At 68.1% G+C, this 54,872-nt stretch carries 60 protein-coding genes and 1 pseudogene (1 of these 61 running past the window's edge); 25 read left to right on the top strand and 36 right to left on the bottom strand.

Features of this window, described 5'->3' with window-relative positions; all coding sequences use genetic code 11:
• Positions 1-690, top strand: the end of a protein-coding gene (purH, locus tag JWN21_RS13710; protein WP_299651334.1) for a bifunctional phosphoribosylaminoimidazolecarboxamide formyltransferase/IMP cyclohydrolase. 891 nt of this gene lie to the left of the window's left edge; 690 of the gene's 1,581 nt are visible here — the last part of the coding sequence; the start codon falls outside the window, past its left edge; it ends in the stop codon at positions 688-690.
• 150 nt (positions 691-840) lie between these two features.
• Here purH and JWN21_RS13705 read toward each other — a convergent pair whose 3' ends face one another.
• From JWN21_RS13705 to nadB, 4 genes are all read right to left on the bottom strand, one after another.
• On the bottom strand, positions 841-2,364 hold the full coding sequence (locus tag JWN21_RS13705) for an oligosaccharide flippase family protein (RefSeq protein ID WP_299651331.1): 1,524 nt from the start codon (positions 2,362-2,364) through the stop codon (positions 841-843).
• 91 nt (positions 2,365-2,455) lie between these two features.
• Complete coding sequence (polA, locus tag JWN21_RS13700; protein WP_299651329.1) at positions 2,456-5,212, bottom strand: DNA polymerase I; 2,757 nt, start codon at positions 5,210-5,212, stop codon at positions 2,456-2,458.
• 52 nt (positions 5,213-5,264) lie between these two features.
• Entirely contained in the window at positions 5,265-6,362 is a 1,098-nt protein-coding gene (locus tag JWN21_RS13695) for a serine hydrolase (protein WP_299651377.1), read from the bottom strand.
• Between the two features lie 227 nt (positions 6,363-6,589).
• Positions 6,590-8,176 (bottom strand): L-aspartate oxidase, encoded by a 1,587-nt coding sequence (gene nadB, locus JWN21_RS13690; RefSeq protein ID WP_299651327.1) that lies wholly within the window; start codon positions 8,174-8,176, stop codon positions 6,590-6,592.
• Positions 8,177-8,325: 149 nt separating this feature from the next.
• On the opposite strand from nadB, the gene JWN21_RS13685 reads away from it, so the two are divergent.
• Positions 8,326-8,778: a TM2 domain-containing protein gene (locus tag JWN21_RS13685; protein ID WP_299651324.1), complete on the top strand. Its 453-nt coding sequence runs from the start codon at positions 8,326-8,328 to the stop codon at positions 8,776-8,778.
• 2 nt (positions 8,779-8,780) lie between these two features.
• Here JWN21_RS13685 and JWN21_RS13680 read toward each other — a convergent pair whose 3' ends face one another.
• Complete coding sequence (locus tag JWN21_RS13680; RefSeq protein WP_299651321.1) at positions 8,781-9,716, bottom strand: ABC transporter ATP-binding protein; 936 nt, start codon at positions 9,714-9,716, stop codon at positions 8,781-8,783.
• A gap of 58 nt (positions 9,717-9,774) precedes the next feature.
• Here JWN21_RS13680 and JWN21_RS13675 point away from each other — a divergent pair, with 58 nt between their 5' ends.
• Positions 9,775-10,014, top strand: a complete 240-nt coding sequence (locus tag JWN21_RS13675) for a zinc-finger domain-containing protein (protein ID WP_299651318.1) — start codon at positions 9,775-9,777, stop codon at positions 10,012-10,014.
• Positions 10,015-10,017: 3 nt separating this feature from the next.
• Here the strand turns inward: JWN21_RS13675 and JWN21_RS13670 are convergent, their stop codons facing one another.
• Complete coding sequence (locus tag JWN21_RS13670) at positions 10,018-10,509, bottom strand: DapH/DapD/GlmU-related protein (protein WP_299651315.1); 492 nt, start codon at positions 10,507-10,509, stop codon at positions 10,018-10,020.
• A gap of 74 nt (positions 10,510-10,583) precedes the next feature.
• On the opposite strand from JWN21_RS13670, the gene tldD reads away from it, so the two are divergent.
• Positions 10,584-12,008: a metalloprotease TldD gene (gene tldD, locus JWN21_RS13665; protein ID WP_299651312.1), complete on the top strand. Its 1,425-nt coding sequence runs from the start codon at positions 10,584-10,586 to the stop codon at positions 12,006-12,008.
• 259 nt (positions 12,009-12,267) lie between these two features.
• Here tldD and JWN21_RS13660 read toward each other — a convergent pair.
• Positions 12,268-12,417 (bottom strand): annotated as a pseudogene (locus tag JWN21_RS13660) (type II toxin-antitoxin system CcdA family antitoxin); the annotation flags it as partial.
• Between the two features lie 153 nt (positions 12,418-12,570).
• Between JWN21_RS13660 and JWN21_RS13655 the strand changes: the two are divergent.
• A complete protein-coding gene (locus tag JWN21_RS13655) occupies positions 12,571-13,155 on the top strand; it encodes a pyridoxamine 5'-phosphate oxidase family protein (RefSeq protein ID WP_299651309.1) in 585 nt (194 codons plus the stop codon).
• Here the strand turns inward: JWN21_RS13655 and JWN21_RS13650 are convergent.
• The gene (locus JWN21_RS13650; RefSeq protein ID WP_299651306.1) at positions 13,128-13,394 is read right to left on the bottom strand and encodes a GNAT family N-acetyltransferase; all 267 of its coding nucleotides are present in this window, start codon (positions 13,392-13,394) and stop codon (positions 13,128-13,130) included. The genes JWN21_RS13655 and JWN21_RS13650 overlap by 28 nt on opposite strands.
• Positions 13,395-13,440: 46 nt before the next feature.
• Between JWN21_RS13650 and recQ the strand changes: the two genes are divergently transcribed.
• The 4 genes from recQ (at position 13,441) to JWN21_RS13625 (ending at position 16,938) form a co-directional block, all read left to right on the top strand.
• Positions 13,441-15,204, top strand: coding sequence for a DNA helicase RecQ (recQ, locus tag JWN21_RS13645; RefSeq protein WP_299651303.1), 1,764 nt, complete (start codon positions 13,441-13,443; stop codon positions 15,202-15,204).
• A 156-nt stretch (positions 15,205-15,360) separates the two neighbouring features.
• Positions 15,361-15,795: a TIGR01244 family sulfur transferase gene (locus JWN21_RS13640; protein WP_299651300.1), complete on the top strand. Its 435-nt coding sequence runs from the start codon at positions 15,361-15,363 to the stop codon at positions 15,793-15,795.
• On the top strand, positions 15,792-16,208 hold the full coding sequence (locus tag JWN21_RS13635) for a hypothetical protein (protein WP_299651295.1): 417 nt from the start codon (positions 15,792-15,794) through the stop codon (positions 16,206-16,208). Before JWN21_RS13640 ends, JWN21_RS13635 begins: the two co-directional genes overlap by 4 nt.
• Positions 16,209-16,728: 520 nt before the next feature.
• Positions 16,729-16,938, top strand: a complete 210-nt coding sequence (locus tag JWN21_RS13625) for a hypothetical protein (RefSeq protein WP_299651292.1) — start codon at positions 16,729-16,731, stop codon at positions 16,936-16,938.
• Between the two features lie 107 nt (positions 16,939-17,045).
• Here JWN21_RS13625 and JWN21_RS13620 read toward each other — a convergent pair whose 3' ends face one another.
• Positions 17,046-18,476: an ammonium transporter gene (locus JWN21_RS13620; protein ID WP_299651289.1), complete on the bottom strand. Its 1,431-nt coding sequence runs from the start codon at positions 18,474-18,476 to the stop codon at positions 17,046-17,048.
• 23 nt (positions 18,477-18,499) lie between these two features.
• A complete protein-coding gene (locus JWN21_RS13615) occupies positions 18,500-18,838 on the bottom strand; it encodes a P-II family nitrogen regulator (RefSeq protein WP_299651286.1) in 339 nt (112 codons plus the stop codon).
• A gap of 284 nt (positions 18,839-19,122) precedes the next feature.
• On the opposite strand from JWN21_RS13615, the gene JWN21_RS13610 reads away from it, so the two are divergent.
• A complete protein-coding gene (locus JWN21_RS13610; protein ID WP_299651283.1) occupies positions 19,123-19,626 on the top strand; it encodes a hypothetical protein in 504 nt (167 codons plus the stop codon).
• Here JWN21_RS13610 and JWN21_RS13605 read toward each other — a convergent pair whose 3' ends face one another.
• Entirely contained in the window at positions 19,627-21,444 is a 1,818-nt protein-coding gene (locus tag JWN21_RS13605; protein WP_299651374.1) for an ABC transporter ATP-binding protein/permease, read from the bottom strand.
• 74 nt (positions 21,445-21,518) lie between these two features.
• On the opposite strand from JWN21_RS13605, the gene JWN21_RS13600 reads away from it, so the two are divergent.
• On the top strand, positions 21,519-21,755 hold the full coding sequence (locus JWN21_RS13600; protein WP_299651280.1) for a hypothetical protein: 237 nt from the start codon (positions 21,519-21,521) through the stop codon (positions 21,753-21,755).
• A gap of 90 nt (positions 21,756-21,845) precedes the next feature.
• Here JWN21_RS13600 and JWN21_RS13595 read toward each other — a convergent pair whose 3' ends face one another.
• From JWN21_RS13595 to JWN21_RS13565, 7 genes are all read right to left on the bottom strand, one after another.
• On the bottom strand, positions 21,846-22,040 hold the full coding sequence (locus tag JWN21_RS13595; protein WP_299651277.1) for a hypothetical protein: 195 nt from the start codon (positions 22,038-22,040) through the stop codon (positions 21,846-21,848).
• 95 nt (positions 22,041-22,135) lie between these two features.
• A complete protein-coding gene (locus JWN21_RS13590) occupies positions 22,136-23,065 on the bottom strand; it encodes a phytoene/squalene synthase family protein (RefSeq protein ID WP_299651274.1) in 930 nt (309 codons plus the stop codon).
• Positions 23,066-23,221: 156 nt separating this feature from the next.
• A complete protein-coding gene (locus JWN21_RS13585) occupies positions 23,222-23,803 on the bottom strand; it encodes a TIGR00730 family Rossman fold protein (RefSeq protein WP_299651271.1) in 582 nt (193 codons plus the stop codon).
• A gap of 125 nt (positions 23,804-23,928) precedes the next feature.
• Entirely contained in the window at positions 23,929-25,407 is a 1,479-nt protein-coding gene (locus JWN21_RS13580) for a phytoene desaturase (RefSeq protein ID WP_299651268.1), read from the bottom strand.
• Positions 25,404-26,564, bottom strand: coding sequence for a lycopene beta-cyclase CrtY (crtY, locus tag JWN21_RS13575; protein WP_299651261.1), 1,161 nt, complete (start codon positions 26,562-26,564; stop codon positions 25,404-25,406). Before crtY ends, JWN21_RS13580 begins: the two co-directional genes overlap by 4 nt.
• 79 nt (positions 26,565-26,643) lie before the next feature.
• Entirely contained in the window at positions 26,644-26,955 is a 312-nt protein-coding gene (locus JWN21_RS13570) for a hypothetical protein (RefSeq protein WP_299651258.1), read from the bottom strand.
• A 133-nt stretch (positions 26,956-27,088) separates the two neighbouring features.
• Positions 27,089-27,544 (bottom strand): peptidylprolyl isomerase, encoded by a 456-nt coding sequence (locus JWN21_RS13565; protein WP_299651255.1) that lies wholly within the window; start codon positions 27,542-27,544, stop codon positions 27,089-27,091.
• A gap of 106 nt (positions 27,545-27,650) precedes the next feature.
• Between JWN21_RS13565 and mgtE the strand changes: the two genes are divergently transcribed.
• A complete protein-coding gene (gene mgtE / locus JWN21_RS13560) occupies positions 27,651-29,057 on the top strand; it encodes a magnesium transporter (RefSeq protein ID WP_299651252.1) in 1,407 nt (468 codons plus the stop codon).
• A gap of 31 nt (positions 29,058-29,088) precedes the next feature.
• Positions 29,089-29,493 (top strand): DUF1489 domain-containing protein, encoded by a 405-nt coding sequence (locus tag JWN21_RS13555; RefSeq protein ID WP_299651249.1) that lies wholly within the window; start codon positions 29,089-29,091, stop codon positions 29,491-29,493.
• A 32-nt stretch (positions 29,494-29,525) separates the two neighbouring features.
• Here the strand turns inward: JWN21_RS13555 and JWN21_RS13550 are convergent, their stop codons facing one another.
• From JWN21_RS13550 to sucC, 10 genes are all read right to left on the bottom strand, one after another.
• Positions 29,526-30,236, bottom strand: a complete 711-nt coding sequence (locus JWN21_RS13550; protein ID WP_299651246.1) for a DUF2807 domain-containing protein — start codon at positions 30,234-30,236, stop codon at positions 29,526-29,528.
• Complete coding sequence (locus JWN21_RS13545) at positions 30,236-30,973, bottom strand: head GIN domain-containing protein (protein ID WP_299651243.1); 738 nt, start codon at positions 30,971-30,973, stop codon at positions 30,236-30,238. Before JWN21_RS13545 ends, JWN21_RS13550 begins: the two co-directional genes overlap by 1 nt.
• A gap of 199 nt (positions 30,974-31,172) precedes the next feature.
• The gene (locus JWN21_RS13540; RefSeq protein WP_299651240.1) at positions 31,173-31,706 is read right to left on the bottom strand and encodes a CarD family transcriptional regulator; all 534 of its coding nucleotides are present in this window, start codon (positions 31,704-31,706) and stop codon (positions 31,173-31,175) included.
• Positions 31,707-32,013: 307 nt separating this feature from the next.
• The gene (fdxA, locus tag JWN21_RS13535; RefSeq protein WP_299651237.1) at positions 32,014-32,355 is read right to left on the bottom strand and encodes a ferredoxin FdxA; all 342 of its coding nucleotides are present in this window, start codon (positions 32,353-32,355) and stop codon (positions 32,014-32,016) included.
• Positions 32,356-32,424: 69 nt separating this feature from the next.
• Positions 32,425-32,718 (bottom strand): S4 domain-containing protein, encoded by a 294-nt coding sequence (locus JWN21_RS13530; RefSeq protein WP_299651371.1) that lies wholly within the window; start codon positions 32,716-32,718, stop codon positions 32,425-32,427.
• A gap of 4 nt (positions 32,719-32,722) precedes the next feature.
• Positions 32,723-35,344 (bottom strand): helicase-related protein, encoded by a 2,622-nt coding sequence (locus JWN21_RS13525; protein WP_299651234.1) that lies wholly within the window; start codon positions 35,342-35,344, stop codon positions 32,723-32,725.
• Positions 35,345-35,402: 58 nt separating this feature from the next.
• A complete protein-coding gene (locus JWN21_RS13520) occupies positions 35,403-36,077 on the bottom strand; it encodes a phytanoyl-CoA dioxygenase family protein (protein ID WP_299651368.1) in 675 nt (224 codons plus the stop codon).
• The gene (locus JWN21_RS13515) at positions 36,070-37,011 is read right to left on the bottom strand and encodes an electron transfer flavoprotein subunit alpha/FixB family protein (RefSeq protein ID WP_299651231.1); all 942 of its coding nucleotides are present in this window, start codon (positions 37,009-37,011) and stop codon (positions 36,070-36,072) included. Before JWN21_RS13515 ends, JWN21_RS13520 begins: the two co-directional genes overlap by 8 nt.
• On the bottom strand, positions 37,008-37,754 hold the full coding sequence (locus JWN21_RS13510) for an electron transfer flavoprotein subunit beta/FixA family protein (RefSeq protein WP_299651228.1): 747 nt from the start codon (positions 37,752-37,754) through the stop codon (positions 37,008-37,010). Before JWN21_RS13510 ends, JWN21_RS13515 begins: the two co-directional genes overlap by 4 nt.
• Before the next feature lie 110 nt (positions 37,755-37,864).
• Complete coding sequence (gene sucC / locus JWN21_RS13505; protein WP_299651225.1) at positions 37,865-39,064, bottom strand: ADP-forming succinate--CoA ligase subunit beta; 1,200 nt, start codon at positions 39,062-39,064, stop codon at positions 37,865-37,867.
• Positions 39,065-39,142: 78 nt separating this feature from the next.
• Between sucC and JWN21_RS13500 the strand changes: the two genes are divergently transcribed.
• Together JWN21_RS13500 and JWN21_RS13495 are read left to right on the top strand one after the other, a co-directional pair.
• Positions 39,143-39,667, top strand: coding sequence for a sterol desaturase family protein (locus JWN21_RS13500; protein ID WP_299651222.1), 525 nt, complete (start codon positions 39,143-39,145; stop codon positions 39,665-39,667).
• Positions 39,668-39,692: 25 nt separating this feature from the next.
• The gene (locus tag JWN21_RS13495) at positions 39,693-40,028 is read left to right on the top strand and encodes a PilZ domain-containing protein (protein ID WP_299651219.1); all 336 of its coding nucleotides are present in this window, start codon (positions 39,693-39,695) and stop codon (positions 40,026-40,028) included.
• Positions 40,029-40,137: 109 nt separating this feature from the next.
• On the opposite strand, the gene JWN21_RS13490 is transcribed toward JWN21_RS13495, so the two are convergent.
• Entirely contained in the window at positions 40,138-41,070 is a 933-nt protein-coding gene (locus JWN21_RS13490) for a ribose-phosphate pyrophosphokinase (protein ID WP_299651216.1), read from the bottom strand.
• A gap of 100 nt (positions 41,071-41,170) precedes the next feature.
• Here JWN21_RS13490 and JWN21_RS13485 point away from each other — a divergent pair, with 100 nt between their 5' ends.
• From JWN21_RS13485 to JWN21_RS13470, 4 genes are all read left to right on the top strand, one after another.
• Positions 41,171-41,896: a cytochrome b/b6 domain-containing protein gene (locus JWN21_RS13485; RefSeq protein ID WP_299651213.1), complete on the top strand. Its 726-nt coding sequence runs from the start codon at positions 41,171-41,173 to the stop codon at positions 41,894-41,896.
• The gene (locus JWN21_RS13480) at positions 41,893-42,639 is read left to right on the top strand and encodes a molybdopterin-dependent oxidoreductase (protein ID WP_299651210.1); all 747 of its coding nucleotides are present in this window, start codon (positions 41,893-41,895) and stop codon (positions 42,637-42,639) included. The genes JWN21_RS13485 and JWN21_RS13480 overlap by 4 nt, the downstream gene beginning before the upstream one ends.
• Positions 42,640-42,655: 16 nt before the next feature.
• On the top strand, positions 42,656-43,888 hold the full coding sequence (locus tag JWN21_RS13475; protein WP_299651207.1) for a cyclopropane-fatty-acyl-phospholipid synthase family protein: 1,233 nt from the start codon (positions 42,656-42,658) through the stop codon (positions 43,886-43,888).
• A 533-nt stretch (positions 43,889-44,421) separates the two neighbouring features.
• Positions 44,422-45,639, top strand: coding sequence for an argininosuccinate synthase (locus JWN21_RS13470; RefSeq protein ID WP_299651204.1), 1,218 nt, complete (start codon positions 44,422-44,424; stop codon positions 45,637-45,639).
• On the opposite strand, the gene JWN21_RS13465 is transcribed toward JWN21_RS13470, so the two are convergent.
• Positions 45,636-45,857 (bottom strand): hypothetical protein, encoded by a 222-nt coding sequence (locus JWN21_RS13465; RefSeq protein ID WP_299651201.1) that lies wholly within the window; start codon positions 45,855-45,857, stop codon positions 45,636-45,638. The two genes, JWN21_RS13470 and JWN21_RS13465, sit on opposite strands and share 4 nt — an antisense overlap.
• Positions 45,858-46,135: 278 nt before the next feature.
• On the opposite strand from JWN21_RS13465, the gene JWN21_RS13460 reads away from it, so the two are divergent.
• The gene (locus JWN21_RS13460) at positions 46,136-46,423 is read left to right on the top strand and encodes a hypothetical protein (protein WP_299651199.1); all 288 of its coding nucleotides are present in this window, start codon (positions 46,136-46,138) and stop codon (positions 46,421-46,423) included.
• Positions 46,424-46,478: 55 nt separating this feature from the next.
• Here JWN21_RS13460 and JWN21_RS13455 read toward each other — a convergent pair whose 3' ends face one another.
• Positions 46,479-47,273: an EcsC family protein gene (locus JWN21_RS13455; protein WP_299651196.1), complete on the bottom strand. Its 795-nt coding sequence runs from the start codon at positions 47,271-47,273 to the stop codon at positions 46,479-46,481.
• A gap of 110 nt (positions 47,274-47,383) precedes the next feature.
• On the opposite strand from JWN21_RS13455, the gene JWN21_RS13450 reads away from it, so the two are divergent.
• Both JWN21_RS13450 and JWN21_RS13445 read left to right on the top strand, forming a co-directional pair.
• Entirely contained in the window at positions 47,384-49,048 is a 1,665-nt protein-coding gene (locus JWN21_RS13450) for a hypothetical protein (RefSeq protein WP_299651193.1), read from the top strand.
• Positions 49,049-49,072: 24 nt separating this feature from the next.
• Positions 49,073-50,659 carry a hypothetical protein gene (locus JWN21_RS13445; protein ID WP_299651190.1) on the top strand — a complete coding sequence of 529 codons (1,587 nt, stop codon included), beginning with the start codon at positions 49,073-49,075 and terminating at the stop codon, positions 50,657-50,659.
• Here JWN21_RS13445 and JWN21_RS13440 read toward each other — a convergent pair.
• From JWN21_RS13440 to JWN21_RS13425, 4 genes are all read right to left on the bottom strand, one after another.
• Positions 50,623-51,753: a GNAT family N-acetyltransferase gene (locus JWN21_RS13440; RefSeq protein WP_299651186.1), complete on the bottom strand. Its 1,131-nt coding sequence runs from the start codon at positions 51,751-51,753 to the stop codon at positions 50,623-50,625. The two genes, JWN21_RS13445 and JWN21_RS13440, sit on opposite strands and share 37 nt — an antisense overlap.
• A gap of 76 nt (positions 51,754-51,829) precedes the next feature.
• Positions 51,830-52,285 carry a RidA family protein gene (locus JWN21_RS13435; protein ID WP_299651183.1) on the bottom strand — a complete coding sequence of 152 codons (456 nt, stop codon included), beginning with the start codon at positions 52,283-52,285 and terminating at the stop codon, positions 51,830-51,832.
• Positions 52,282-52,923 (bottom strand): HAD family hydrolase, encoded by a 642-nt coding sequence (locus JWN21_RS13430; RefSeq protein ID WP_299651180.1) that lies wholly within the window; start codon positions 52,921-52,923, stop codon positions 52,282-52,284. The genes JWN21_RS13435 and JWN21_RS13430 overlap by 4 nt, the downstream gene beginning before the upstream one ends.
• Positions 52,920-53,204, bottom strand: a complete 285-nt coding sequence (locus JWN21_RS13425) for a DUF3572 domain-containing protein (RefSeq protein WP_299651177.1) — start codon at positions 53,202-53,204, stop codon at positions 52,920-52,922. The genes JWN21_RS13430 and JWN21_RS13425 overlap by 4 nt, the downstream gene beginning before the upstream one ends.
• A 36-nt stretch (positions 53,205-53,240) precedes the next feature.
• On the opposite strand from JWN21_RS13425, the gene JWN21_RS13420 reads away from it, so the two are divergent.
• Complete coding sequence (locus JWN21_RS13420; RefSeq protein ID WP_299651174.1) at positions 53,241-53,603, top strand: response regulator; 363 nt, start codon at positions 53,241-53,243, stop codon at positions 53,601-53,603.
• 194 nt (positions 53,604-53,797) lie between these two features.
• Here the strand turns inward: JWN21_RS13420 and rpmG are convergent, their stop codons facing one another.
• Complete coding sequence (gene rpmG, locus JWN21_RS13415; RefSeq protein ID WP_055844439.1) at positions 53,798-53,965, bottom strand: 50S ribosomal protein L33; 168 nt, start codon at positions 53,963-53,965, stop codon at positions 53,798-53,800.
• Positions 53,966-54,126: 161 nt separating this feature from the next.
• Between rpmG and JWN21_RS13410 the strand changes: the two genes are divergently transcribed.
• Positions 54,127-54,459: a hypothetical protein gene (locus tag JWN21_RS13410; protein ID WP_299651163.1), complete on the top strand. Its 333-nt coding sequence runs from the start codon at positions 54,127-54,129 to the stop codon at positions 54,457-54,459.
• A 16-nt stretch (positions 54,460-54,475) separates the two neighbouring features.
• Positions 54,476-54,872, top strand: a 397-nt coding sequence (locus tag JWN21_RS13405) for a TMEM165/GDT1 family protein (protein WP_299651160.1), incomplete at its 3' end; no start/stop codon positions are given.

Genomic DNA, 54,872 nt, shown 5'->3' with positions numbered 1-54,872 from the left:
CAGGCGTTCGCGTGCGATACCGTATCGGCGTTCGGCGGCATCATCGCCCTCAACCGCCCAATCGACGAGCGCACGGCGCAGGCCATTACGGCAATCTTCACCGAGGTCGTGATCGCGCCCGGCGCCGACGCGGCCGCGCTGGCGGTGTTCGCGGGCAAGAGGAATCTGCGGCTGCTGCTCACCGGCGATCTGCCCGATCCCGCGCGCGGCGGGCTGGCGGTTAAGTCGATCGCCGGCGGCTGGCTGGTGCAAGGCCGCGACAATGGCGCGCTAGGCGACCTCACGGTGGTCACGAAGCGTCAGCCGACCGCACAGGAACTCGCCGACTGCCGCTTTGCCTGGACCGTCGCCAAGCATGTCAAGTCTAACGCCATCGTTTACGCCAAGGACGGCGCAACGGCGGGAGTGGGCGCGGGGCAGATGAACCGACTCGAGTCAGCACGCATCGCCGCATGGAAAGCGCGCGACGCCGCCGACAAGGCGGGCTGGCCCGAACCGCGCACGATCGGCTCGGCAGTGGCGTCCGACGCCTTCTTCCCCTTCGCCGATGGCCTGATGGCAGCGGTCGAGGCGGGCGCGACGGCCGTGATCCAGCCCGGCGGCTCGATCCGCGACGACGAGGTGATCGCGGCGGCGGACGCAGGGGGACTGGCGATGATATTCACGGGGATCAGGCACTTCCGCCACTAGTGTAGGCGCGGCGACGACCGCGCCGGTGCGCGGAGCGCAAGACTGTGGGCCGGTGCGCGGAGCGCAACACTGTGGCTGGCCGGCGGGCGGCGAAGCCGACCCGGTCGACGTGACGACGGCGGCTTTGCCGTCGGCGAGTCAGCTACGCGCTCAGCTCGTCCTCGCTCCTCCATGCGGAAGCGTCGCCTCCTCCGCTGTCGGCATCTTGCCGAACAACGCGCGGTCGGCAGGGGTCGTGGCCCAACGCCACAGCACGAACAGATAGGCGGCTGCGATCGCCGGCTCGCCGATCAGCAGTTCGGCCCATTCCAGTCGCGGTGGCAAGGCGGTGAACAGCGAACCCACTACGACGCCGGCCGCCACCGCCCACAGTAGCGGCCACCGCCAGGGTGATATCGACTGCCCAAGAATGCTGCGCAGCAGGCGCGCCTTGACGATCGAGGTCAGGCCCAGACTGATGGCCAGCGCGATCGCCGGCCCCGCCGCCTGCCACTGCAACGACCAACCGAGCGCGCGCATTGCAAGGATCAGCACGAGGCTGAGCGCGATCTGAAAGGCGAGCATCGTCGCACCGATCATCAGGTTGCGATGCCGAGCGGTATAGACCAGCGCCGTCTCACTGACTGCGCCGGTCGAGGCCAGAACCTCCGCCGCGAGCAGGAATGCCAGCGCGATGCTGCCCGCGACGAACTGCGGCCCGACCACGCCCATCACGGCCTCGCCGGGTATTGCGCCCATCAGCAGCAGCCCCGTCTGCGCCGCCATGATCCAGAACGCGACCTGGCGCACCTGCACCGCGATGGCCGTGTAATCCTTGGCCGCGAGGCTGCGCGTGATGACCGGCCCCAGGATCGGATCGAAGCTGGTCTTCAGCCGCTGCGGAATCGACGCGACCTGCTGCGCCATGAAATAGATGCCGACGATTTCCGGGGGGAAGAATCGGCCCAGGATGAGCCGATCGACATTGCGGGTCCCCCATTCCAGCGCGTCCGCGCCCGCCAGCGGCACGTTGATCCGCGCCAGCCGCCACAGGTCGCGCAGGCGCGGCGACCAACCGCTCGGCAAGCCATAGCTGCGCAGGAAGGGCACCAGGCTCGCCACCAGCGCCGCGACCATCGACGCCACATAGGACAGAACCAGCCCGTCGCGGATCGTCCAGAACGAGAACGCCCATGCCGCAATCGAGATCGTCCAGGGCTCCACGATCGCGCGCGCGGTCACGGCCGCCTTGACGTTGAGCCGATAGGCAAGCGCCGCCAGGCTGATGTCCGACCAGGCGATCGCAAGGATGATGATCGGCAGCCAGCGATCCAGCCCGCCGATGGGGGTGTTCGGATACATGAGCGCCGGAACCAGCGACAGGAACCCGCTGGCGACGAGCGACGCGACGAATGCCACCGCCATAGCGTCCCACACGATGCAGGCGTGGGGCCGGTTCGCTTCGCTCAACGCCTGCGCCAGTCCGCGCTTGAGGCCCAGCGTCGCGATCAGCGCCGCCAGCTCGACGACCACGACCGCCAACGCGAACCGGCCGACAAGTTCCGGCCCGTAATAGCGCCCGGCGATGAACAGGAACGGGATCCGGGCGGCCAGGCGCAGGATGAACCCGGCAATGTTGGTCCGGCCGCCCTTGGCGATCTGGTCGATGTCGGAGGGGGGCGTCTCCGTCGTCATGCTGAACTCGTTTCAGCATCCACGCGCGACCGAGGCGATGCGCGTGGGGCCTGAAACAAGTTCAGGGTGACGAGGAGTAAAGACCGCGACACTAGTGCGCCGACCCCCAGCTGATCCCGGTGCCGATCTCGATACCAAGCGGCACGGTCAGCTTTACCGCCGGCTCCGCCGCCGTCGCCATCACTCGCTCGATCACCGGCGACGCGGACGCGACATCGCCCTCCGGCAACTCGAACACCAGTTCGTCATGGACCTGCAGCAGCATCCGGACATGGCCCAGCCCGGCGTCCGCCAGCGCCGGCTCCATGCGCACCATTGCGCGTTTGATGATGTCGGCGCTGGTGCCCTGGATCGGCGCGTTGATCGCGGCGCGCTCGGCGCCCTGGCGCTCGTGCTGGACCTTTGACTTGATCCGCGAGAACCACGTCTTCCGGCCGAACAGCGTCGTCGTGTAGCCGCGCTCGCGCACCTGCTCCAGCGTTTCGGCCATGTAGCGGTTGATGCCGGGGAAACGCTCGAAATAACGGTCGATCATCGCCTGCGCCTCGTCGGCGCTGACCTCCAGCCGCCCCGCCAGCCCCCAGCGCGAAATGCCATACAGGATCGCGAAGTTGATCGTCTTCGCGCGCGCGCGCGTATCCCTGTTCACCTCGCCGAACAGTTCGGTCGCGGTCAGCGAGTGGATGTCGTCGCCGTTCGCGAACGCATCGCGCAGCGCGGGCACGTCGGCCATGTGCGCCGCCAGCCGCAGCTCGATCTGTGAATAATCGGCCGCCAGGATCACGTTGCCCGGCTCGGCGACGAACGCGTCGCGAATCTGGCGGCCGACCTCGGTGCGGATCGGGATGTTCTGCAGATTGGGTTCGGTCGACGACAGCCGTCCGGTCTGCGCGCCAGTCAGCGAGTAGCTGGTGTGGACGCGCCCCGTCGCCGGGTTGATCTCCTGCTGCAGCGCGTCGGTATAAGTGTTCTTGAGCTTGGTCAGCTGTCGCCAGTCGAGCACCTTGCGCACGATCTCGGACCCTTCGCCCTTTTCGCGCGCGAGCCGCTCCAGTTCGGTAACGTCGGTGGAATAGACCCCCGACTTGCCCTTGCGCCCGCCCTTCAGCCCCATCCGCTCGAACAGGATGTCGCCCAGCTGCTTGGGGCTGCCGATTGTGAAGGCGACGCCGGCGAGCGCATGGACCTCCGCCTCGGCGGTCGCAATCTGGCCGGCAAACTCCGCCGACAGGCCGGCGAGCCGCGCGCGATCGACCTTGATGCCGTGCCGCTCCATGCGCGCGACCACCGGCACCAGCGGCCGATCGACCATCTCGTAGACGCGCGTCGCCCCCTCTGCGGGCAGGCGCGCGCGGAAACGCCGCCACAGCCGCATCGTCACATCGGCGTCCTCGGCGGCATAGCGCGTGGCGGCCTTCAGATCGATCTCGGCAAAGCCGCGCTGCGATTTGCCGACGCCGACCACGTCCTTGTACGCGATGCACGAGTGCGACAGGTGCGTGGCCGCGAGCTCATCCATCCCGTGCCCGTGCAGCCCGGCGTCGAGATCGAAGCTCATCACGATCGTGTCGTCATGTGGCGCGACCACGATGCCGCGTTGCCCCAGCACGATCATGTCGAATTTGATGTTGTGCCCGATCTTGAGCACGCTCGGGTCTTCGAACAGCGCCTTCAGCTTCTCCAGGCACAGCTCGCAGTCGATCTGCACCGGGTTCTCGGCGAGCAGATCGGTGCCGCCATGCTTGAGCGGCACATAGCAGGCGCGGTTGGGAGCAAGCGCGAGGCTGACGCCGATCAGCTCGCAGGTCGTCGCGTCCGTCCCGCTCGTCTCCGTGTCCATCGCCACGAACCCCTGCGCACGCGCGTCGGCGATCCAGCGGTCGAGCGTGTCGAGGTCGAGCACCGTTTCGTAGCCGTCGTGATCGCACGGCGGGTCGTCCTGCTGCGGCACCGAGTCCGGCGTCGCCACCGGTGCATCGGCGACCTGCTCCAGCTTCGACAGTAAGGTGCGAAATCCGTGATGTTCCAGGAATGCGCGCAGCGGGGCGGCGGGAATGCCCTTCAGCTCCAGCTCGTCGAGCGGATGTTCCAGCGGCACGTCGCATTTCAGCTTCACAAGTTCGCGGCTCATCCGCGCCGCATCGCCATGCGCGACCAGATTCTCCTGCAACCTGCCCTTCTTGAACCCCGGCGCGGCGGCGGCGGCGAGCACGCCCTCGACGTCGCCGTAATCCTGGATCAGCTTGGCCGCCGTCTTCGGCCCGACCCCCGGCACGCCCGGCACGTTGTCGACGCTGTCGCCCATCAGCGCCAGCACCTCGCCCAGCTTGGCCGGCTCGACCCCGAACTTCTCGACGACATGCTCGGCGTTCAGCCGGCGGTTGTTCATCGTGTCGTACAGGTCCAGTCCCGGCTCGATCAGCTGCATCAGATCCTTGTCCGACGACACGATCGTCACCGCCCAGCCCTGCGCCAGCGCCGCCTTGGCATAAGACGCGATCAGGTCGTCCGCCTCCAGCCCCTCCTCCTCGATGCACGGCATCGAAAAGGCGCGGGTGGCGTCGCGGATCATCGGGAACTGCGGGACCAGGTCCTCGGGCGGCGGCGGCCGGTGCGCCTTGTACTCGGCATACATCTCGTTGCGGAACGTGTGCGACGACTTGTCGAAGATGACCGCCATGTGCGTCGGACCGTCCGCGGCGTGAACCTCGTCCGCCAGCTTCCACAACATGGTCGTGTAACCGTACACCGCGCCCACCGGCTCGCCATGCTTGTTCGTCAGCGGCGGCAGGCGGTGATAGGCCCGGAAGATATAGCCCGAGCCATCGACGAGGTAGAGATGCGGCATGGGCAGGGCTTAGCCCAGCAGACGCGCGCCTGCCAGCTTGGCTAGTACGCCATCACCCACCGCCGGTCATGCTGGCGTAGTTCGCCACCGCCGCCGCCACCGACTGGATCAGCTGCTGGCGCTCGCGCACCGGGCGGGTGGTCTCGCCGATCATCACCGCGATGGCATAGCGACGGCCGTCGGGCGCGGTCAGCAGGCCGACATCGTTGAAGCCGGCATTGCGCCCGGCCAGATCCTGCCCGGTCCCCGTCTTGTGCGCGATCTGCCAGCCGGCGGGAATCGCCGCCCTCAGTCGTGAACGCCCGGTGATCGTCTGGCCCATGGTGGTCAGCGCCACGTGGGTCGAGGTCTCCGACAACAGCTCGCCGCGGGCGAGGCGGGCGAGCGCGTCGGCGATCGCGATCGGCTGCGCGCCGTCGGGCGGACTGGCGACATAGGCGTCCAGGGCGCGGCGCCGCTGCTCGGGAGCCAGCCGCGAGCGCGCGATCTCGAACGAATTGCCCCGCGAAAACGCGGATTGCCAGGTCAGGCCTGCGGTCTGCGCCTGCAACAGCCGCTCGCCGGGACCGAAGCGGATCGCGCCGAGTTGCTTTGCCTCGATGGTGGCGCGAACGGCGACCGGGCCGCCGGCCAGCCACATCAGCTTGTCGTTGGCGGTGTTGTCGCTCCTGGTCAGCGCGCGCGTCAGCAGATCGCCGACGCTGGTCTGGAACCCGCCGGGCTTCCGCGCAAGCGCCGCGATCGGCTGGTTGAACACCGTCAGGTCGTCGGCGGTGACCGTCACCGGATCATCGAGTCGCAACCGTCCCTGATCGCGCAGGTTCAGCACGGTCAGCGCCACCCATAGTTTCGATACCGACTGCTGCGGCAGGTACTGGCGGCCACCGGCTTCGGCGGTCCAGCCCTCGTCGACCGCGCTCACGGCGACGCCCGCCCTGCCCGCAAAGCCGCGCTGCAGCCGGACCAGCACCTCCACCAGCGAGACCGGCGCGGGGCGGGCGGCACGGGGCTGCGCGATCGGCACCGGAACCGAGACGATCACCGGTGGTGTCAACATCGCCGCACGCGCGGTATAGCCAGGCCGCTCGGGCGAGCCGCATCCGGCCATCGCTACCGTCAGCAGCCCAGCGATCGCCCCGTACCAATCCATCGTCACTTACCCGTCCACGCTCGAAGTTTTGATGGATAGCAGCCACGCCAAACGCACAAGCACGCCGGCCACCGCATTGCGACGAGTGCCGCCGGACGCGCGATGAAGTGCGGCAAAGCGGCGACTCGGCGGCATTGTCGTCCAGGTGGGCGCTAAGTCTGGCAGAACAAAGGCGATTATCGAAGTTACGCAATGCCCGTGCGGACAACGGCAGCGCCGCGCCCTTCTTAGGGCACCAGCACCGTGTCGACCGCCTCGGGTGCCAGATCGGGATGGTCGAGCGTGTAGTGGAGGCCCCGGCTCTCGTGCCGGTGCAGCGCCGAGCGCACGATCAGGTCGGCGATCTGGAGCAGGTTGCGCAGCTCGATGAGGTCGGGGGTGACCCGGAAATGGCCGTAATGGTCCGCCACCTCCTCCTGCAACAGCCGGATCCGCGTCTGCGCTCGCGCGAGCCGCTTGGTGGTGCGGACGATACCGACGTAATTCCACATGAAGCGGCGGATTTCCGTCCAGTTCTGCTTGATGACGACTTCCTCGTCGGAGTCGGTGACGCGGCTTTCGTCCCACGCGCGGATCGCGGGCACCGGCGGGAGCGTATCCCAGCGGCGCGCGATGTCGTCCGCGCACGCTTCGCCGAACACGAAGCATTCCAGCAGCGAGTTGGACGCGAGGCGATTGGCGCCGTGCAGCCCGGACTGCGTGCACTCGCCCGCCGCGTACAGGCCGGGCAGATCGGTGCGTCCGTCACGATCGACCATGATCCCGCCGCAGGTATAATGCTGCGCCGGCACGACCGGGATCGGCTCGCGCGTCAGGTCGATGCCCAGCCCGAGCAGCTTCTCGTGGATGTTGGGAAAATGCTCGCGCACGAACTCGGGCGGCAGGTGGCTGATGTCGAGGTGGACATAGTCGAGCCCGTCGCGCTTGATCTCGGCGTCGATGGCGCGCGCCACGACGTCGCGCGGCGCCAGCTCGGCCCGAGCGTCGTAATCCGGCATGAAGCGGCGGCCGGTCAGCGGATGCTTCAGCTGCCCGCCCTCGCCGCGCACCGCCTCGGTGATGAGGAAGTTCTTGACCTCGAGATTGTACAGGCAGGTCGGGTGGAACTGCATGAATTCCATGTTCGACACACGCGCGCCCGCGCGCCAGGCCATCGCGATACCGTCGCCGGTTGCACCACGTGGCGCGGTCGAGAAGAGATAGGTCCGCCCCGCGCCCCCGGTCGCCAGGATCGTCGCGCGCGCCGTGTGGAGTTGCACCCCGCCGCTGACCCGGTCGACCGCATACACGCCCCAGACATTGCCCGCGCCCGAATACCGCTCCTCGTGGCGCGACGTGGCGAGGTCGATCGCGACCTGATCGGGCACCAGCGTGATGTTGGGGTTGGCCCGCGCCGCGCGCAGCAGCGCCTCCTGCACCGCCCAACCGGTAGCATCGGCGACGTGGACGATACGGCGATGCGAATGCCCGCCTTCGCGCGTCAGGTGCAGGGCGCCCGCCTCTTCGGCGAACGGCACACCCAGCTCGCGCAGCCGAGCGATTGCGGCGGGGGCCTGCGAGACGACGAACTCGACGATCGCCCGGTCGTTCAGCCCCGCGCCCGCGACCATCGTGTCCTCGACATGGTTCTCGAAGGTATCGCCCGGCTCCAGCACCGCCGCGACCCCACCTTGCGCCCATGCCGTCGCCCCTTCGTCCAGCGCGCCCTTGGCGAGCACGGTGACGCGGAACCGCTCGGCCAGCGTCAGGGCCGCTGTCAGCCCCGCCGCGCCCGAGCCGACGATCAGGATGTCGCTGTCGCTGTGCTCGGCCACGCCTTCTCCATTCGCCCCCGCAACGTCGGCAGCCGTCCGACCCTATCCAGCGTCCGGGACGCTTCGACAAGCGCCGGCGGGTGCAAGTGTGTTACGCACTTGCATCACCGGCGTCGCTGGTCGTATCTCAGACCTGCGGGAGGCATGGCATGCGCGGGCAAATTCTGGGTGTCGACGTCAGGACGGGCGAGGGCCTGCTGACTGGCGAGGACGGCGTGCGCTATCGCTTCACGCCCACCGACTGGGCCGATCGCGGCGAACCGGCCAAGGGGCTGCAGGTCGATTTCGAGCCGCAGGAGAACCGTGCGCTGTCGATCTACCCCGTTCCCGGCGCAACCCCGCCGGCACTCGCCACCCCCGTCACCCCGACTCGTCCGGCCAACGATCGCAACAAGCTCGTGGCGGCGCTGCTGGCGTTCTTCATCGGCATCTTCGGCGTGCATCGCTTCTATCTCGGCCGCACCGGGTCCGGTATCGCGATGCTGGTGCTGACCTGCACGATCGTCGGCATGCTGATCAGCGGCCCGTGGGCGTTCATCGACATGATCCGCTACCTGATCATGTCCGACGAGGAGTTCGAGGTCCGCTACCGGCGTCGGTAGGCCTAATTAGCCGCCCGCGTCAGGCTGAGGAACACGTCCTCCAGATCGGCCTCACGCGTCGACACATCGACGATGCCGAGGCCGTCGCGCTGTACCGCCGCCAGCACCTCGCCCGCGTTCACGCGGCCCTTGTCGTAGGTGATCTCCAGCACGCGCGAACCGCGCAGCACTATCTTCTCGAAGCACGATGCGCTCGGCGCCGCGTCCAGATCGCGATCGACCGTCACCGCCACCACCTTTTCCTGCGCGCGCGCGACCAGCTCGCGGGTGGGCTCGTTGGCGATCAGCCGGCCGTGATTGATGATCGCGATGCGGTCGCACAGCTGCTCGGCTTCTTCCAGGTAGTGCGTGGTCAGCACCACGGTGACGCCGCTGGCGTTCAGCTCGCGGACATAGGCCCACAGCTGCTGGCGCAGCTCGATGTCGACGCCGGCGGTCGGCTCGTCCAGCACCAGCACGGGGGGGCTGTGGACCATCGCCTTGGCCACCATCAGCCGCCGCTTCATGCCGCCGGACAGCGTGCGGGCATAGGCGGTGGCCTTGTCCTCCAGATGAACCGCGCGCAGCAGTTCCATCGACCGGCGTTCGGCCTTGGGCACCCCGTACAGCCCGGCCTGTATGTCCAGCGTCTCGATTGGCGTGAAGAAGGGATCGAACATGATCTCTTGATTGACGATGCCGATCGACGCCTTCGCGTTGCGCGGATGCGCGTCGATGTCGAAGCCCCAGATCGACGCGGTCCCCTGCGTCTTGTTGACCAGCCCGGCGAGGATGTTGATCAACGTCGACTTGCCCGCACCGTTGGGACCAAGCAGTCCGAAGATCGATCCCTGCGGCACATCCAGCGTGATGGCGTCGAGCGCCCGCTTGGGCGGCGACGATCCGACCGGCGCATAGGTCTTGCCGAGGCCCGCGATGCTGATGGCGGCTGATGTCATGCCCGGAGCGTTAGGGCGCGGCTTGCCTCTCCACAATGCTCCTTGCTACGTGACAGCCATGACCCCCCCACTCGAGCTCACCCGCGTCACCCAGCGCCGCGTCGCCTGCGACGGGGCTGCGGACATTCCCGGCGGCGCGGCGCTGGGACATCCGCGCGTGTGGCTGCAGATCGACGATCACGGCTATGTCGATTGCGGCTATTGCGACCGTCGCTTCGTGCTGATCGACGGACCGGCCGATGGTGCCGACCAGTCGGCGCTGCCCGATATCGCCGAGGGCGGCAGCCCGAAATACTAGGCCTTACGCCGACGGCAGCGGCTTCTTCTTCACCGCCGGTACGCCGGCATAGAGCGCGTTCGGCTCGGTATCCGCGGTGACGACGCTGCCTGCCGCCACGACCCCGCCCGCACCGATCGTCACGCCCGGCAGCACGATCGTTCCCGCACCCAGCCAGGCACCGTCGCCGACCGTGACGGGCCGTGCCGCCCACCGTCCCGCGCGACACCCCGGCAAGCCGATCTCGTGCGTCGAGGTGAGCAGCTTGACGCCGTAGGCGAGATGGGCCCGCGTGCCGATCGTGATCCCGCCCGTCGCCTCCAACAGGCACCCGCGATTGACGAAGCATCCGGTTCCCAATCGCAGCGGGCCCGCGACCACATCTACCCCGGCCTGCACCATGGCGTCACTCGTGACCTCCGCGCCGATCCCCCGCAGCAATGCGCGGCGCACGCCCAGCGGCCACAGGTCCAGCGACTGCACCTGGTTCAGCAAGCGGGCGAGATAACGGCGCATGATCGGCTGCTACCACCCAGCGGCGGTTCGCGAAACGATTGGCGCGAGGCGCGCGGGCACCTATCTGTCCTCCCATGGCCTATCAGGATCCCCGCTCGTTCCTTTATCGCGACACGCTCTCGCCCGAGGCCGCACAGCGGCTGACCGCCGACGCGCTCGGCCGTGCGGACGATGGCGAGCTGTACCTCCAATATCGCCGCGCGGAGGCGTTCGGGTTCGATGACGGGCGGCTCAAGACCGCGAGCTATGACACCTCCGCCGGGTTCGGCCTGCGCGCGGTGTCGGGTGAGATGACTGCATTTGCGCACGCCAACGAGCTGTCGGAGGCGGCGATCAAGCGCGCGGCGGAAACGATGAGCCTGATCGACCCGTCGGTCGCTCCCAAGGCTGCCGCCCCCGCGAAGACCAACCGGCATCTTTATACCGACACCGACCCGCTCGATCTGATCCCGTTCGCCGACAAGGTGAACCTATGCCAGACGATCGACGCCGCCGCGCGTGCCCGTGATCCGCAGGTGGCGCAGGTTTCGGTCGGCTTGTCGGGCAGCTGGTCGGTGGTCGAGATCGTCCGCCCCGACGGCTTCGTCGCCACCGACGTGCGCCCGCTGGTGCGGCTCAACGTCCAGATCGTCGTCGAGCGCAACGGCCGCCGTGAAACCGGCAGCTATGGCATCGGCGGCCGCTATCTCTACGCGCAGCTGTTCGAGCCGGAGACCTGGAACCGGGCGATCGACGAGGCGCTGGCGCAGGCGCTCGTCAATCTCGAGTCGATCGACGCGCCTGCGGGCGAGATGACGGTGCTGCTCGGGCCGGGCTGGCCGGGTGTGCTGCTGCACGAGGCGATCGGTCATGGGCTGGAGGGCGACTTCAACCGCAAGGGCACCAGCGCCTTTTCGGGCCGTATCGGCGAGCGCGTCGCGGCACCCGGCGTGACCGTGGTCGACGACGGCACGCTGGTCGACCGGCGCGGCTCCTTGTCGATCGACGACGAGGGCACACCGACCGGCGAGACGGTGCTGATCGAGGACGGCATCCTCAAGGGCTATATGCAGGACCGCCTCAACGCGCGCCTGATGGGGGTGGCACCCACCGGCAACGGCCGGCGGGAGAGCTTCGCGCATGCCCCCATGCCGCGCATGACCAACACCTTCATGAAGGCGGGCCGCGACAACCCCGCCGAGCTGCTGTCACGGGTGAAGAAGGGCATCTTCGCCAAGAGCTTCGGCGGCGGGCAGGTCGACATCGTCTCGGGCAAATTCGTGTTCAGCTGCACGGAAGCGTTCCTGATCGAGAACGGCAAGCTGGGCGCCCCGATCAAGGGCGCGACGCTGATCGGCGACGGCCCGACCGTGCTGACGCGCGTCACCGGCATCGGCGACGACTGGGCACTGGACGAAGGCATCGGCGTCTGCGGCAAGGGCGGGCAGAGTGTGCCCGCCGGAGTGGGGCAGCCGACGTTGCTGGTAGATGGGCTGACGGTGGGCGGGACGGCGCTGTAGGTATCGCTGTCAGGATCGAGCGGTTGAGACCGCGTGACGGGCTAAATGAGCAGCCTGTCTGCAGCGAGCGCGGGTTCGAATTGGTCGATCGGCGTATCCCAGAACGCCGGCACCACGTCGAGAACTCGACATTTGTGCACAGTCTTGAAGAGGCGGCGTACCTTGTGGAGCAGGGCTATGCCATTCGGATGGGCGCACCGGGCAAGCGGCCGTCTCTGATTTCCCCAGCCAGTCTCCGCATCACTAGAACGTAACGGCGTCAGAAGAGCCGATACCGCTCCAGCGGTAGCCCGTGTTGCTCTACCCATCCATTCCACGCGAGCATCTCCTCGCGATGCTCTTCTGCCCAATCCCTGTTTCGCCGCAGTTTGCGCATCATGTGCCAGAGACCATCCCGGCAGGCGCGTGCGAGCTCAAGCCCCTGCGCCTAGGCTTCAGCAGCTAGCTCCTCCGGCAATTCGACCGGAATGATGCGCGGCTCCTGCATGGCAGCAGCGTAGATGACGGAAGCCACGGCCAACGCCACTTGCATCCGTTCCGGACCCGTCCGACACTCCCGCACATGGAGTTCTTCGACCGCCTCACCCCTGATCACCGCGCTTTCATCGCGCGGCAGCCGGTATTCTTCGTCGCCACTGCCGCACCCGGTGCACGCATAAACCTCAGCCCCAAGGGGCTCGACAGCTTTCGCGTGCTCGACGACGCCACCGTCGCCTGGCTCGACCTGATGGGGTCGGGCAACGAGACCAATGCTCATCTGCTCGCCGATGAGGGCCGCATTACGGTAATGTTCTGCGCATTCGACCGACCGGCGTTGATCTTCCGCCTGTATGGGAATGCGCGCGCCGTGCTGCCGCAGGACGGCGAGTGGGCGGACCTCGCCGCGCATTTCGAGCTGCTGCCCGGCACGCGCCAGATCTTCGTCATGCGCATCGACCAGACGCAGACCAGTTGCGGCTGGGGCGTGCCGGAGATGACGCTCGCGCGCGAACGCCCGACGCTGGTCAAATATCACGCGCAGCGCTCGCCGGACGAACTCCTCACGAAGATGCAGGGGCGCAACCGATCGATCGACGGCCTGCCCGTCCGCGTCGCAACGCAGACACCTCAAGCCTCGGTTCAGGCGAGCGTCGCCACCTCCGGGTGACGCTTCAGGTACGCGGCAACGAACGAGCAGGCGGGCACGACCTTCAGCCCCCGCGCCCGTGCATCCGCCAATGCGCCGGCGATCAACCGCCCGCCGACGCCCTGACCTTCGGCCTCGTCCGGCACGACCGTATGGGTGAAGGTGATCGTGTCGCCGTCGATCTCATAGGCGGCGATCGCCGGACCGGCATCGGTCGGCAGCTCGAAGCGGCGCTCGCCGTGATTGTCGGTCACATCCATGCCGCGACCCTAGCATGGCGGCGCATCCCGCCGATATAGGCCGCGCGTGAACCCCCTTCCCCATCTTCAGCGCGTGTTCGGTTTCCCTGCCTTTCGCGGCGTCCAGGCCGATGTCGTCGCGCGTGTGCTCGCCGGCGACCGCACGCTCGCGGTGATGCCGACCGGCGCCGGCAAGTCGCTCTGCTATCAGCTGCCCGCCGTGATGCTGGAGGGCACCTGCGTCGTCGTGTCGCCGCTGATCGCGCTGATGCACGACCAGCTGCGCGCCGCCACCGCCGTCGGCATCCGCGCCGGCACGCTGACGTCGGCCGACGAGAACCGCGCCGAGACGCTCGCACGGTTTCGGGCCGGCCAACTGGACCTGCTCTACATCGCCCCCGAACGCGCGTCGCAGGGTCACTTCCGCGCGCTGCTGAGCGAAGCCCGCATCAGCCTGTTCGCGATCGACGAAGCGCATTGCGTCAGCGAGTGGGGGCATGATTTCCGCCCCGACTATCGCCTGCTGCGCCCGCTGCTCGACAGCTACCCCGATGTACCGCGCCTTGCGCTCACCGCGACCGCGGACGAGCATACCCGCCATGACATCCTGCAACAGCTGGGCATCCCCGCCGACGGGCTGATCGTCTCCGGGTTCGACCGGCCCAATATCCGCTACCACGTCACGCCCAAGACCAGCACGCCGCGCCAGGTTGCCGACATCGTCCGCGCCACGCCGGGGCCGGGCATTGTCTATTGCCAGAGCCGCGCGGGCACGGAGAAGATGGCGGCGTCGCTCGCCGCCACGGGCCGTCCGACGCGCGCCTATCATGCCGGCCTCGACGCCGGGGTGCGCGCGCGCAATCAGGCGGACTTCGTTCGCTCCGAAGACATGGTGATCTGCGCCACGATCGCGTTCGGGATGGGAATCGACAAGCCGGACGTGCGCTTCGTCGTCCATGCCGGCCTGCCCAAGTCGATCGAGGCCTATTACCAGGAGACCGGCCGCGCGGGTCGTGACGGCGACCCGTCGGTCGCGCATCTGTTCTGGGGCGCGGAGGACTTCGTCCGCGCGCGCCAGCGCATCGGCGAGGTGGAAGCCGCGCGTCAGGCGGGCGAGCAGGCGCGGCTCACCTCCTTGTCGGCGCTCGTCGAGACCGGCGGGTGCCGCCGGCGCATCCTGCTCAACCATTTCGGCGAGGACCTCGCGCAGGACTGCGGCAATTGCGACAATTGCCTCGGGTCGACGGGCGCGGTCGATGCGACCGAGCTGGCGCGCAAATTCCTGTCGGCCGTGTTCCGCACCGGCCAGATGTTCGGCGTCACCTATATCGAGCAGGTGCTGACCGGGAAATCGTCCGAGCGCAGCCTGATGAACGGGCACGAGAAACTGTCCGTCTGGAGCATCGTCGACGGGGACGAGACGGCGCTGCTCAAGCCGGTGGGCCGCGCGCTGCTGCTGCGCGATGCGCTGCGGGCGAACGAGCATGGCGGCTTGGAGTTCGGGCCGGGCGCGCGCGGCCTGCTGAAAGGTGAGGACCGGCTGTCGGTCGTGCCTCAGGTCCGGCGCGAACGGCGCGCGCGGGGTGGCGGGGCGGCGGTCGCGAATCCGGCCGACGATCCGCTGTTCGAGGCATTGCGGGGGCGTCGTCGCGAGCTGGCGCAAGACGCCGGCGTGCCGCCCTATGTCATCTTCCACGATTCGACGCTCCGAGAGATGGCCGCGCGACGCCCCGGCTCGCGCGCCGAACTGGCGATGCTGTCCGGCATCGGCGCCCGCAAGCTCGACGCCTATGGCGATGCGTTCCTTCAGGTGATCCGGGCGGCTGGCTGATCCTCCCCCGCAAGGGGGAGGGGGACCGCCCGGCGCAGCCGGGTGGTGGAGGGGCTTGGCCGCAAGCGGCACTGCTGAGGCGACGCCCCTCCACCATGCCCGCTTCGCGGCCACGGTCCCCCTCCCCGTGCCGGTGAGGATCGGGTATAGAAGGCCATGCTCTCCATCCGCCCGCTCAACGACCGCTTCGCCGTCGCGCCGCAGATCGCGCCTGAGGACGTGCCTGCCATCGCCGCCGCGGGCTATGTCGCGATCGTCAACAACCGGCCCGATGACGAGGAGCCCGGCCAGCCGTCGGGCAACGCAGTCCGCGCCGCCGCCGAGGCCGCAGGACTGGCCTATGCCGAAGTGCCCGTGACGCAGGCCGGCTTCGCGCAGCCGCAGCTTGACGCCATGGCGGCGGCGGTCGTCGCCGCCGACGGCCCGGTGCTCGCCTATTGCCGTTCGGGAACGCGCTCGTGCAACCTGTGGGCGCTCGCCGCCGCGCAGGCCGGGCGCGATCGCGACCTGCTGGTCGGCCAGGCCAGAGCGGCCGGATACGATCTGTCCAGTCTCCGGCCCTCGCTCGACGCGGTGGCGCGCGCGCGATGAGCCTCCTGCTGCTCGGTGGGGCTCTCGTCGCCATCCTGGCGCTGGTGGGCACCGCGCGGCTGCTGCGGCTGGGGCGCGATGCGAGGATCGGCGGCCCGGAAGAGGTCGCCGCCGCCACCGAGACCGCGCTCGCGGGCTTCGCAGTTATCGACCTCGTGGTCGGCGCGGACGGCGCGGGTGCGCTGGCGGTGGGCCAGGACGGCAGGCTCGCCGCGATCAAGCTGCACGGCACAAGGCCCGCCGTGCGCGAGGTGCGCTGGTCGGCTGTCCGCGCCTCGCCCGAGGGCACGGTGATCGAAACCGGCGAGCGGCGCTTGGGCGCGGTGACGTTGAAGGGCGTCGACGCGCTGGACCTGCGGCGGCTGGCAGCACTCGCGGAGGGGGACGCGGTCGAAGAACTTCGCCACGCCTGACCTGCCGCGCCCCGTCGATCTCGCGGTCCCGTTCTTCGTCCTGCTGATGCTGGCCGAGATGCTGGTGCCCGCCAACGGGATCGGCAGCGTTATTGCCCGCGCGATACGCTTACCAGCCTGACGCTGGGGCTCGGCAGCACGATCGCGGGCGCGCTGTCGGCGGGCGTGTTCATCGTCTGGGACCGGTTGTTCGGCACCTTCGTCGCCGAGCGAGACGACGACCGCCCGCGCTATGGCCTCGTCAAGGATGTCGGCAGTTTTTCGCTGGCCTGGGCCGCGTTCCCCGAACGGGTCGGGATCGCGCGCAATGTTCGGGCGGCACCGTGGCGGCACAAGCTCGACTATCTGTGGCGTCCGCCCGGCTGGAGCCACGACGGCTCGCGCGACCAGCGACTCGATCCGCGCCAAGTGGCAGGAACGCGAAGCGCGGCGACGGCCGACGGCCGGCTGAGGGCACTCTCGCGGCCTTTGGACGTTGAGCCGCCCGCTGGGCGCATGATCGCGCCCGATGGAGAACATGATGACCGAAGCCACCATGCATACGTCCACCCCCAAGACCGACACCGCCAAGACCGGCCTGGCCGACGATTTCCGCGAGCATTTCTCGGGCGATGCGCCGGTCACACAGAAGGCGACCAGTTTCGCCAAGGCGCGCCCCTGGACCAGCGCCGCCTTTCTGGGCGTCGCGGCGCTGGCGCTGGCGAATACGTTCCGCGGACGTCGCGCCTGACCTGACATGAAAAGAACCCCGGCACATCGCTGTGCCGGGGTTTAGTCGCGTTCGCAGGAGGAACCTGGTTTGGACGACGGGGGAGAGGATCCCGCCGCCCAATCTCGTCAAAGGTTGTAGGCGCGCTCGCCATGTTCGTGGAGGTCGAGGCCTTCGCTCTCGATCTCGGCCGGGACCCGCAGCCCGATCGTGTGCTTCAGCGCCAGGAACAGCACCGCCGACACGATGCCGCTCCACAACAAGGTGGTGACCACCGCCCAGGCTTGCGTCACGAACTGGCCCGACATCGAATACTCGCCTGCCTTGGCGACCGACGCGGTATAGTCGATCCAGCCCTGCCCGCCGAGCGCCGGGTCGGCGACGATCGCGGTGCCCAGCGCGCCGATGATGCCGCCGACGCAGTGGATGCCGAATACGTCGAGCGTGTCGTCATATTTGAACGCGTTCTTGACCGTGGTGACGAACACGAAGCACCCCGCCGACGCCACCGCGCCGAGCAGGATCGCGGTGCCGGGGTGCGCGAACCCCGCCGCCGGGGTGATCGCGACCAGGCCGGCGACGACGCCGGACGCGGCGCCTAGCAGCGACGGCTTCTTGTGAACCACCTGTTCGATTATCGCCCAGGTGGCTCCAGCGGCGGCCGTCGCCACCAGCGTGTTGATGAAGGCGAGCGCGCCGAATGCATTGGCTTCCAGCCCCGACCCGGCATTGAAGCCGAACCAGCCGATCCACAGCAGCGACGCGCCGATCATCGTCATCACGAGCGAATGCGGCGGCATCGGCTCGGTCTTGTAGCCGATGCGTGGGCCGATCACGATGCAGCCGATCAGCCCGGCGATGCCGGCGTTGATGTGCACCACCGTCCCGCCCGCGAAGTCCAGCGCGCCCCAGCCCCAGATCAGCCCGGTGTCGGTCGGCGCCGCGTACAGGAAGTCAGGCCCGGCAAAATACCAGACCATGTGCGCGATGGGGAAATAAGCGAGCGTCAGCCACGCGACGACGAAGATGATCAGCGGCGTGAACTTCACCCGCTCCGCGAACGCGCCGACGATCAGCGCCGGGGTGATGCACGCGAACGTCATCTGAAAGATGATGAAGACATATTCGGGCAGATAGACGCCATTGGAGAATGTCGCCGCGAACGTGGAAGGGCTGACGCCCGCCAGGAACGCCTTGTCCAGCCCGCCGAACAGCTTGGGGAACGGCGTACCCGTCGAGGTGAAGGCCATGGAATAGCCCCAGGCGAACCACACCAGCGCCGCCACGCAGACGATCGTCAGCACCTGCATCAGCACGCTGAGCATGTTCTTGGCGCGCACCAGCCCGCCATAGAACAGCGCCAGCGCCGGCACCGACATCATCAGCACCAGCGCCGAGGCGACCAGCATCCAGGCGACGTCGCCCTTGTTGACCATCTCGGCGGTCGGCACGAACGCAGCCGGCGCGGAGATAACCGGCGCCGCGACATTGGCCAGTGCCGGCACCGCAAAGAGGATGCCGGCTCCCGCCGCCAATGCATATTTGCCCATCTGCTTCATCTGTTCCCCCGTCACAGAACCGTTCACAGCGCGTTCCCGTCGGTATCGCCGGTGCGGATCCGCACCGCCTGGCCCACGTCGAGCACGAAGATCTTGCCGTCCCCGATCGTTCCCGTGTTCGCCGCCTGCTGCATCGCCTCGACCACCCGATCGGCAAGTGCGGTGTCGCAAACCACTTCGATCTTGATCTTGGGGACCATGTTCGTGGAGTATTCGGCACCGCGATAGATCTCGGTCTGGCCCTTCTGGCGGCCGAAGCCCTTGACCTCGGTGACAGTCATCCCCGCCACGCCAAGCGTGGTGAGGGCCTCTCGCACCTCGTCCAGCTTGAACGGTTTGATGATCGCGACGATCAGCTTCATGCCTGCCCCTTCGGTGTCCCGCGTGAGAGCCTAGCAACCGCCGTGCCAAGGGCGGATTCCGGTGCCTGGTCCCAGGGCATCGCAGCGAAAGCAGACGGTTTCCTAAGCAGGCTTGCGGTAGGTGCCCGTTTATAAGGCAGCCGAACGCCGCTCGGCTGCCACGATTCGCGGCGACATCCCGTCCATGCGCTCCCTTCTGCTCGCCTCCCTGCTAGTCGCCGCCGCCCCGCCCGCAGCGGAGCGAGCGGTGACCGGCGATCGGCCCGGGGGGGCTCCCCGATCCGGTGGTCGGTTTCGTTCTGGGGCCGCCGAGCGCGGGCGAGCGGACCATGTCGCTGCCGCTCGAGGGTCTGCATTCCGGGCTCAGCGCCGGCACCGCGATGCTGGGCAGCGTCAGGACTGCTGTTCGCTTCGATCCGCTGACACCCCGCACGATAACCAGCGCCGCCCTCGGCGTCGCGCTCGCCAGGGCGCATCGCGGCACGATGTCCGGCGAGTCGCGGCCGGCGTTGATCGCGTTCGGGGTAAGCCGGCCGGTGCGCACGCTGACGTTGGCCGAACCCGCCGCATTCGGTCCGTTGGTGCTGAGTAGAATCGCCGTACGTGTCGGCGATGGCGGTGCCGCCAATACCATCCGCGAGGCCGACGCCGACCCGGACGAGGTGCTGGCCGCGGCAAAAGGCAAGCCGGGCCGCGCCGGCTTGTTGATCGGCCGCGATCTGCTCGGCCGGTGTTCGTCGCTGGTGTTCGACAAGCCGGCAAAGGTGGTGCGGCTCACCTGCGCCTGATTATTCCGCCGCCAGCAACTCGTCGCGCTCGGTCTGCTGCCGGTTCCACATCGCCGCGTACAGCCCACCACGCCGCAGCAGCTCGGCATGGCGGCCGCGCTCGGCGACGACGCCCGCTTCCAGCACGACGATCTGGTCCGCGCCCACTACCGTCGACAGCCGGTGCGCGATGACGAGGGTCGTGCGGCCGCGCTCGATTTCGTCCAGTGTATCCAGGATCGCAGCTTCGGTGCGGCTGTCGAGCGCCGACGTGGCCTCGTCCAGCACCAGCACCGGCGGGTTCTTCAACAAGGTGCGCGCGATCGCGACGCGCTGCTTCTCGCCGCCCGACAGCTTCAGGCCACGCTCGCCGACACGCGTGTCATAGCCCTCGGGCTGCCCTTCGATGAAGTCCGCGATCGACGCGCCGCGCGCCGCGCGGACGATCTCTTCGGTACTCGCGCCCTCACGGCCGTAAGCGATGTTGTAGCCGATCGTGTCGTTGAACAGCACCGTGTCCTGCGGCACGATCCCGATCGCCGACCGCAGCGATGCCTGCGTCACGCGGGCGATGTCCTGCCCGTCGATGGTGATCCGCCCGCCCGTCAGGTCGTAGAAGCGGAACAGCAGCCGCGCGATCGTCGACTTGCCCGCGCCCGACACGCCGACGATCGCGCACGTCGTCCCCGGCGGCACGTCCAGGTCGATCCCCCGCAAAATCTCGCGGTCTCCGTCATAGGCAAAGTGCACACCCTCGAACCGGACATGGCCGCTCGGCACGGTCAGCACCGTCGCATCGGGCGCGTCGACGATCTCGCCGGGTGTATCGACCAGGTCGAACATCGCGCTCATGTCGAGCACGCCCTGCCGGATCGTGCGATACACCATGCCCAGCAGGTCCAGCGGGCGGAACAGCTGCGACAACAGCGTCGAGATCAGCACCACGTCGCCTGCCGTAAAGCTGCCGGCCCCCCACCCGCGCGCCACAAAGGCCATGCCCGCCGCCATCATCAGCCCGGTGATCAGCGCCTGACCGACGTTCAGCCACGCCAGACTGTTCTCCGACTTGGTCGCCGCATTGGCATAGGCGACCATCGCGTTCTCATAGCGTTTCGCCTCGCGCGCTTCCGCGCCGAAATACTTGACCGTCTCGAAATTGAGCAGCGAGTCGACCGCGTGCGCGACCGCGCCGGTGTCGAGGTCATTCATCCGCGTGCGCAGCGCCGCGCGCCAGTCCGTCACCACCCGCGTGAACCAGATATATGCGACCACCATCATGCAGGTCGCCGCGACCATTCCCCAGCCGAACGAGCCGCGGAAGATGTTGAGTACCAGCCCCAACTCCAGCACCGTCGGCGCGATGTTGAACAGCATGAAGTACAGCATCGTGTCGATGCTCTTGGTGCCCCGCTCGACCACCTTGGTCACCGCGCCGGTGCGGCGTTCGAGATGGAAGCGCAGCGACAACTGGTGCAGGTGCGCGAACACCGTCGCCGCCAGTCGCCGCGTCGCTTCCTGCCCGACGCGCTCGAACAGCGTGTTGCGGAGATTGTCGAACAGCGTCGTCGCAAACCGCGCGGCCGCATAGCCCACCACCAGCGCGACCACGAGCCAGGTCGCCGACCGATCGCCTGCCGCCATCGCGTCGACCGCCCATTTCAGCGAGAAGGCGATGACATAGACCTGCGTCACCTTGGACGCTGCCACCAACATCATCGCCGCGACGATTCGAACCTTCAGCGCCGGCTCGCCCGCCGGCCACAGGAACGGCAGGAATCGCTTCAGCGTCGGCCACAGCGGTGGCTCGACTCGCGGATCGGTGGTGAGGGCAGGCGGCATGAACGCTGCGATGTAGGCGCGACGACCGCGCTTCGCCACGGGAACGGATCATCCGATCGCCCGTTGGGTCATCCATGATCGAAGCAACCGCATTCGTGATGGCGATCCTGGGCTGCGGCGACGCCGGCACCCAGTGCGCCGACGCGCGCATCCTGCCGGTCCGCTTCGCCACCGTCAGCGAATGTCGCGCGCAGTTGCCGACCGCGCTGGCGCGACACACCGATCTAGATTTCCCGACACTTCTCGCCGACTGCCGCGAGCAGCGGGCACGGGTCGCAACCGCCGAGCCGAAGGCTAAGTCGGCGGGGTAGGTCGTCACCCGGGCCTTCAGCCGGGGTCCATCGAGCCACAAGTACAGCACTCGCCGATGGTTGGCTGCCGGTTCTAGGCCGGCATGACGATTAGGAGTCCCGCTCCATCGGCAGCGCCCACCGGATCTGATCGCGCAACAACGCCTCCAGCTGCTCGTCACCCACCCCATGCGCCGCCGCACGCTTGCGCAACAACGTCAGCAGCAGATCAGAGCGCGTATCCGGCCTGGGATCGCGTCGACCCTGGCGCAACGCGCGGGACAGGCGGGCGGAGAGCATCGTCATACCCGCTCCTATCCGCGCAAAGGGTGAGGATCGGCTTGCCCACGGTGGTTAACGACGCTCGCTGCCGGTAAATCCTCGCCCGGACGGAGCGGACTTCAGCGCGGCCGCGTCCACAGCCCGTCACGCGAGACGGGTGGATACAACGTCCGGCGTCGCGCCGCCTGCCAGCCGGCCTTCGCGACAAAGCCGAGTTTATCCGCGCGCGATGTCGTCACCCGATGATCCCAGGCGTGTTCGCCCCGATCCGCCACCGCGCGCCCGATCGCGCCATAGATGTTCGCCGCCGCAAGCACCGCCCAGGCCGATCGCAGCGGCAGCGCCGGCGTCCCCGCGCGCGCGCTCGCCTCGTACGCAGCCGCGCACCCCGCGAGCCGCTTCGCCAGCACCGCCAGCCGGGGCCGGTAATGCGGCTTCATGTGTTCGCCCGGTCCCATATCCATCTCCGCCAGCCAGTCGTGCGGCAGGTAGCAGCGCCCGGCGGCGGCATCCTCGCCCACGTCGCGCGCGATATTGGCGAGCTGGAAGGCGATGCCCAGGTCGCACGCGCGGTCCAGCGTGTCCTCGTCGTCGGGCGGCACGCCCATCACCACCGCCATCATGCACCCGACCGCGCCGGCGACGGCGTAGCAGTAACGATACAGGTCATCCGCCGATTTCGGCTGCCATTCGTCGGCGTCGAGCGCGAACCCGGCGATCACGTCGCGCGGCCAAAGGTGGGGCAGGGCGACCTCGGCGGCGACCAACCCCAGCGCGTCAAACGCCGGGTCGCCGGTCGGCTTGCCCGCGAGCGCCATAGCGGTCAGATCCGCCACCTCGCGCACCCGCGCCGGCGCATCGGCAACCGCGCTCATCGTGTGGCCGTGATCCTGCCCATCGACGACGTCGTCGCATCGCCGACACCAGGCATATAACAGCCACGCGCGTTCGCGCGTGACCGGGTCGAACAGCTTGGACGCGGCGGCGAACGACTTCGACCCCCGCGCTATCGACGCGCGGGCATGTGCGACGAGGGTGGTGCGGTCCACCCTACGCCTCGACGTCGTTGGCAGTCCTCGCCCTCAGCCCCTCCCCGGCGGAAGCCGGGGTCCAGTCACGATGCGCTAGCAGGCAGCGGACTGCGCTCTCCAACTTGAACCTGTGTGACTGAGCCCCGGCCTTCGCCGGGGTGGAAGAAAGGGCTGTCACAGATCGCTCGCCTTCGTCGCCACGATCGTCTGCACCGGCACGAACGCCGTCATCCGCTCCAACAGCGCGTCCAGCGAATTGCCCACGATCAGCAATTCGACATGCTGCGGCCGCACGAAACCCACTTCGCTCATGGTCGTCCAGAAGCTGACCAAACCGTCATAGAAGCCGCCCGAATTGAGCAACCCCACCGGCTTGGCATGATAGCCCAGCTGCGCCCAGCTGAGCGCCTCCCACAGTTCGTCCATCGTCCCCGTGCCGCCGGGCAGCGTGACGAAGCCGTCGCACAGGTCGGTGAACAGCTGCTTGCGCTGATGCATCGTCTCGACGACGTGCAATTCCGTCAGTCCGCGATGCGCCACCTCCATGTCGACCAGCGCGCGCGGGATCGCCCCGATCACCTCGCCGCCGGCTTCCAGCGCGGCGTCCGCCACCGCCCCCATCAACCCCAGCCGCCCGCCGCCATACACGACACCGATCCCGCGTTCGGCCAGCCCGCGCCCGACGGCACGCGCTTCGGCGATATAGGCGGGGTCGGCAGGCGTGGCGGAGCCGCAGTAGATCGCTAGGCGCCTCATCTAGAAGAACTCCACACGCGACCAGACCAATCCTGCCGCGAATACGACGGCTAAGATGGAGAATGTTCTGATCGAAACCACTCGATCAAACCACCGGTCTCCAAATCCGAAGGGCTCCGGGTCGTTCACGGTGCCCCCTCCAGCATCAGCTTCGCCGTCGCCTTCGCACTCCCGACCACGCCCGGTATCCCCGCGCCCGGATGCGTCCCGGCGCCGACGAAATACAGATTCGAGATCGCATCATCCCGATTGTGCACCCGGAAATACGCGCTCTGCAGCAGCGTCGGCTCCAGCGAGAACGCGGACCCCAGATGCGCGTTCAGGTCGCGCGCGAAATCCGGCGGGGCGTAGCTGAACTTGGTCACGATCCGCTCGTGGATGTCGGGAATCAGCCGCCGCCCGATCTCGTCGAGGATGCGCTTCTCCAGCAGCGGGCCGACCACGTCCCAGTCGACCGGCGACTTGCCCATGTGCGGCACCGGCGCGAGTGCGTAGAAGGTGGAATGCCCCTCGGGGGCCATCGACGGGTCGGTGACGGTCGGGTGGTGGAGGTACAGCGAGAAATCCTCCGGCACCACACCATGCTTGTAGATGTCGTCGAGCAGCCCCTTGTAACGCGGCCCGAACAGGATCGAATGGTGCGGAATGCCCGGCCACGTCCCCGTCACGCCGAAATGCACCACGAACAGCGACGGCGAATACTTCTTGCGCTCCAGCCGCCCGCGCGTCCGCTGCGCCGAGCGCGAGCCGCGCAGCAGCGTCTTGTAGGTGTGCATGATATCGGCATTGGCGGCGATCGCGTCCGCTTGGCCCTGCCAGCCGCTCGCCGTCGTCACGCCGGTCGCGCGCTCGCCCAGCGTCTCGATCTCCGTCACCGGGTCGTTGAGCCGGACGACCCCGCCGAGCCGCTCGAAATGCGTCACCATGCCCGCGACCAGCTTGTTGGTCCCGCCCATCGCGAACCAGACGCCGCCATCCTTTTCCAGCTTGTGGATCAGCGCGTAGATCGCGCTGGTGGTCATCGGATTGCCTCCGACCAGCAGCGTGTGGAACGACAGCGCCTCGCGCAGCTTCTCGTTCGATACATAGGACGACACGATCGAATAAACCGATCGCCACGCCTGGTATCTCGCCAAGGCAGGTGCCGCCCTGATCATCGACGCGAAGTCAAGGAACGCGGCATGGCCGAGCTTCTCATAGCCCTCGTGATAGACGCCCGCCGAATATTCCAGAAACTTCGCATAGCCAGCGACATCCGCCGGGTTCAGCTTGGCGATCTCGCGGGTCAGCGCCTGCTCGTCGTTCGAATAGTCGAAATTCGTGCCGTCCGGCCAGTTGAGCCGGTAGAAGGGGCTTACCGGCACCAGCTCTACGTCATGCGCCATGTCGCGCCCCGACAGCGCCCACAGCTCCTTCAGGCACGCCGGATCGGTGATGACGGTCGGCCCCGCGTCGAAGACGAAGCCGTCGCGCTCCCAATAATACGCGCGCCCACCCGGCTTGTCGCGGCCCTCGACCAACGTCGTCGCGACGCCGGCCGATTGCAGCCGGATCGCGAGCGCCAGCCCGCCGAACCCCGAACCCACGACGATGGCGCTCTTCACGACACCCCCCGAATCGCCATCAGCGCGCGGCCGACCGCCACCGGCGGCTTACCGGTCAGGATGCGTGCCTTGTCGGCAAGCGTGGAACTTCCAGCATAGAAACGCCGCACCAGATTGGGCCGCATACGATAGAAACGCTCGATCACCCGGTAGCGTTCGGGCGCGTCGGCGGCGCGGAACAGCATCGCGTTGAGCATCCGATAGAAGCGCCGCTCCCGCCACGTCCGTGCGGCATGCGCGTGCGTCGCTTCATGCAGCGCCGCGCTCTCGAAGTCGCGCCGCGCCGCCAGCCGCACCGCGCTGCGCACCGCATCGGGCAGCGAATAGCCGGTCGCGGGCTGGAACAGGCCGGCGCGCATGCCGATCTTTGCGACGCCGCGCCCGCCCGAGTTCCAATAGGCCTGGAAATCGCCACCCATGGTGATCGGCAGCACGCCCTGTTCCTCGCGCAGGCACTCGGCGATCGTCCAGCCCTGTGCCGCCGCATAGCCGTCCACGCGCTTGCGCAGCGTCGCCGCCGACAGCTTGCCGTACTCGGAGAAATACGTGTCCTCGACGAACATCCGGTCGGGCGCGAAGGGCAGCGAATAGACAAAGCGGAACCCGTCCAGCTGCGGCACTTTCGCATCCATGATCATCGGCCGCTCGCGTCCATGCGGCGCTTCCAGCCGCAACTCGCGGCCCAGGAACTTCTGCCATCCCAGTTCGAAGTGCGACAGGTCCGCGGTCCCGCGCGCGTCGATAACGCCCGTCGCCTCGATCCGCTCGCCGCTGGCCAGCGTCACCGCGGCCGGCGAAACGGCGAGCACGCGCGCGCCCAGCATCAGCGCGTCGTCGGGCAGCGCCGCGCGGACGGCAGCGTCCAGTCGCTCGCTCTCGATCGAATAATAGGGCTGGCCGATGGTGCGGACGTGCGCGGGAAAGCTGACATCGTAACCGGGCCAGGCATGGCTGATCAGTCGGCTCAGCAGCCAGCGATCGGCGTCGGCGATGTCCGTGCCGAAGAACGACCAGACGTGATTGCCGCCGACGCGGTCGCCCGCCTCGACCAGCCGAACGTCGAGCGCCGGATGTTTGCCGCGCAGCGCCAGCGCCAGCAACCCGCCCGAAAGCCCGCCGCCGACGATCGCGACGTCGCAGGTGATCGTCGTTGCCATCGTCGCGACGCCTAGCCGATCGGGTTGAGGGGGGACAGGGGTGGCATAGGGAACGGCAATCTCGATTAAGGACTCGCCGTCAGCGCATCAGCTTGTCCACGGCGCTGCGCCACCACGATGCTGACTCACCCGCAGGCGTACTCGCTTCGGCGGCAACGATTGGGGGGATCGGCACCGGCGTCGACGCGAGCGGTGGCACCACCGGTCTGGGCAGCGGCGGCGCGTCGGGATCGATATGCGCCAGCTCCAGCATCAACCCGGTCAGGTCATTGCCCAGGCTGTCATGGTTCTCCGCGTCGAACGTCGTCCGCAACGCACGGCCGACGGGATAGAGGGCGGCAGCCTGCCGCCCTTCCAGTTCGTCCTCACGCGGGAACTCTTCGTCCGCCATACCGGCACCTCTGTCGCGAGGATAAACGCCGGGTGGGGCCGGAGGTTGCTGCCCTATAGTCGAGGCTGCCAACTTCTCGACCCGTGCCTCTTACACCGTCATTGGACTCGGGCGAAGCTTTAGCTACCTCCTTCTACGCAGCCTTCGCCGTCACGATCTTGCCCGGCGCGCGGGGGGGCTCGCCGACGGGGAGTGCGTCGACCAGCTCCATGCCGCTCTCCACCTGACCCCAGACGGTGTACTGCCCGTCGAGAAAGCGTGAGTCGGCGAAGCAGATGAAGAACTGCGAATTGGCCGTGTCCGGCTGATTGGTGCGTGCCATCGAACAGGTGCCGCGAACGTGCGGCTCCTTGGAGAACTCCGCCTTCAGGTTGGGCTTGGTGGAGCCGCCCGTTCCGTCGCCCTTTCCGCCATCGCCGCCCTGCGCCATGAAGCCGGGGATGACGCGGTGGAACGGCACGCCGTCGTAGAACCCTTCGTTCGCCAGCTCCGCGATGCGGGCGACGTGGCCGGGCGCGAGGTCGGGGCGGAAGCGGATGACGACGTCGCCGCCGTCCAGGGTGAGGGTGAGCGTGGAGAAGTCGGCCATGAATGATCCTTTCGGGATGTTGGCGACGCCCTAATCGGCGCGTGCGCGGCTGGCAAATCATGCTGCGGCGCGGTAGGGCGCGGCCTGTCCGATCAGGGAGGCGCGCGTGAACCAGACCGAGCTTCCCGAACCCGAGATCGCGGGCGACCAGCTGGATCGCGACGACCGGCTGCGGCCCGAGTTCGTCGACGCGGTGCTTGATGCCGTCGAGGCGGGCGACGCGGAGGGCGCGCGTGCGCTCGTTGCCCCCTTGCACCCGGCCGATATCGCCGATCTGTTCGAGCTGACCTCGACCGACCGCCGCGACGCGCTGGCGGCTGCTTTGTCCGACCTGCTCGACGCGGACGTGTTCGCGGAGATGAACGACTGGGTCCGCGAGGACCTGATCGACGAGCTGTCCGCGACGCAGGTGGCGAACATCGCGTCGGAGCTGGACACCGACGACGCGGTCGCGATCATCGAGGATCTGGACGCCGACGAGCAGCGCGAGGTGCTGCGCGCGATGGAGCCCGACGATCGCGCCGCGATCGAGGAGGCGCTCAGCTATGGCGAGGAGACCGCCGGCCGGCTGATGCAGCGCGAGCTGATCGCGGTGCCCGATCATTGGACGGTAGGCGACACGATCGATTACCTGCGCGGGCATGACGATCTGACCACCGACTTCTGGGAAGTGTTCGTGGTCGACGGCCGGCATCATCCGGTCGGCACCTGCGCGCTGTCGTGGATCCTGCGCACGCCCCGCACCGTCGCCATGGCGGACGTGATGAAGCGCGAACAGACGCTGATCCCGGTCGACATGGACCAGGAAGAGGTGGGCCTGCGGTTTCAGAAATATGCGCTGATCTCCGCCGCGGTGGTCGACGGCAGCGGGCGGCTGGTGGGAATGATCACCGTCGACGACGTGGTCCACATCATCCAGCAGGAGGCGGGCGAGGACGCGCTGCTGCTGTCGGGTGCGGGCGAGGGCGACATCAACGAGCCGCTGCGCGATACCTATGTCCAGCGGGTCCGCTGGCTGGTCGCCAACCTGTTCACCGCCGCCATCGCCTCGTCGATCATCGCCGCATTCGGCGGCGCGATCGAGCAGATGGTGGCGCTGGCGATCCTGATGCCGATCGTCGCGTCGATCGGCGGCAACGCGGGGACGCAGACGATGGCGGTGGCGGTGCGTGCGCTGGCGACCAATCAGCTGACGCAATCGAATACGCTGCGCACGCTGCGCCGCGAGATGACGGTGGCGCTGATGAACGGCGGCACGGTCGCGGTGCTGCTCGGCACGGGCGCGGCATTGTGGTTCGGCAACGTGCAGCTGGGGCTGGTGATCGCGGGCGCGATCGTCATCAACGTCGCCGTTGCAGGGTTGGCCGGCGTGGTCGTGCCGGTGACGCTGGAGCGGCTCAACCAGGATCCCGCCGTGGCCTCGTCGGTGTTCGTGACGATGGTGACCGACTCGATGGGGTTCTTTGCGTTCCTGGGGCTGGCCGTGGCGACCGGCCTGGTCGGGACGGGTTGACGCTGATGTTCGCCCGCCCACATCCAGCGGCGTGCCGCTTCATCTGACCAAGGTAGCGTTCGGCTGCCACAGCGCCGATTATCTCGCCGAGCGCCTGCGCGCGCGGGCTGAGGAGGGACCGCTGTTCCTGTCGACGCGCTACCTGCCCAAGCGGCACGAGGAAGTGGCCGGACAAGGCTCGCTCTACTGGATCATCAAGCATCAACTCGTCGCGCGCTCGGCGATCCTGCACTTCGGTGAGGCGGAAGGCGGCCGGGTGGCGATCCACCTCGATCCGACGCTGATGCTGGTACTCGCGCGACCCAAACGCGCACATCAGGGCTGGCGCTATCTGGAGCATGCCGACGCGCCGGCCGATCTGGTTGGTGAAGCGGGCGGCGTCGCGGACATGCCGCCGGCGCTGGTGGGCAAGCTGGCGGAACTGGCGCTTATCTAACCCTCTCCCGCTTGCGGGAGAGGGAGGGGGGGCTACCGTGCCGGTGCCCCGCATTCCACCGGGCCGCCGGCCACGTTCTTCACCGTGCATTTCGGCGCGCCAGCCACGGTGACGCGGCCCAGCCCGGTGTTCGTTACGTCCGCGATGAAGCGAGCCCGCGCGGTCGCCTCGCCCGGACCGTCCATGCGCACAATCAGCTCGCCGGCTTCCAGTCCATCGGCATCGATCCTGCCCGCGCCATTGATAAGCAGCCGCGCGCGCGCGGCGCGGCCGGCCAGCGTGATCTGGCCGTTGCCGATCACGGTCGCGTTTACCTGTTCCACTTCCGCGCTCGCGAACGCGATCGAGCCGGCGCCGGCGACCGACAGGTCGAGCCGCGGCACCCGTCCGCCCGCGATCGTTAGCGCGCCGCCGCCGATCGCGGTCGCCGATGTCAGCGTCGGCGTGCCGAGCATGATCTGGATCGGCGCGCTCGGCCCACTCTCCGCCCCACGCTCCTCGCGCGCGAGCCCGGCGGGCGTGCGGATCACGAGCGTGCGGCCATCGACGCGCACGTCGACCCGCTCCAGCCGACGCGGGTCGCCGCTGATCGTGGCGGTGGGCGAGCGACCCGTTATCACCGCGACCTGGAACGGCCCCTCGACGCGCATCCGTTCGAAGCTGGTGATCTGCACTTTTCGTTGTGCCGCAGGGGCCGCGGCGGCGACCGCGAGCAACGCGAAGGGCAGGAGGCGGCGCGGCATCACTGGCCGCAGCGGACCGTGCCGGAGCCGAGCTTGCTTGTCTGGCATTGCGCCTTGTCGCCCAGATCGACGTTGCCCGAGCCCGCGACGGAGACCTTGGCCTGACCCTCCACCACTGCCTTGACGCTGCCGGAGCCGGCGATCGATACCTCGGCACCGCTTGCCTTGAGTCCGGCCGCGTCGACATCCCCCGAACCGGCGACGGAGACCTTCAGCGCGCGCGCGGTGCCGGCGAGCTTGGCATCGCCAGAGCCGGCCAGCGCGATGTCGGCCTCCTGCACCTGCAGGGCGGCGATCGACAGGCTGCCCGAGCCGGCGACCGCGCCCTTGAACCGCTCCTCCGCGACCCGATCGACCGTCATGTCGCCCGACCCGGCGGCCGACGCCTCGACCAGCCGCGGCAACGTGATCGCGATCTTCGCGTCGTCGCCGCTCCAGTTCCAGCCGGCGGTGTTGGTGCGGGAGATGCGCAGCGTCGTGCCGACCTTGCTGATCTTCAGCCGATCGAGCAGCTGCGGGTCGCCATCGGCACGCACGGAAAAGCCGGGGCCGACCCGCACGTCGACATCGTCCGCCCCGCGCAGATCGACGCCGGTGAAGTCGGCGACGGCGTAGGTCCGCGTATTGCCCGAGCCCTGCGCGGCGACGCCGGGAGTGCCGTCGTCCGTGTCGCCGCTGCTCGCGCCGACGTTGCAGGCGGCGAGGGGCAGCAGCATGGCCAGGGCCAGAACGCGCATCGTGAACTCTCCGGTAGTGTAGTGTGAACGTGACACACTTGGGCACACACGCCAATGAAAAAGGGCAGCCCCGCAGGACCGCCCTTCTTCTTCGTCATGCTGAACCCGTTCAGCATCCATGCGCGGCATCAGCCTCACGCCAGCTGCAACCGGCTCGCATGGACCCTTGAACAGGAGCCACGTTGACCGAGGTTCGGCCTCAGGCCGGCACCTTGTCCTTGTTGTAGATCGCCGCCGCCGCGCGGAGGATGTCGAGGATCTTCACCTGCGCACCCGGTTCGTCGATCTGCTCCATCGCGGCGAGTTCGCGCGCGAGGCGCGAGCATGCGGCTTCGAAGATCTGGCGCTCGGAATAGCTCTGCTCCGGCTGGTCCTCGGCGCGGAACAGATCGCGGGTCACCTCGGCGATCGAGACGAGATCGCCCGAGTTGATCTTCGCCTCATATTCCTGCGCCCGCCTGGACCACATGGTGCGCTTGACCTTCGGCTTGCCCTTGAGCGTGTCCATCGCCTCGCGCATCGTCTTGTCGGACGACAGCTTGCGCATCCCGACCGCTTCGGCCTTGTTGGTCGGCACCCGGAGCGTCATGCGCTCCTTCTCGAAACGCAGCACGTAAAGTTCGAGGCTGAGCCCGGCGATCTCCTGCTTCTGCAGCTCGATCACGCGGCCGACGCCGTGCTTGGGATAAACGACGTAATCGCCGACGTCGAAGAGCAGCGCCTTGGCAGCCATGGATGGCCTTTCCTTGCAGCGCATCCGTCGCGATGACGTCGGGCTAGCCGCCCGAGCCAAGTTCACGAAAAAGATGCAGATGTTCACAAGCGGGCGGAATCGCCCGTCGCGGCACCATTAACATGGTTGTAAGAAAATTGCTAGCTTTCCGTCAGGATAGCTGGCGCACTTTGGCTTCCCAAGCGTCGTCGAACGGGTTCGGCGGTGCCGACACCGGGGCGCCCTGCAAAATAAAACTTTGCGGGGGGCCGTCGCCGGCCGGGCTGGCGCGAGTCAGCCGGGCGTGGCCGGCTGCCGCGCTTGCGCCTTAGTCGCCGGCCCCGGCATCTGGGGTGAAATACTTGTCGTACTTGCCCGCCTCGCCCTTGTGCTCGTCGGCGTCCGCGGGGGTCTGATCGGCCTTGCGCGTGACGTTGGGCCAATTGGCGGAGAAGGTGGCGTTGAGCTCCAGCCACTGCTCCAGGTTCGCCTCGGTGTCGGGCAGGATCGCCTCGGCCGGACATTCGGGCTCGCATACGCCGCAGTCGATGCATTCGGACGGGTTGATGACCAGCATCGTCTCGCCTTCGTAGAAGCAATCCACGGGGCAAACCTCGACGCAGTCCATGTACTTGCAGCGGATGCAGGCGTCGGTAACGACGTAGGTCATTGATCTTCCCCCAATGCCGGGCCGGCCCGGCGTTGAACGCGACGCTGCTATGCCGCGTTCCGATAGGCGTCAATCGGACGCGGACTGTTGCGAGACGTTTGCAGGGGCCGCCGAGCCTAAAAGGTCGGCGTAACACGCCTGCGCCTCGGGCGCCGGGCCACGCCGCGCGGGCAGCGCCTCGACGCGCACCACGCGCACGTGCTGACCGCTGGCATAGGTCAGCACGTTGCCGACCCGCACCGCGGCATGCGCGCGGTCGATCGGGCGTCCGTCGATACGCAGCCGGCCGTCGGCTGCGAGCGCCTGTGCGGCGGAACGGGTCTTTGCCAGCCGCACCCACCACAGGAAACGGTCGAGCCGCATGGTGTCAGCCACCCGCACCCCAGTCGGCTAGCGCGGCGAACGCGCTGTCGGGGCGCGCCGTCGGCGCAACCGGGCGGACAGGCGGGCGGCCGCGCCACGCCCATTGCCCCTCCTCACCCGCGACCTGGCGAAAGCCCAGTTCCGCCATCAGCCGTGCGAGCGTCGCTGGCTCCAGCCCGATCGACGTGGCGAGCGCCGGGTCGGGCGTGAAGGGCTTGCGTCCGGATCGTGCCTCGAACGCCGCGCCCGCGATCCGTTCTACCAGATCGACGCGCACCGCCTGCGCCCCGATCGGGCGAAAGCCGGCGGCCAGCGTCGCGCCGCCCGTAGCGCGTGGCAGCACCGTGGCACCGGTCGGCGGCAGCGGCGGCGCGTCGCCCTTGAGCGACAGCAGCGTGCGACGCCAACGCGCAGCGTCCGGCTTGAGCAGCGCGGGCGCGAACAGGTCGAGCGCGCCGACCGTCACGCCGGCCTGCCGCAGCAGCCTGCGCTCTGGCAGCGGCAGCGCGTCGAGCGATACGGCAAGCGGGCGGCGCGGCGCGATGCCGCCTGCCGCCTCCAGCGCGCCCGCGATAACGCGCAATGCCGGGCTGACGTCACGGTCGCGGGACAGGTCTGCCAGGCGCACAAGGGCGGAGACGCGACGCGCGAGCTGATCCGCCAGCCATCGTTCCACCCGCACCTTGATCGCGGCACGCGCGGGGGGCTCGAGCGCGTCGAGGCTGCGGTCGAGTTTGATCTGGGGGCGGGCGGGGGAAGGCCCGGAGGCGAGGGTGGCGATGGGGTGGGACTGCCAGCGGATCGTGGGTGCGGCCTCGGCCTCATCACTTCCCCGGCCAAAGCCGGGGCCCAGTGTCGGCGCTTTGCGCCGACTGCCGCTTTCCCGGCAATCCTCAGTGGGAGCTGGGCCCCGGCTTTCGCCGGGGAGGGGCTGTGCCGACGGCGTGATCTCGACTTTCAGTTCGAACGCCTCGTCCCCCGCCGCCACCAATGCTCTTGCCCGCGCGGCACGCTCGCCGCCCAGCCGCTGTTCCGCCGCCGCCAGCAGCAAGCGCTTGTCGCCCGCTCGCGCGTCCGCCGCCACGGTGAAGCGGAAGCCGTCGAGGCGGCCGATCGGGTGATCCTCGACCAGCACCTCGCCCTCGGCGCCGATCACCACCGGCATCGCGCTCGCGCCCGCGCCGATCTGGCGCATCAGCGCGGTGGTACGCTTGTCGACGAAGCGCTGGGTCAGGCTTGCGTGCAGCGCGTCGGACAGGCGCTCCTCGATCGCGCGCGTGCGCTCCGCCCAATGCGCGGGGTCGGCGAGCCAGTTCGGGCGGTGGGCGATATAGGCCCAGGTGCGCACGGCGGCGACGCGCCCGGCCAGCACTTCGACATCGCCCGCCACCGTGTCGAGCCGCGCGATCTCGTCGGCGAACCATTGGTGCGGGACATAGCCGTTCCCACTGCTGAGATAGCCGTGCAGCCGCGCCACGAAGCGCGCGTGCGGGTCGAGTCCGACCTTGCGGAAGTCGGGCACACCGCACGCCGCCCACAGCCGCGCGACCGCCGATGGCGAGCGCACCCGGTCGCGCACCTCCGGATCGTCCGCCAGGCGCTTGAGCACCCCGAGATCGAGCGCCTGCGAGGCGGGTCGCAGCACGGGGTCGTCGGGCCGACGCTCCAGGCTGGCGATCAGCGCGTCGATGCTCGACAGGTCGGGCTCGCCGTCGCGCCAGTAGAGATGCTCCAGGCGCGGGAAGCGGTGTTCCTCGATCGCCAGCACCTCCTCCGGCCCGAACGCGCCCGGTCCTTCCTCCGTCACCGACCCGAACGTCCCGTCGCGCTGGTGGCGACCCGCGCGGCCGGCGATCTGCGCCATCTCGGCGACGGTCAGGCGGCGCTGGCGACGACCATCGAACTTGTGCAGCGACGCGAACGCGACATGCGCCACGTCCATGTTCAGCCCCATGCCGATCGCATCGGTCGCGACTAGGTAATCCACCTCGCCCGCCTGGAACATCGCCACCTGCGCGTTACGGGTGCGGGGGCTGAGCGCGCCCATCACCACCGCTGCGCCCCCGCGCAGGCGTCGCAGCATCTCGGCGACGGCGTACACCTCCTCGGCGCTGAACGCGACGATCGCGGTCCGCTTGGGTAGCCGGCTGATCTTCTTGGCACCCGCATAGGTCAGCGTCGAAAAGCGTGGCCGCGCGACAATCTCGGCATCGGGCACCAACGCGCGGATCATCGGGCGCAACGCTTCGGAACCGAGGATCATCGTCTCGTCGCGGCCGCGAAACCGCAGCAGGCGATCGGTAAAGACGTGGCCGCGCTCGGGGTCCGCACCCAGCTGCGCCTCGTCGAGTGCCACGAACGACGCTTCGTGGCTCGGCATCGATTCGGCGGTGCACAGGAACCAGCGCGCGTCGGGCGGGACGATCTTCTCCTCGCCGGTGACGAGTGCCACGCGCTCCCTGCCCTTGATCGCGACCACCCGGTCATAGACCTCGCGCGCGAGCAGCCGCAGCGGGAAGCCGATGATGCCGGATGAATGCCCGCACATCCGCTCGATCGCGAGATGCGTCTTGCCGGTGTTGGTCGGCCCGAGCACGGCGGTGACGGATCCGGGGCGGGCGGACATGGGAGCTATGTCGGGGGTAAGGGGCGCGGGCGCAATGACTTGGTCGTTGTACGACGAATCAGATACCGAGCCATTCGAGCGGCACCGGCAGCTTCTCCGCTGAATAGTCTATCTGCAGCACACGGCGATGGCCGTGTCCGCTCGAAGCAGCCGATGCATGCAGGATCGACGTGGCGTAGACCCACACATCGGCGCGTTCGGCGAGGCAGGTCGCTGTCCCGCAACGCTGCACGGCCGCGTGGATCTCCGGTTCGGACACACGTCCTAGCCGATGCGAACCGGGAGCGATCAGCAGCGGCGCGTTGTCCTTCGGCACCGGATCGAGGTGAATCCGTATCGTCACCATGCGCGCGATGATCTCGAAAGGCGGCTCTACATGCTGAACGCCGGCCTTGCTCGACCAAGGTCCCCAGCCGGGCAATTCGTGCCGCGCGCGCACCGCGACCGTGCGATCCTGATGCCAGCCGAGCGCCCAATTTGTTCCAGGCGTCTTGTCGAATAGGATTACTCGCACAGGGCGGGCCGCAGAGCCCAGATAAGTCGCCGCGATGTTCCCAATTGCACTGCCTGGCGCGAGTAGTGGCTTTAGTTGAGCGACTCCGTGCAGCCGGACGCCTGCGCGTTGCTGTTCGATGGTTGCGAGCGAGACCTCGAGCGGAGATAGAATAGGAAGGGCGGCACGATCATGTCGCGCCGCCCCGTGCTCATTCCAGTTAAGGCCGCTCTCACGCACCAGCGCCAAGCTTCTCCGTCAGTTCCGGCACCACCTTGAACAGGTCACCCACCAGCCCGAGGTCCGCGACCTGGAAGATCGGGGCGTCGGCGTCCTTGTTGATGGCGATGATGGTCTTTGAATCCTTCATGCCCGCCAGATGCTGGATCGCGCCGGAGATGCCGACCGCGACATAAACCTCGGGGGCGACGATCTTGCCGGTCTGGCCGACCTGATAGTCGTTGGGCGCATAGCCCGCGTCGACCGCCGCACGGCTCGCCCCGACGCCGGCGCCAAGCGCGTCCGCGAGCGGGTCGATCAGTTCGTGGAACTTCTCGGCCGAGCCGAGCGCGCGACCGCCGGACACGATTACCTTGGCGCTGGTCAGCTCGGGCCGTGCGTTCTTCGCGATCTCCGAGCCTTCGAAGCTCGACAGCCCCTGGTCGCCGGTGCTCGTCACCGCCTCGATCGTGCCAGAGCCGCCTTCGGCCGCGACCTTCTCGAACGCGGTGCCACGCACGGTGATCACCAGCTTTTTATCAGACGTCTGCACTGTCGCGATCGCGTTGCCGGCATAGATCGGACGGGTGAACGTGTCCGGCCCCTCGACCGACAGAATGTCGCTGATCTGCATCACGTCGAGCAGGGCGGCGACACGCGGCGCGATGTTCTTGCCCGTCGTCGTGGAGGGCGCGACGAACGCGTCGTGATGGCCCATCAGCTCCACGACGAGTGGCGCGACGTTCTCGGCGAGCGCGTGCGCGTAAACCGCATCGTCCGCGACATGGACCTTGCCGACGCCGGCGATCCTCGCGGCCGCCTGCGCGACGCCGTCGACGCCCTGGCCGGCGACCAGCAGATGCACCTCGCCCAGCTTGGCGGCGGCGGCGACCGTCGACAGCGTAGAATCTTTGACGACACTGCCGTCATGCTCGACCCAGACCAGCGTCTTCACTTCTTGATCCCCATCGCGGACAGTTTCATCACCAGTTCGTCGACATCGGCGACCTTGACGCCGGCGGAGCGCTTGCCCGGCTCGACCACCTTCAGCGTCTTGATGCGCGGGGCGACGTCGACGCCGTAATCGGCGGGCGTCTTCTGCGCCATCGGCTTGGACTTCGCCTTCATGATGTTGGGCAGTGACGCATAGCGTGGTTCGTTGAGACGCAGGTCCGTGGTGACGACCGCGGGTAGCTTGAAGGAGTCGGTTTCCGCCCCACCATCGACTTCGCGCGTCACTGTCGCGGTCTCGGCGGTCAGTTCGACCTTGGAGGCGAACGTCCCCTGGCCCCAGCCGAGCAGGCCGGCGAGCATCTGCCCGGTCTGGTTGTTGTCGTCGTCGATCGCCTGCTTGCCGCAGATCACGAGCGAAGGCTGCTCCTCCGCGCAGATCTTGGCGAGGATCTTGGCGACCGCGAGCGGCTCGAGCTTTTCCTCGCTGACGACCAGGATCGCACGGTCCGCGCCCATCGCCAGCGCAGTGCGCAGCGTCTCCTGCGACTTGGCCTCGCCGATCGAGACCGCGACGATCTCGGTGACACCCTTGTCCTTGAGCCGAATCGCTTCCTCGACGGCGATCTCGTCGAAGGGGTTCATGCTCATCTTGACGTTGGCGAGATCGACGCCGGTGCCGTCCGCCTTCACGCGGGGCTTCACGTTGTAGTCAAGTACGCGCTTGACGGGGACAATGACTTTCATTCGTCGATCTCTCTCCTTCGTCATGCCGGCCTCGAGCCGGCATCCCGCTGTCTTCTTCGTTGCGAGAAGAAGCGGGACCCCGGCTCAAGGCCGGCGTGACGGGTTGAACTTCAAGCCGCCTTCTTCACCTCGGCGACGATCTTGCGCGCGGCGTCGCCCAGGTCGTTGGCGGGGACGATGGCGAGGCCGGAGCCGGCCAGGATCGCCTTGCCCTGCTCCACATTGGTGCCTTCCAGCCGCACGACAAGAGGGACCGACAGGTTCACCTCCTTCGCCGCCGCGACGATGCCGTCGGCGATGATGTCGCACTTCATGATGCCGCCAAAGATGTTGACCAGGATGCCCTTCACGTTGGGATCGGCGAGGATGATCTTGAACGCGGCCGTGACCTTCTCCTTGTTGGCGCCGCCGCCGACGTCGAGGAAGTTGGCCGGGAACATGCCGTTCAGCTTGATGATGTCCATCGTCGCCATCGCCAGCCCGGCGCCGTTGACCATGCAGCCGATGTCGCCGTCGAGCTTGATATAAGCGAGGTCGTATTTCGACGCCTCGATCTCCGACTCGTCCTCCTCGGTCTCGTCGCGGAGCGCGGCCAGGTCCTTGTGGCGGAACATCGCGTTGCCGTCGAAGGCGACCTTGGCATCGAGCACCAGGAGACGGCCGTCGTCCGTGACCGCGAGCGGGTTGATCTCGATCTGCTCGGCATCGGTGCCCAGGAAGGCAGCGTACAGCTTCGATGCGACTGAGGCGGCCTGCTTGGCGAGGTCGCCCGTCAGCCCGAGCGCGCTCGCGACGGCGCGCCCGTGGTGCGGCATGAAGCCGGTGGCGGTGTCGATGTCGAGCGTCTGGATCTTCTCGGGCGTGTCGTGCGCGACCGCTTCGATGTCCATGCCGCCTTCGGTCGAGACGACCATCGACACGCGGCCGGTCGCGCGATTGACCAGCAACGCCAGGTAGAATTCCTGCGCGATGTCGACGCCGTCGGTGACGTAGAGGCGGTTGACCTGCTTGCCCTGCGCGCCGGTCTGGATCGTCACCAGCGTGTTGCCGAGCATGTCGGTCGCCGCCGCGCGCACCGCGTCGAGATCGCGCGCGAGCCGGACGCCGCCCTTGGCGTCCGGGCCGAGCTCGGTGAACTTGCCCTTGCCACGGCCGCCGGCGTGGATCTGCGCTTTGACGACATAGAGCGGGCCAGGGAGCTTGCTCGCCGCCGCGACCGCCTCGTCGACGGTCATCGCCGCATGGCCGGCGGGGACGGGGACGCCGAACTTGGCCAGCAATTCCTTCGCCTGATATTCGTGAATGTTCACGCGCGTTGCCTTTTCACCGGGAATTGAGCCGGCCTAAGCATATCGCCCGACCCGAATCCACCCTATATGCCGCCTTCGATGACCTGGTCCGTCGGCATCCTTCTCTTCCTCCTGACCATCGCGGTGATGGAGGGCGTCGCTTATGCGGCGCATCGCTGGATCATGCATGGGTGGGGCTGGTTCCTGCACGAGAGCCATCATCGACCGCGCACCGGCAATTGGGAGCTGAACGACCTGTATGCGGTGATCTTCGCGGTGCCGTCGATCGCGTTGCTGTATGGCGGCGTGCAGGCGGGGTGGTGGCCGGGGTTCACCTGGATCGGCGCCGGGATCGCGGCCTATGGCGCGATCTACTTCGGATTTCATGACGTGGTCGTGCACCGGCGACTGTCGACGCGGTATCTGCCCAAGTCCGCATACATGAAGCGCATTGTCCAGGCACATCGGCTCCACCACGTGGTGGAGACGCGGGAGGGCACGGTGAGCTTCGGCTTCCTCGTCGCGCCCAGGCCAGAGGCGCTCAAGGCGACGCTGAAGGAGCGCGGGCGCAAAGGCGTTCGTGCCGCCGTCGATGGTCAAGCACCGGTCTTAGCGAAGAAGTAACCACTGACGGGTTACGCGGAGCTTCATGGAACAGCCTCGCTTCGTCCCGCCCTTCGAACCGCTGAACAAGAGCGACGAATCGCGCCGCGCGTTGCGCAAGGCGGTCAAGATGCGCGCGCATTTGCGCGATCGCGGCCAGACCAAATTCGAGATCGACGTGCTCGACCTGTCCGCGTCGGGTTTCCGCGCGGAGACCAGCTTCACCTTGTGGCCGGGCACGGTGGTGTGGCTGACGCTGCCGGGGCTCGCCGCGCTGGAGGCGGTGGTCGCGTGGCGCGACAAGCTTAAATATGGCTGCGCGTTCGCCAAGCCGCTGCATCCGGCGGTGTTCGACCACATCGTGGCCCTGTCGCAGCGCTGAGTTCTCCGTCACCTTGAACTTGGTTCAGGGCCCACGCGATGACCCCGACGTCGGGCGTGCGGCTGATGTGTCGCGTGGATGCTGAAACAAGTTCAGCGTGACAGCGGCACTAATCGAACAATGACGACACGCTCGACTCATCCGCAATCCGCCTGATCGCCTCGCCCAACAGCGGTGCCAGCGGCAGATGCCGGATGCGATCGGACGCGACGACCGCTTCGCTGGCGATCGAATCGGTGATGACCAGTTCCGATAGTACCGAGCCCTCGACGCGCGCCACCGCGCCGCCCGACAGCACGCCATGGCTGACATAGGCGACGACGTCCTCAGCGCCCGCCTGTCTCAGCGCCGCGGCCGCGTTGCACAGCGTGCCCGCCGAATCGACGATGTCGTCGACCAGGATGCAGAACCGCCCTTCCACCTCGCCGATGATGTTCATCACCTCCGATTCGCCCGCGCGCTCGCGGCGCTTGTCGACGATCGCGAGCGGGGCGTTGCCGAGTCGCTTGGCGAGTACGCGCGCGCGCACCACGCCGCCGACATCGGGCGATACGATCATCAGATTGCGCCCGGCATAGCGCACGTTGATGTCCGCCGACATGACCGGTGCCGCGTATAGATTGTCGGTGGGGATATCGAAGAACCCCTGGATCTGGCCCGCGTGCAGATCGACGCACAGCACGCGGTCCGCGCCCGCCACGGTGATAAGGTTGGCGACCAGCTTGGCCGAGATCGGCGTGCGGGGCCCTGGTTTCCGGTCCTGTCTGGCATAGCCCATGTACGGCAACACCGCGGTGATCCGCTTCGCCGAGGCGCGTTTCAGCGCGTCGATGATGATCAGCAGCTCCATCAAATTGTCGTTGGCGGGGAACCCCGTCGACTGGATCACGAACACATCCTCGCCGCGGACGTTCTCGTTGACCTCGACGAACACCTCCTCGTCGGCAAAGCGGCGGACGCTGGCGTCGGTCAGCGCGACGCCGAGATAGGAGGCGATCGCTCCGGCAAGCGGGCGATTGGCATTGCCGGTCATCAGTTTCATCAAGAGCCCTCTCGCGTCCGGGGCCGTTCCTTAGCTCGCCGCGAGGGCAAGGCAACCGCTCCGTCCTTACCGGCCCGCCGCCGCGTGCTATATGGGCGCGATGAGCGAGCCTGCGCCTCCTCCGTCTCCGCGTTGGGTTCGCCGCCACAAGCTGTCGACGCGGTTGTGGCACTGGAGCAACGCGGTCGTCGTGATCGTGATGATCGGAAGCGGGCTGAGCATCTCCAACGCGCATCCGCATCTTTACTGGGGGGTGTATGGCGCGAACATCGACCCGGCCTGGTTCCACCCGCCGCGCTTTCCCGCCTGGATGACGATCCCGTCGGGCTACAATCTCGCGCTGGCGCGGCGCTGGCATCTGCTGTTCGCGCTGCTCATGGCGTTCAACCTGCTGTGGTTCATGGTCGCGAGCCTCATCAACCGCCATTTTACCCGCGACCTGCGCATCCGTGCCGCCGAGCTGGCGCCCAGGCACCTGCTTGCCGACGTGCGCGAGCATCTGGCGTTCCGGTTCCACGACCCCGAGCATCCGGAGCGGTTCAACATCCTGCAGAAGATCGCCTATGCGTCGGCGTTGTTCGTGCTGCTGCCGCTGCTGATCGCGACCGGGCTGGCGCTGTCGCCGGGCTGGAACGCGGGCGCGCCGTGGCTGCTGGACGTGTTCGGCGGGCGGCAGTCGGCGCGGTCGATCCACTTCATCGCCTGCTGGGGGTTGGTGGCGTTCATCATCGTCCATCTGGTGCTGGTCATCCTGGCGGGTCCGGTGCGCGAGATCAGGTCGATGATCACCGGCTGGTTCAAGGTCGATCCGGAGCAAACACGATGATCCTCACCCGCCGAGCACTGGTCGCCGGGGGCGCGGCGACGCTGCTCACCGGCTGCGAGCGGGTGCAGAATTGGGGTCCGACGCGCGAGCTGTTGCGCTCCGGCGAGAAGCTGAACGGCGGGCTGCAACGGCTGTTGATCGATCGCAACGCGCTCGCCCCGGAGTTCCGCCCCGACCAGATGTCGCCGGTGTTCCGCGTCAACGGCACGGCCAACCCCAACACGCCCGAATACAATGCGCTCGCCTCAGGGCAGTTCGCCGACTGGCGGTTGCAGATCGGCGGGCTGGTCGCGCGGCCGCTGCGATTGAGCCTCGCGCAGCTCAGGTCGATGCCGTACCGGACGCAGATCACGCGACATGATTGCGTGGAGGGCTGGAGCGCGATCGGGCAATGGCAGGGCCCGTTGCTGGGGCAGATGCTCCGCCTTGCCGGCCTGCGCGACGCGGCCCGCTTTATCGTCTTCCACTGCGCGGACCGGATCCAGGGCCATCGCTATTACGAATCGATTGATCTGGTCGATGCCTTCCACCCGCAGACGATCATGGCGGTGGCGATGAACGGGCGACCGCTCGACATCGGGCACGGCGCCCCGGTGCGGCTGCGCGTCGAGCGGCAGCTGGGGTACAAGCATGCCAAATACGTGATGGGGATCGAGGCGGTCGCCTCGCTGGACGCGACCGGTCTGGGGAAGGGCGGCTTTTGGGAAGATCACCACGATTATGATTGGTTCGCCGGTATCTGAGCGGTAATCCCGACTCATGGCGTTGATCGACCTGTTCCTCGGCCGTTTCGTGAAGCGTGGCGAGCTGACCATCACCCATCATGACGGCCGCCGTGTGCGGTTCGGCACGCCGGACCCGGACATCAGGTCGGTGGCGTTACGCTTCACCGATGCCGGCGTCGGTTCCGCCATCGTCCGCAACGCTTCGCTGGGCGCAGGCGAGACGTTCATGGACGGGCGCTTGCTGATCGAGCAGGGCGACGTGCTCGACCTGGTCACGCTGACGACCGCCAACGACAAGTGGGAGGCGGGGCAGGGCCGGTTGGAGCCGTCGCCGGGGGCGCGTGCGTTCAACGCGGTCAAATACCGGCTCGACCGCTTCAACATGGAGCGCAAGGCCAAGCGCAACGTCGCGCATCATTATGATCTAAGCGATCGGCTCTACGCGCTCTTCCTCGACCGCGACCGGCAGTACAGCTGCGCGTATTTCACCGACCCGGCCAACAGCCTGGAACAGGCGCAGGCGGACAAGCTGGCGCACATCGCCGCCAAGCTGGCGATCGAGCCTGGCATGCGCGTGCTCGACATCGGCTGCGGCTGGGGTGGAATGGCGCTGTACCTCAACAAGGTACTCGGCGCCGAGGTGCTGGGCGTGACGCTGTCGGAGGAGCAGCTCAAGGTTGCGCGCGCCCGCGCCGCCGAGGCGGGGGTGGCCGACAAGGTCCGCTTCGAGTTGATCGACTATCGCCGCGTGACGGGACAGTTCGACCGCATCGTCTCGGTCGGCATGTTCGAGCATGTCGGCCCCGCGCATTACCGCGCCTTCATGCGCCAGTGCCGCGACCTGATGACGCCCGACGGTGTCATGCTGCTGCACACGATCGGCCGGCTCGGCCAACCCGGCGTCACCGATGCGTGGACGGCGAAATACATCTTTCCCGGCGGCTACAACCCCGCTCTGTCGGAGATCGTGCGCGCGTATGAGGGGCTGCGCATGTTCCCGACCGACGTCGAGGTGCTGCGGCTGCATTATGCGTGGACGATCCGGCATTGGTACGCCCGCGCCGTCGCGCATGAGGCGGAGATCGTTGCGCTGTATGACGAGCGGTTCTTCAGGATGTGGACCTTCTATCTGGCCGGTGCGATCTGCGCGTTCGAGCATGGCGGGATGTGCAACTATCAGCTGCAATTCTCGCGCAGCCGCGCCGCGCTGCCGGTGACGCGCGATTACATGCTCACTGGCGAGCGGGCGCTTCAGGCGCGCGGGTAGGTCTCGTCCATCTACGTGATCGAGGCGTGCCGGTCGCCAACCCATAGCCGGCCTCGAACAGCGCCGCTGGGTCTCGCCGATAGAATCTGGTGAGCTTCCGAATGCCCGGCCCCGTGCTGACCGAGCGATTGGCGGCGCGTTTCGCCAGCGCAGCCGATGGGTGCGGGCAGGGTTTGCCGGCGATGGCGGCATCTTCGTGCGCGCTCGCCACGCCAGGTCGGCGGCGGACAGCTTGATGCCCGCATCCACGTCGGCGTTGATCTGATCATGGCAGTTCTGCCGCTGCTGATACCGCTTGCTCGCATCGGGCATCGTCCCGCTCGACTGCACGGCCATCACCGCCGTCGCGCCCAGCGCAGCCGAACCTATGAAAAGCATAAACCAGCGCATTTCGGCGCTCCCCCCGGGACGTCGGGTCCCCCGGCCGGGTCGTCGCAGTCGAAGACTAGCGCGATCGCAACCGGGCTGACAAATTCTGTCAGAACGCGGCCCGTCGTTGCTCTTCGCGCGCGCAAGCCCTAACGCCGCGCGCCATGAGCGATACTCCCCAAAAAGTCGTCCTTGCCTATTCGGGCGGGCTCGACACCAGCGTCATTCTGAAGTGGCTGCAGGCGGAAAAGGGGTGCGAGGTCGTCACCTTCACCGCCGATCTGGGGCAGGGCGAGGAGCTGGAACCCGCGCGCGCCAAGGCGGTGATGATGGGGGTGAAGCCCGAGCACATCTTCGTCGACGACCTGAAGGAAGAGTTCGTCCGCGACTACGTCTTCCCGATGATGCGCGCCAACGCGCTGTACGAGGGGCTGTACCTGCTCGGCACGTCGATCGCGCGGCCGCTGATCGCCAAGCGGCAGATCGAGATCGCCAGGCAAGTGGGCGCGGACGCGGTCAGCCATGGCGCGACCGGCAAGGGCAACGATCAGGTCCGCTTCGAGCTCGGTTATTACGCACTGGCGCCCGACATCAAGGTCATCGCGCCGTGGCGTGAGTGGAACCTCACCAGCCGTACCGCGCTGCTGGAGTTCGCCGAGAAGAATCAGATCCCGGTGCCCCACGACAAGCGCGGCGAGGCCCCGTTCTCGACCGACGCGAACCTGCTGCACACGTCGTCCGAGGGTCTGGTGCTGGAAGATCCGTGGGCGGAGGTGCCTGACTATGTGTTCAGCCGCACCAACAGCCCGGAGGCCGCGCCCGACACGCCCGAGGTCATCACGGTCGATTTCGAGCGTGGCGACGCGGTGGCGGTGAACGGCGAGGGCATGAGCCCCGCGACGCTGCTGGCCAAGCTCAACGACTATGGCCGCACCCACGGCATCGGCCGGCTCGATCTGGTCGAGAACCGCTTCGTGGGCATGAAGTCGCGCGGCATGTACGAGACGCCCGGCGGGACGATCCTGCATACCGCGCACCGTGCGATCGAGCAGCTGACGCTGGACCGGGGTGCCGCGCATCTAAAGGACGAGTTCGGCCCGCGTTACGCGGAGCTGGTCTATAACGGCTTCTGGTTCTCGCCCGAGCGCGAGATGCTGCAGGCGGCGATCGATCACAGCCAGGCGAAGGTCGACGGCACCGTGCGGCTGAAGCTGTACAAGGGCGGCGCCCACGTCATCGGCCGCAAGTCGCCGCATTCGCTCTATTCGGAAAAGGTGGTGACGTTCGAGGACGATCAGGGCGCTTACGACCAGCGCGATGCGGAGGGGTTCATCAAGCTGAACGCGTTGCGGTTGCGGCTGCTGGGGCGTCGGGACCGCTAGCCGTTCGGCGATCGAACCCTGGCGAACAGGTCGCCGAGTGCGGCGCGGACCCCCTGGACGCCCCGCATGGTGGCATCGCGGAGCGCCGTGCCTCGGCGCTCCACCGAACGGACAAGCCCGAGCTCCTGCGCGAACACTCGCAGGACGACGTTCATCGCCATCGTCTCGCGTTGGTCGAGACGTCCGTCGACCAGCACCAGGGTGTGCAGGAAGCCCACAAAAATCCTGTAACATGGCGTCCGCGTTGCAGTCGCCGTTGGCGACTTGATATTCGGCGAGGTCGCGCGCCGTGTCAGGTACCTCCAGGTCAGCCGAGGCGGCGATCACCCGGTCCAGCCTCGCGGTGACGAACGCTAGGTCATAGCCCCAATCGCGGACGAAATGGCGCTCGATCTCTTCGCGCTCCACGACCGCGACCGTGCCGTCGATCGCCGCGATCTGGACGGCGAGCCCGCCCATCAAGTCGAATAGCCGGACCGCGAGCAGGTCCAGCCCGGTGTCCAGCGTCAGCGGCACTGTTGCAGTCAGGCGGTTGTCACCGACGAACCGGCTTACGCCCAGCGCGGCCGCGCCCGTGGCGATCGCCGAGGCGACCACCCAGCCAACCGGTGTCGCCGCCGCCGAACCCAAGCCGAGCCAGCCGATGATCCCGCCGGTCGCGGTATGCCCGAAGACGGTGGCGGCAACCGTCGAGGAGCCGGCGACGGCGGCGCCGGTCTTGGCCGCCTTGAGCCCCGTCAGGCTCGGCTCGATGAAGCGCGACAAGCCGGTCGCCACGCCATAGCGCAGCCGCAGCAGAAACAACGCGGGCTCGGCGACAACGGCGGACGGTTTGAGGCTCATCCGCCGAGCCTCGCCGCGATCCGGTCATAGCACGCGCCGATCCGCTCCGGGTCGTGCGCGCGTTCCAGTTTGCGCAGGCGGAAATGGACGTCGGCCATGTTCTGGTAGAAGCCGGTGAACGCCGGGTTGAGCGTCGCGCCGACCGCTGCGCCGATCAGCGGCGTCGCCTGCGCCAGTGCTTTCTGCCCGACCATCACCCCATAGCGCGCGAGGACCGCCGCGATCATCGGCGCGACCGTCTTGCCGCTGAGCGCCAGGCGGACGGCGACGAGGCCGGTGTCGGCCTGATCGTCCGCGCGGCCGGGGCCGCCCAGGCCGAACACCGCGATGCAGGCGGCGCGCACGTCCGGGTCGGCGAGGTCCTCGCCATGGCCGCGAGCGACCTCCTGGATCGAGCGCAGGATCAGCGTGGTGGTGACGGGCAGTTCCGCAATCGTGGTCGCGATCCCGCCGAGACCGCCGATCGCGCCCGTCACAGCCGTCGCAGCGCGATGCCATCCGGGACCGCTCGCCCAGCCCGCCTCGCCCGCAACCGGTCCATCCTGCGTCCGGAACGCGACGCGATAGCTCTCGCGCAGGGCGGCTTCGGTCAGGTCGCCCAGCCGATCTCGCACCGCGATGGGCAGGCGATCCAGTACGGCGCCGGCAGCGCCGCCCACCTTTGTTGCCAAGGTCAGGACAAGGCCGTTCGCTTCCGTCGCCACGCGCGCGATGGCCCGCAGTTCGACGAGCACATCCTCGCCGAGGCCCGCACAGGCATTGCCAAGGCCGTCGTCGGTCATGTCGTTCATCCGGGCGCAGCATAGACAGGTGGCGATAGCGGGCAATCACGCAGGCGGCCGACGTGGTGCGCGAGGTGGATGTGTAACCCGGCCTTAAAGGCCATCGCGCTAGCGACACGGTGGTGTTCGCTACTCACCTCCGCCGTGATGCCCTGCTGGCGATCGGGCTCGCGCTCGTTTTGGGCGCGGCGTGGACGTGGTCCGACTGGGCGGCGCTGTCGCGGCTGCACCTGCCGGATACCGACGATGTCGTCCGGCTGCAGCAGATCCGCGACTGGCTGGCGGGGCAGGCGTTCGCCGATGTCACGCAATATCGGCTCGCGGGCGGGTCACCGATGCACTGGTCGCGGCTGCCGGATCTCGTCCCGGCCGCGCTGATCCTCATGCTGACGCCGCTGACCGGGACGTACGCGGCCGAAGTGGCGGCCGTTGTCGCCTGGCCGCTCCTGCTCTTCGCGACCGCGCTGCTGCTCGTCGCGCGCATCGCGCGGGCGTTGGGGACGCACGCGCCGACCGCGCTCGCGGTGGCAGCGATCGCGTATCCGGCGACCACGGTCTTCCTGCCGGGTCGGATCGATCATCACGGCCTGCAGATGGTGCTGCTGCTCGGCGGCGTCCTTGCGCTGCTCCTGCCGGCGAGTGCCGGCACCGGGTTCGCGATCGGCGTGGTGGCGGCCGCGAGCCTGGTCGTCGGGCTGGAGACCGCGCCGATGCTAGCCGCGATCGGCGTGGTCGCGACCGCTGGATGGATCGCCGCACGGCCCGGTGCGACGGCGCGATTGCAGGGTCTGGGCGTCGGCGCTCTGGTCGCGCTGGCTGCGGGCAAAGGCGTGTTCGCGACCTCGGCCTGGGACTATCCGGCGTGCGACGGCTTTACGCGGGCAGCATGGCAGGCGGCGGTGGCCGTCGCGCCCATTCCGCTTGTGCTGGCGCTGCTCGACGGCCGGCTCACCGGCTGGCGAGCAAGAACAACGGTGGCGCTCGGCGTCGCAGCGGTGGCGGCTGGCGTGGCGCTGTGGCTCTCGCCCGCCTGCCTGCGGCCCTATGGTGGGGTCGACGCGACGATGGCGCGGCTGTGGCTCGCCCAGGTCGGCGAGGCGCAGTCGATGTTCGCCGCACCGCCCGCGACCGCGATCGGCTATGCCGGCGTGATGCTGGCCGGCATGGCCTGTGCCGGCTGGCGCGTGTGCGCCACGCGAACCTGGCCGTGGGCGGCGTTGCTGGTGCTGCAGATCGCCACGCTGGCAGTGACGTTGACGACGTTGCGTGGCGCCTATGCCGGCGCGCTGCTTGCCGCCCCGGCGTTGGCCGCGGCGATCACGGCGGCGCGGGCCGGAGGAACGCTGCGGCTGGTGGGGGCATGGGCCGCGTCGGCGGGGATGCTCTATCCGCTCGCCGCCGACGCGCTGACGCACGCTCCTGATCCGCCGAGCCATGGCCCGGGTGATTGCACCTCTCCTGCGATGCTGGCGGCGCTCGACGCGCTGCCCGCCGGCATCGTCATGGCACCGATCGACGCTGGCGCGTACATCCTTGCCGGAACCCGACAGGCAGTGATCGCGGCGCCCTATCACCGCAACGGGGCGGGCAACCGCGCGGCCTACGCCTTCTATCTCGGCGAACCGGGCATGGCAGAGGCCATCGCCCGCCAGTGGAAAGTCACCCATGCGCTCGCCTGCGCCGCGATGCCCGGTCCGGCACGGGCGACACCGCTGCCCGGGTGGGTGGCGGTGCGGACGCTGCCCGACGGCGGCATTATCTACGCACGCCGCTTGTCGCGATAGGCGGCGCAGCGATAAGGGCCTCCCATGCAGGGAGACCGTCTTCACTGGTGGCAGACCCGATCGTTCGTGGCGCTGCTGGCGCTCGCGTCGACGATCCCGCTGCTATGGCCGGAGATTCCGCCGCTGGTCGATCTGCCGGGCCATCTTGGTCGCTATCGCGTGCAGCTGGCGATCGATTCGGTCCCGCACCTGCGCGCCTGGTATGACTTTCGCTGGTCGCTGATCGGCAATCTGGGCATCGACCTGCTGGTCATCCCGCTGGAGCGCCTGTTCGGACTCGAACTCGCGGTCAAGCTGATCGTCATCACCGTCCCGGCACTGACGGTCGCGGGGCTGTTGTGGATTGCGCGCGAGGTGCATGGGCGCGTGCCCGCGACCGCGCTGTTCGCGCTGCCGCTGGCGTACAGCTATCCGTTCCAGTTCGGATTCGCCAACTACGCGCTGTCGATGGCGATCGCGCTGAACCTCTTCGCGCTGTGGCTGCGGCTCGCGCGGCAGGGGCGGTTCGCGTTACGCGCCTGGTTATTCCTACCGCTCTCGTGCCTGTTGTGGCTGTGCCATACGTTTGGCTGGGGCGCGCTGGGCGTGCTCGCCTTTTCCGCCGAGATGATCCGCCAGCATGACCGGTTGAAAGAGGGGCACCACGGCCACTGGCTGGCGAGCTGGGTGCGCGCAGGCGCCGGCTGTCTGCCGCTGGCGGTGCCGATCGCGTTCATGGTGTTCTGGCGCTCGGGCGATCACGTCACCGGGCAGACTGCCGACTGGTTCAACTGGCAGGCCAAGATCAACTGGATCGCGATGATGCTGCGCGACCGTTGGCAGGTCTTCGATCTTGCATCGGTGCTGCTGCTGTTCGTGGTGCTGGTGGTCGGCCTCCGGCATCGCGGGCTGGAATATTCGCGCCATCTCGGCGTGTCGGCGGCGTTCCTGGCGGCGGTATTCCTCGTGCTGCCGCGCATTGTGTTCGGGTCCGCCTATGCCGACATGCGGCTGGCGCCGTTCGTGCTGGCGATCGCGGTGATCGCGATCCGGCCAAGGCCGGGGCTGTCGTGGCGCGGGGCGACGATCTTTGCGGGGCTTGGGCTGCTCTTCTTCGGCGCGCGGCTGGCCGGCACGACGGCGAGCTACTGGCTGTACGATCAGCGCTATGACCGGGCGCTCGCGGCGTTGGATCGCGTTCCCGTCGGCGCGCGGGTGCTGACGATGGTTGGGCGGCGGTGTCAGGACGACTGGGCCTATTCGCGCCTGGAGCACCTTCCGGCCATGCTGCTGGTGCGCCGCCTCGCCTTTGCCAACGATCAATGGTCGATGCCCGGCGCGCAGCAGCTGACCGTCAAGCCGGGGCCGGCGCGCGGCTGGTCGCACGATCCTTCGCAGATCGTGACCGATCGCCAGTGTCGGGGCGAATGGTGGCGACCGATCCGCCGCTCGCTGGCCAGGTTTCCACGGGGCGCGTTCGACTATGTCTGGCTGATCCAGCCGCCGCCCTATGAGCAGGCGCTGGTGCGCGGGCTGACGCCGGTGTGGAGCAACGGCGACGACGTGCTGTATCGGGTCGACCCTCGCCAGCCTGTTCAGCCGCGCCGGAACGGGGTCAGCTCGCCCAGATAATCGATCTCCTGCGCCACCGCCGCGCGTTCGCGTGTCAGGAACTCGGCGACGGCGCGGCGAAAGCCCGGGTCGGGCAGATAGTGGGCGGACCAGGTGGGCACGGGGACGTAGCCGCGCGCCAGCTTGTGCTCGCCCTGCGCGCCCGCTTCCACCGTGGCGAGCCCGCGCGCGATCGCGGCATCGATCGCCTGGTAATAGCATAGCTCGAAATGGAGGAACGGCACCTCTTCGGTACACCCCCAATACCGGCCGTACAGCGTGTCGTTGCCGATCAGGTTGAGCGCGGCGGCGATGGGTATGCCGTCGCGCTCGGCTAGGATCAGCAGCACGCGGTCGCCCAGCGCCTCGCCCAGCAATGGGAAGAACGTGCGCGTCAGATAGGGTGTGCCCCACTTCCGGCTGCCCGTATCCTGATAGAAGCACCAGAACGCCGCCCATTCGCGCGGCCCGATCTCGCTGCCCGTCAGGTGGCGGATCGTCAGCCCCGCGACGGCGGCGGCGCGCTCCTTCCTGATCGCCTTGCGCTTGCGGCTGGCGAGCTGGACGAGGAAATCCTCGAAGCTGGTGTAACCGTCATTGCGCCAATGAAACTGCGTTCCCTGCCGGATCAGCCATCCCGCCGCCTCGAACAGCGCCACCTGATCGGGGGCGACGAACGTCGCGTGCGCGGACGACAGGCCATGCTGGTCGGTGACCGCCTCCAGCGCGGCGATTAGCGCAGGCCCGGCGGCCGGGTCACGCAGCAGCAGGCGCGGGCCGGGCACGGGCGAAAAGGGGGCGGCGATCTGCAGCTTCGGGTAGTAATTACCTCCGGCGCGCGTCCATGCATCGGCCCAGCCGTGATCGAAGACATATTCGCCCTGGCTGTGCTGTTTGAGATAGGCGGGAGCGACAGCGGCGGGCTTGCCGTCCGCGCCGTCGACGATCACCGGCACCGGTTGCCAGCCCGACCGCCCGCCGACGCTGCCCGAGGCCTCCAGCGCGGCGAGGAAGGCGTGGCCGATGAAGGGATTGCCCGTACCGGCGCAAGCGTCCCAGTCGGCGGCGGGGACGGTGGACACGCCGGGGGCGAGGCGGGCGGTGACGGCGGTCATTGTTGGGGCATGTAGGGTTTGAAGACCGGTCGCCTACCCTTCTCCTCCCCAGCCATTACGGCGAAGGAGAATTGCCTCAGCTCCGCACCTGGAACACGGCGTCGACCTCCACCGCCGCACCGCGCGGCAGCGTCGGCACGCCGACGGCGGCGCGAGCGTGGCGGCCCTTCTCGCCGAACACATCCTGCATCAGCTCGGACGCGCCGTTGGCGACTTCGGGCTGCTGCGTGAAGCTGCCGGCCGAATTGACGAACACGCCCAGTTTGACGACCCGCTCGACCCGGTCGAGCCCCACGGCTGCGTCGACCTGCGCCAGGAGCATCAGGCCGCATAGCCGCGCGGCCGCCTGGCCACCGGCGATGTCGACCTCTTCGCCCAGCCGCCCGGTTACGACCTGCCCGTCGCGGAAGGGCAGCTGGCCCGAGACGTGGAGCAGCCCGTTGGCGAGCACGGTCGGCACATAGGCCGCGACCGGCGCGGCCGCTTGCGGCAGCTCGATCCCGAGTTCGGTCAGGCGGTCGGCGATGGTCATGCGTGCTCCTTCAGCGTTGGCGCGGGCTGGCCGGCGGCGAAGCGGGCGGCGATCCATGCCTGTGCCTCGCGCCAGTCGTCGATTCGGACATGCGCCTGCGGCGCGGCGGGCATCGCGCCCGCCAACTCGGGTTCGGACACCATATGCAGCCGATGTACCTGCGGCGCATGGCGCGCGACGGAGGCGTGGTGGACGGGCAGGTCATCGACGAACACCGTCACGGGATCACCGAATTCCGCCACCAGCCGCGCGACCGGCTCGCCCTTTCCGCCCTGATTGCATACCACGCGATGATTGATCCCGAACGCGGCGAGTTGCTCAAGCCGTGGTTGCTGGCATTCGTCGTGCAGGTTGGTGAGCACCACGATGTCGGCGATCTCGGCAAGCTCGCCGAGCGCCTCGGCCGCGTGCGGCACCAGCGTCTGGCGGTGCATCTCGCGGGGGAAGAAGTCCCGGAGCAGGCTCCACATCTCTTCGCCTTCCAGTGGCCCCTCGCGGTCGCGGCGGCGCATGGATTGCTGGAAGTCGCCTGCGCCGATCGCAAAGTCGATATCGTGATGCTCGTCCAGCCAGGTGCGGAAATGCTTCACCATGTGGAGCAGCACTTCGTCGCAATCGGTAATCAGCAGCGGCCTCATGCGTCCAGTTCCTGTGCGGCGGCGGCGAGCGCATCGGGTCGAATGCCGATGTCGGCGGCGCAGGCGACCAGATCGGCCTCGTTGGCGAGCAGGAAGTTGAGCGACGCGGCGAGCACCGCCGGGTCGCCGATCCGCGCGCGCAGGTCGGCGGGCTCGATACCCGTCACCGCGAGCAGCCGCTGGGCGCGGTCCTGCTCCGCCAGTGTCCAGATCAGGGCACGTAGCGCCAGGGTCTTGGCGTCGTCGTCGCTGCCGTCTTCGTTTGTGTCGGACTGTCGCATCGCTTAGCGTCGTGCCTTGGAGAACATGGGGGCCGAGTGGCAAAGAAGGTGCTCGTTGTCGAGGACAACGAACTCAATTTGAAACTGTTCAGCGATCTGCTGCGCGCGCACGAGCTGGAGGTGGAGCCGGTGCGTGACGGGCGCGAGGCGGTGGCGCGCACGCGCGAATTCCGTCCCGACCTGATCGTGATGGACATCCAGATGCCTTGGGTCACGGGGTTCGAGCTGATCGTCGAGCTGAAGGCGGATGCGGAGTTGGCCGCGATCCCGATCATGGCGGTGACCGCCTATGCCGGCCGCGACGACGAGGAGCGGATCCGCGCGGCGGGTGCGGCGAGCTATGTGTCGAAGCCGATCAGCCTGGCGCGGTTCATGGAGGCGGTGAACGGGTTGCTGTAGGCTTTCGGCGCCAGCAGTCCCGTCATGCTGAACTGGGTTCAGCATCCATGCGCGACGCGTGCGACACAGTCGAAGTTGGGGAGGAACGGGAGGGCCACGCCGCGGCAAAGCCGCGTCGTCGGTCGTCAGCTTCGCGGACGCCAGCCGTAGCTGGCGTCGAGTCGCGGATTAGCTGCGCTAATCCGCTGTGCCAGCTATTTAATCTTCGCTTCCTTGAAGTCGACGTGCTTGCGCACGACGGGATCGTACTTCTTGAAGCTGAGCTTCTCCGTCTTGGTCCGCGGGTTCTTCTTGGTGACATAGAAGAAGCCGGTGTCGGCGGAGCTGACGAGCTTGATCTTGACGGTAGTCGGCTTGGCCATGAGCCCATATCCTGAAAATGCAAGCGAGCGGCCGGCAAGACGCCGCCGCTCGGAACAGCCGGGGCGCATGGCGGAACGGCTCGGCTAAGTCAATAAGGCCAGCCTTAACCGGCCGGTAATCGCTTTGGGCGCAGCCTTCGTCGATAGCGGTGGAGGGCGGCATGGGACGGGCAGCGAACCTGGACGCGGTGCGGATGGAGCTGACGGCGCGGATCGCCGCGATCGACGTGCGCGCGCCCTATCTGCGCAACGGCGAGATGGCGGTGGCGGTCGACGAGATCCGCCACATCGCGCACCACGCCGGGCTCAACCCGACCGTGACGGTGGCGCATTTCATCGAGGCGGCGCTGGCGCGCGGTGAGGGCCGCAACGGGCGCGGCCCGCTGGTCCATGGCTGGCTCGCCATGCTGCGCGACGCGGTGAGCGCCGAGCGGCAGGACGTCGCGGCGTGCGACACCTTCGCGGCGGCGTGCTCGGTGCGACTCGCAGCCTAGCGGGATGGACGCCCTCATGGCCGCGCTGGTCGCGGCCGCGCTGGCACAGGTCGGCGACAAACCCGCGCATCTCGCCGCGATCCTCGCCGATCGGTACAAGGCGCCCGGCGTGGTCATCACGGCGGCGCTGCTGGCGCTGGCGGGTGCGAGCGGCATCGCGGCGGCGGGTGGCGCACTCATCGCACCGCAGCTGACACCCGAAGCGCGCCAGCTGCTGCTGGCGCTGGCGTTGCTGCTCCAGGGCGCGGGCGCGCTCTGGCCGACCAAGCCGCCCGAGCGGCTGACGGGGTGGCGGCTCGGCGCGTTCGTCACGTCGCTGCTGGGCCTGTTCATCCTGCTGTTCGGCGACGGCGTCATGTTCGTCGTCGTGGCGCTGGCCGCGCGCAGCGACGCGGCGGCCTTCGCGGCGGTCG

The organism is Sphingomonas bacterium (genome assembly GCF_028292945.1).
GTDB lineage: Bacteria > Pseudomonadota > Alphaproteobacteria > Sphingomonadales > Sphingomonadaceae > Sphingomonas.
Note: the sequence above shows the minus strand (reverse complement) of the source record. Positions and strands in the feature narration are given on the sequence as shown.

Bases quoted from the DNA above. Each gene is read 5' to 3' on its own strand.
- JWN21_RS13705 (WP_299651331.1), bottom strand. From the start codon at position 2,364: ATGACGACGGAGACGCCCCCCTCCGACATCGACCAGATCGCCAAGGGC.
- polA (WP_299651329.1), bottom strand. From the start codon at position 5,212: ATGCCGCATCTCTACCTCGTCGATGGCTCGGGCTATATCTTCCGGGCC.
- JWN21_RS13695 (WP_299651377.1), bottom strand. From the start codon at position 6,362: ATGGATTGGTACGGGGCGATCGCTGGGCTGCTGACGGTAGCGATGGCC.
- JWN21_RS13685 (WP_299651324.1), top strand. From the start codon at position 8,326: ATGCGCGGGCAAATTCTGGGTGTCGACGTCAGGACGGGCGAGGGCCTG.
- JWN21_RS13680 (WP_299651321.1), bottom strand. From the start codon at position 9,716: ATGACATCAGCCGCCATCAGCATCGCGGGCCTCGGCAAGACCTATGCG.
- JWN21_RS13675 (WP_299651318.1), top strand. From the start codon at position 9,775: ATGACCCCCCCACTCGAGCTCACCCGCGTCACCCAGCGCCGCGTCGCC.
- JWN21_RS13670 (WP_299651315.1), bottom strand. From the start codon at position 10,509: ATGCGCCGTTATCTCGCCCGCTTGCTGAACCAGGTGCAGTCGCTGGAC.
- tldD (WP_299651312.1), top strand. From the start codon at position 10,584: ATGGCCTATCAGGATCCCCGCTCGTTCCTTTATCGCGACACGCTCTCG.
- JWN21_RS13655 (WP_299651309.1), top strand. From the start codon at position 12,571: ATGGAGTTCTTCGACCGCCTCACCCCTGATCACCGCGCTTTCATCGCG.
- JWN21_RS13650 (WP_299651306.1), bottom strand. From the start codon at position 13,394: ATGGATGTGACCGACAATCACGGCGAGCGCCGCTTCGAGCTGCCGACC.
- JWN21_RS13640 (WP_299651300.1), top strand. From the start codon at position 15,361: ATGCTCTCCATCCGCCCGCTCAACGACCGCTTCGCCGTCGCGCCGCAG.
- JWN21_RS13635 (WP_299651295.1), top strand. From the start codon at position 15,792: ATGAGCCTCCTGCTGCTCGGTGGGGCTCTCGTCGCCATCCTGGCGCTG.
- JWN21_RS13625 (WP_299651292.1), top strand. From the start codon at position 16,729: ATGACCGAAGCCACCATGCATACGTCCACCCCCAAGACCGACACCGCC.
- JWN21_RS13620 (WP_299651289.1), bottom strand. From the start codon at position 18,476: ATGAAGCAGATGGGCAAATATGCATTGGCGGCGGGAGCCGGCATCCTC.
- JWN21_RS13615 (WP_299651286.1), bottom strand. From the start codon at position 18,838: ATGAAGCTGATCGTCGCGATCATCAAACCGTTCAAGCTGGACGAGGTG.
- JWN21_RS13605 (WP_299651374.1), bottom strand. From the start codon at position 21,444: ATGCCGCCTGCCCTCACCACCGATCCGCGAGTCGAGCCACCGCTGTGG.
- JWN21_RS13600 (WP_299651280.1), top strand. From the start codon at position 21,519: ATGATCGAAGCAACCGCATTCGTGATGGCGATCCTGGGCTGCGGCGAC.
- JWN21_RS13595 (WP_299651277.1), bottom strand. From the start codon at position 22,040: ATGACGATGCTCTCCGCCCGCCTGTCCCGCGCGTTGCGCCAGGGTCGA.
- JWN21_RS13585 (WP_299651271.1), bottom strand. From the start codon at position 23,803: ATGAGGCGCCTAGCGATCTACTGCGGCTCCGCCACGCCTGCCGACCCC.
- crtY (WP_299651261.1), bottom strand. From the start codon at position 26,564: ATGGCAACGACGATCACCTGCGACGTCGCGATCGTCGGCGGCGGGCTT.
- JWN21_RS13570 (WP_299651258.1), bottom strand. From the start codon at position 26,955: ATGGCGGACGAAGAGTTCCCGCGTGAGGACGAACTGGAAGGGCGGCAG.
- JWN21_RS13565 (WP_299651255.1), bottom strand. From the start codon at position 27,544: ATGGCCGACTTCTCCACGCTCACCCTCACCCTGGACGGCGGCGACGTC.
- JWN21_RS13550 (WP_299651246.1), bottom strand. From the start codon at position 30,236: ATGCCGCGCCGCCTCCTGCCCTTCGCGTTGCTCGCGGTCGCCGCCGCG.
- JWN21_RS13545 (WP_299651243.1), bottom strand. From the start codon at position 30,973: ATGCGCGTTCTGGCCCTGGCCATGCTGCTGCCCCTCGCCGCCTGCAAC.
- JWN21_RS13540 (WP_299651240.1), bottom strand. From the start codon at position 31,706: ATGGCTGCCAAGGCGCTGCTCTTCGACGTCGGCGATTACGTCGTTTAT.
- fdxA (WP_299651237.1), bottom strand. From the start codon at position 32,355: ATGACCTACGTCGTTACCGACGCCTGCATCCGCTGCAAGTACATGGAC.
- JWN21_RS13530 (WP_299651371.1), bottom strand. From the start codon at position 32,718: ATGCGGCTCGACCGTTTCCTGTGGTGGGTGCGGCTGGCAAAGACCCGT.
- JWN21_RS13525 (WP_299651234.1), bottom strand. From the start codon at position 35,344: ATGTCCGCCCGCCCCGGATCCGTCACCGCCGTGCTCGGGCCGACCAAC.
- JWN21_RS13510 (WP_299651228.1), bottom strand. From the start codon at position 37,754: ATGAAAGTCATTGTCCCCGTCAAGCGCGTACTTGACTACAACGTGAAG.
- JWN21_RS13500 (WP_299651222.1), top strand. From the start codon at position 39,143: ATGACCTGGTCCGTCGGCATCCTTCTCTTCCTCCTGACCATCGCGGTG.
- JWN21_RS13495 (WP_299651219.1), top strand. From the start codon at position 39,693: ATGGAACAGCCTCGCTTCGTCCCGCCCTTCGAACCGCTGAACAAGAGC.
- JWN21_RS13490 (WP_299651216.1), bottom strand. From the start codon at position 41,070: ATGAAACTGATGACCGGCAATGCCAATCGCCCGCTTGCCGGAGCGATC.
- JWN21_RS13485 (WP_299651213.1), top strand. From the start codon at position 41,171: ATGAGCGAGCCTGCGCCTCCTCCGTCTCCGCGTTGGGTTCGCCGCCAC.
- JWN21_RS13480 (WP_299651210.1), top strand. From the start codon at position 41,893: ATGATCCTCACCCGCCGAGCACTGGTCGCCGGGGGCGCGGCGACGCTG.
- JWN21_RS13475 (WP_299651207.1), top strand. From the start codon at position 42,656: ATGGCGTTGATCGACCTGTTCCTCGGCCGTTTCGTGAAGCGTGGCGAG.
- JWN21_RS13470 (WP_299651204.1), top strand. From the start codon at position 44,422: ATGAGCGATACTCCCCAAAAAGTCGTCCTTGCCTATTCGGGCGGGCTC.
- JWN21_RS13455 (WP_299651196.1), bottom strand. From the start codon at position 47,273: ATGAACGACATGACCGACGACGGCCTTGGCAATGCCTGTGCGGGCCTC.
- JWN21_RS13445 (WP_299651190.1), top strand. From the start codon at position 49,073: ATGCAGGGAGACCGTCTTCACTGGTGGCAGACCCGATCGTTCGTGGCG.
- JWN21_RS13440 (WP_299651186.1), bottom strand. From the start codon at position 51,753: ATGACCGCCGTCACCGCCCGCCTCGCCCCCGGCGTGTCCACCGTCCCC.
- JWN21_RS13435 (WP_299651183.1), bottom strand. From the start codon at position 52,285: ATGACCATCGCCGACCGCCTGACCGAACTCGGGATCGAGCTGCCGCAA.
- JWN21_RS13430 (WP_299651180.1), bottom strand. From the start codon at position 52,923: ATGAGGCCGCTGCTGATTACCGATTGCGACGAAGTGCTGCTCCACATG.
- JWN21_RS13425 (WP_299651177.1), bottom strand. From the start codon at position 53,204: ATGCGACAGTCCGACACAAACGAAGACGGCAGCGACGACGACGCCAAG.
- rpmG (WP_055844439.1), bottom strand. From the start codon at position 53,965: ATGGCCAAGCCGACTACCGTCAAGATCAAGCTCGTCAGCTCCGCCGAC.
- JWN21_RS13410 (WP_299651163.1), top strand. From the start codon at position 54,127: ATGGGACGGGCAGCGAACCTGGACGCGGTGCGGATGGAGCTGACGGCG.